The organism is Streptomyces sp. NPDC037054 (genome assembly GCF_055606745.1).
Genome location: NZ_JBVJSJ010000004.1, coordinates 113,789 through 169,466, shown reverse-complemented (window position 1 = coordinate 169,466; position 55,678 = coordinate 113,789). Strand labels below are relative to the sequence as shown.

The 55,678-nt window shown below is 72.3% G+C and carries 56 protein-coding genes and 2 riboswitches (2 of these 58 cut by a window edge); of the genes, 21 read left to right on the top strand and 35 right to left on the bottom strand.

Features of this window, described 5'->3' with window-relative positions:
* The 5 genes from ACZ7D7_RS11700 to ACZ7D7_RS11680 form a co-directional block, all read right to left on the bottom strand.
* Positions 1-379, bottom strand: partial view of an SCO2102 family sporulation regulator gene (locus tag ACZ7D7_RS11700; protein WP_470823881.1) — the 5' portion only. It extends 563 nt beyond the left edge of the window; only the first 379 of its 942 coding nucleotides appear in the window; it begins with the start codon at positions 377-379; the stop codon falls past the left edge of the window.
* Between the two features lie 56 nt (positions 380-435).
* Positions 436-1,359 (bottom strand): methylenetetrahydrofolate reductase [NAD(P)H], encoded by a 924-nt coding sequence (gene metF, locus ACZ7D7_RS11695; RefSeq protein ID WP_470823880.1) that lies wholly within the window; start codon positions 1,357-1,359, stop codon positions 436-438.
* A gap of 111 nt (positions 1,360-1,470) precedes the next feature.
* Positions 1,471-2,124 carry a thiamine phosphate synthase gene (thiE, locus tag ACZ7D7_RS11690; RefSeq protein ID WP_470823879.1) on the bottom strand — a complete coding sequence of 218 codons (654 nt, stop codon included), beginning with the start codon at positions 2,122-2,124 and terminating at the stop codon, positions 1,471-1,473.
* 160 nt (positions 2,125-2,284) lie between these two features.
* Positions 2,285-2,650: an Rv2175c family DNA-binding protein gene (locus ACZ7D7_RS11685; protein WP_470823877.1), complete on the bottom strand. Its 366-nt coding sequence runs from the start codon at positions 2,648-2,650 to the stop codon at positions 2,285-2,287.
* Positions 2,651-2,752: 102 nt separating this feature from the next.
* Positions 2,753-3,994, bottom strand: coding sequence for an NAD(P)/FAD-dependent oxidoreductase (locus tag ACZ7D7_RS11680; protein WP_470823876.1), 1,242 nt, complete (start codon positions 3,992-3,994; stop codon positions 2,753-2,755).
* A 159-nt stretch (positions 3,995-4,153) separates the two neighbouring features.
* Positions 4,154-4,265: riboswitch (TPP riboswitch) on the top strand.
* Here ACZ7D7_RS11680 and thiO point away from each other — a divergent pair.
* From thiO to ACZ7D7_RS11655, 5 genes are all read left to right on the top strand, one after another.
* Entirely contained in the window at positions 4,263-5,426 is a 1,164-nt protein-coding gene (gene thiO, locus ACZ7D7_RS11675; RefSeq protein WP_470823875.1) for a glycine oxidase ThiO, read from the top strand. (Overlaps the previous riboswitch by 3 nt.)
* Positions 5,423-5,623 (top strand): sulfur carrier protein ThiS, encoded by a 201-nt coding sequence (gene thiS / locus ACZ7D7_RS11670; protein ID WP_470823874.1) that lies wholly within the window; start codon positions 5,423-5,425, stop codon positions 5,621-5,623. The genes thiO and thiS overlap by 4 nt, the downstream gene beginning before the upstream one ends.
* A gap of 2 nt (positions 5,624-5,625) precedes the next feature.
* Positions 5,626-6,420, top strand: a complete 795-nt coding sequence (locus ACZ7D7_RS11665; protein WP_470823873.1) for a thiazole synthase — start codon at positions 5,626-5,628, stop codon at positions 6,418-6,420.
* 166 nt (positions 6,421-6,586) lie between these two features.
* Entirely contained in the window at positions 6,587-8,515 is a 1,929-nt protein-coding gene (pknB, locus tag ACZ7D7_RS11660) for a Stk1 family PASTA domain-containing Ser/Thr kinase (RefSeq protein WP_470823872.1), read from the top strand.
* 85 nt (positions 8,516-8,600) lie between these two features.
* Positions 8,601-9,482: a deoxyribonuclease IV gene (locus tag ACZ7D7_RS11655; RefSeq protein WP_470823870.1), complete on the top strand. Its 882-nt coding sequence runs from the start codon at positions 8,601-8,603 to the stop codon at positions 9,480-9,482.
* 45 nt (positions 9,483-9,527) lie between these two features.
* Here the strand turns inward: ACZ7D7_RS11655 and ACZ7D7_RS11650 are convergent, their stop codons facing one another.
* On the bottom strand, positions 9,528-10,175 hold the full coding sequence (locus tag ACZ7D7_RS11650) for a sulfite oxidase-like oxidoreductase (protein ID WP_470823869.1): 648 nt from the start codon (positions 10,173-10,175) through the stop codon (positions 9,528-9,530).
* Positions 10,176-10,370: 195 nt separating this feature from the next.
* On the opposite strand from ACZ7D7_RS11650, the gene bfr reads away from it, so the two are divergent.
* The gene (gene bfr, locus ACZ7D7_RS11645) at positions 10,371-10,850 is read left to right on the top strand and encodes a bacterioferritin (RefSeq protein ID WP_470823868.1); all 480 of its coding nucleotides are present in this window, start codon (positions 10,371-10,373) and stop codon (positions 10,848-10,850) included.
* Between the two features lie 20 nt (positions 10,851-10,870).
* Here bfr and ACZ7D7_RS11640 read toward each other — a convergent pair whose 3' ends face one another.
* On the bottom strand, positions 10,871-11,122 hold the full coding sequence (locus tag ACZ7D7_RS11640) for a (2Fe-2S)-binding protein (RefSeq protein ID WP_470823867.1): 252 nt from the start codon (positions 11,120-11,122) through the stop codon (positions 10,871-10,873).
* 144 nt (positions 11,123-11,266) lie between these two features.
* Positions 11,267-12,619, bottom strand: a complete 1,353-nt coding sequence (locus ACZ7D7_RS11635; protein WP_470823866.1) for a class II 3-deoxy-7-phosphoheptulonate synthase — start codon at positions 12,617-12,619, stop codon at positions 11,267-11,269.
* 108 nt (positions 12,620-12,727) lie between these two features.
* Here ACZ7D7_RS11635 and ACZ7D7_RS11630 point away from each other — a divergent pair, with 108 nt between their 5' ends.
* Together ACZ7D7_RS11630 and ACZ7D7_RS11625 are read left to right on the top strand one after the other, a co-directional pair.
* Positions 12,728-12,784 (top strand): trp operon leader peptide, encoded by a 57-nt coding sequence (locus tag ACZ7D7_RS11630; protein ID WP_121888102.1) that lies wholly within the window; start codon positions 12,728-12,730, stop codon positions 12,782-12,784.
* 99 nt (positions 12,785-12,883) lie between these two features.
* A complete protein-coding gene (locus ACZ7D7_RS11625) occupies positions 12,884-14,767 on the top strand; it encodes an anthranilate synthase family protein (protein WP_470823864.1) in 1,884 nt (627 codons plus the stop codon).
* Here ACZ7D7_RS11625 and ACZ7D7_RS11620 read toward each other — a convergent pair.
* The 5 genes from ACZ7D7_RS11620 to ACZ7D7_RS11600 form a co-directional block, all read right to left on the bottom strand.
* Positions 14,719-15,714 (bottom strand): 2-hydroxyacid dehydrogenase, encoded by a 996-nt coding sequence (locus ACZ7D7_RS11620; RefSeq protein WP_470823863.1) that lies wholly within the window; start codon positions 15,712-15,714, stop codon positions 14,719-14,721. The genes ACZ7D7_RS11625 and ACZ7D7_RS11620 overlap by 49 nt on opposite strands.
* 32 nt (positions 15,715-15,746) lie before the next feature.
* Positions 15,747-16,766, bottom strand: a complete 1,020-nt coding sequence (locus ACZ7D7_RS11615; RefSeq protein ID WP_470823862.1) for a 6-phosphofructokinase — start codon at positions 16,764-16,766, stop codon at positions 15,747-15,749.
* Between the two features lie 73 nt (positions 16,767-16,839).
* Complete coding sequence (locus ACZ7D7_RS11610) at positions 16,840-17,544, bottom strand: response regulator (protein WP_470823860.1); 705 nt, start codon at positions 17,542-17,544, stop codon at positions 16,840-16,842.
* Positions 17,541-18,785, bottom strand: coding sequence for a MacS family sensor histidine kinase (gene macS / locus ACZ7D7_RS11605; protein WP_470823859.1), 1,245 nt, complete (start codon positions 18,783-18,785; stop codon positions 17,541-17,543). The genes ACZ7D7_RS11610 and macS overlap by 4 nt, the downstream gene beginning before the upstream one ends.
* A gap of 85 nt (positions 18,786-18,870) precedes the next feature.
* Entirely contained in the window at positions 18,871-19,659 is a 789-nt protein-coding gene (locus tag ACZ7D7_RS11600; RefSeq protein WP_470824248.1) for a lysophospholipid acyltransferase family protein, read from the bottom strand.
* 188 nt (positions 19,660-19,847) lie between these two features.
* Here ACZ7D7_RS11600 and ACZ7D7_RS11595 point away from each other — a divergent pair, with 188 nt between their 5' ends.
* Both ACZ7D7_RS11595 and ACZ7D7_RS11590 read left to right on the top strand, forming a co-directional pair.
* Positions 19,848-20,627 carry an alpha/beta hydrolase gene (locus tag ACZ7D7_RS11595; RefSeq protein ID WP_470823858.1) on the top strand — a complete coding sequence of 260 codons (780 nt, stop codon included), beginning with the start codon at positions 19,848-19,850 and terminating at the stop codon, positions 20,625-20,627.
* Positions 20,620-21,216, top strand: coding sequence for a hypothetical protein (locus tag ACZ7D7_RS11590; protein WP_470823857.1), 597 nt, complete (start codon positions 20,620-20,622; stop codon positions 21,214-21,216). The genes ACZ7D7_RS11595 and ACZ7D7_RS11590 overlap by 8 nt, the downstream gene beginning before the upstream one ends.
* 12 nt (positions 21,217-21,228) lie before the next feature.
* Here ACZ7D7_RS11590 and ACZ7D7_RS11585 read toward each other — a convergent pair whose 3' ends face one another.
* From ACZ7D7_RS11585 to ACZ7D7_RS11560, 6 genes are all read right to left on the bottom strand, one after another.
* Positions 21,229-21,975 carry an endonuclease/exonuclease/phosphatase family protein gene (locus ACZ7D7_RS11585; RefSeq protein ID WP_470823856.1) on the bottom strand — a complete coding sequence of 249 codons (747 nt, stop codon included), beginning with the start codon at positions 21,973-21,975 and terminating at the stop codon, positions 21,229-21,231.
* A gap of 75 nt (positions 21,976-22,050) precedes the next feature.
* Positions 22,051-23,004 (bottom strand): ROK family glucokinase, encoded by a 954-nt coding sequence (locus ACZ7D7_RS11580; protein ID WP_470823855.1) that lies wholly within the window; start codon positions 23,002-23,004, stop codon positions 22,051-22,053.
* A gap of 55 nt (positions 23,005-23,059) precedes the next feature.
* Complete coding sequence (locus tag ACZ7D7_RS11575; protein WP_470823853.1) at positions 23,060-23,611, bottom strand: DUF5304 domain-containing protein; 552 nt, start codon at positions 23,609-23,611, stop codon at positions 23,060-23,062.
* Positions 23,612-23,668: 57 nt separating this feature from the next.
* Complete coding sequence (locus tag ACZ7D7_RS11570; protein WP_470823852.1) at positions 23,669-24,838, bottom strand: ArsA family ATPase; 1,170 nt, start codon at positions 24,836-24,838, stop codon at positions 23,669-23,671.
* 229 nt (positions 24,839-25,067) lie between these two features.
* On the bottom strand, positions 25,068-25,511 hold the full coding sequence (locus ACZ7D7_RS11565; RefSeq protein ID WP_470823851.1) for an SRPBCC family protein: 444 nt from the start codon (positions 25,509-25,511) through the stop codon (positions 25,068-25,070).
* Positions 25,512-25,613: 102 nt separating this feature from the next.
* Entirely contained in the window at positions 25,614-26,411 is a 798-nt protein-coding gene (locus tag ACZ7D7_RS11560; RefSeq protein ID WP_470823850.1) for a metallophosphoesterase family protein, read from the bottom strand.
* Positions 26,412-26,738: 327 nt separating this feature from the next.
* Here ACZ7D7_RS11560 and ACZ7D7_RS11555 point away from each other — a divergent pair, with 327 nt between their 5' ends.
* Positions 26,739-28,535, top strand: coding sequence for an AMP-dependent synthetase/ligase (locus ACZ7D7_RS11555; RefSeq protein WP_470823848.1), 1,797 nt, complete (start codon positions 26,739-26,741; stop codon positions 28,533-28,535).
* A gap of 38 nt (positions 28,536-28,573) precedes the next feature.
* Here the strand turns inward: ACZ7D7_RS11555 and ACZ7D7_RS11550 are convergent, their stop codons facing one another.
* Positions 28,574-29,719 carry a glycosyltransferase family 4 protein gene (locus ACZ7D7_RS11550; RefSeq protein WP_470823847.1) on the bottom strand — a complete coding sequence of 382 codons (1,146 nt, stop codon included), beginning with the start codon at positions 29,717-29,719 and terminating at the stop codon, positions 28,574-28,576.
* Positions 29,720-29,837: 118 nt separating this feature from the next.
* On the opposite strand from ACZ7D7_RS11550, the gene ACZ7D7_RS11545 reads away from it, so the two are divergent.
* Complete coding sequence (locus ACZ7D7_RS11545) at positions 29,838-31,073, top strand: glycosyltransferase 87 family protein (protein ID WP_470823846.1); 1,236 nt, start codon at positions 29,838-29,840, stop codon at positions 31,071-31,073.
* Positions 31,074-31,076: 3 nt separating this feature from the next.
* Here the strand turns inward: ACZ7D7_RS11545 and ACZ7D7_RS11540 are convergent, their stop codons facing one another.
* The 5 genes from ACZ7D7_RS11540 to ACZ7D7_RS11520 all read right to left on the bottom strand — a co-directional run bounded on the left by ACZ7D7_RS11540 (position 31,077) and on the right by ACZ7D7_RS11520 (position 36,509).
* Entirely contained in the window at positions 31,077-32,267 is a 1,191-nt protein-coding gene (locus ACZ7D7_RS11540) for a hypothetical protein (protein ID WP_470823845.1), read from the bottom strand.
* 33 nt (positions 32,268-32,300) lie between these two features.
* The gene (locus ACZ7D7_RS11535; RefSeq protein WP_470823843.1) at positions 32,301-33,323 is read right to left on the bottom strand and encodes a C40 family peptidase; all 1,023 of its coding nucleotides are present in this window, start codon (positions 33,321-33,323) and stop codon (positions 32,301-32,303) included.
* A 250-nt stretch (positions 33,324-33,573) separates the two neighbouring features.
* Positions 33,574-34,614, bottom strand: a complete 1,041-nt coding sequence (locus tag ACZ7D7_RS11530) for a C40 family peptidase (protein ID WP_470823842.1) — start codon at positions 34,612-34,614, stop codon at positions 33,574-33,576.
* 232 nt (positions 34,615-34,846) lie between these two features.
* Positions 34,847-36,190, bottom strand: a complete 1,344-nt coding sequence (locus ACZ7D7_RS11525) for an NYN domain-containing protein (protein ID WP_470823841.1) — start codon at positions 36,188-36,190, stop codon at positions 34,847-34,849.
* Between the two features lie 79 nt (positions 36,191-36,269).
* Positions 36,270-36,509: a hypothetical protein gene (locus tag ACZ7D7_RS11520; protein WP_470823840.1), complete on the bottom strand. Its 240-nt coding sequence runs from the start codon at positions 36,507-36,509 to the stop codon at positions 36,270-36,272.
* A 175-nt stretch (positions 36,510-36,684) separates the two neighbouring features.
* On the opposite strand from ACZ7D7_RS11520, the gene ACZ7D7_RS11515 reads away from it, so the two are divergent.
* The 7 genes from ACZ7D7_RS11515 (at position 36,685) to ACZ7D7_RS11485 (ending at position 42,999) form a co-directional block, all read left to right on the top strand.
* Complete coding sequence (locus ACZ7D7_RS11515) at positions 36,685-37,419, top strand: rhomboid family intramembrane serine protease (RefSeq protein ID WP_470823839.1); 735 nt, start codon at positions 36,685-36,687, stop codon at positions 37,417-37,419.
* On the top strand, positions 37,416-37,697 hold the full coding sequence (locus ACZ7D7_RS11510) for an Lrp/AsnC family transcriptional regulator (protein WP_279548168.1): 282 nt from the start codon (positions 37,416-37,418) through the stop codon (positions 37,695-37,697). The genes ACZ7D7_RS11515 and ACZ7D7_RS11510 overlap by 4 nt, the downstream gene beginning before the upstream one ends.
* 104 nt (positions 37,698-37,801) lie before the next feature.
* The gene (locus ACZ7D7_RS11505; RefSeq protein WP_470823838.1) at positions 37,802-38,125 is read left to right on the top strand and encodes a small secreted hydrophilic protein; all 324 of its coding nucleotides are present in this window, start codon (positions 37,802-37,804) and stop codon (positions 38,123-38,125) included.
* Entirely contained in the window at positions 38,031-39,548 is a 1,518-nt protein-coding gene (locus ACZ7D7_RS11500) for a sensor histidine kinase (RefSeq protein WP_470823837.1), read from the top strand. Before ACZ7D7_RS11505 ends, ACZ7D7_RS11500 begins: the two co-directional genes overlap by 95 nt.
* Positions 39,545-40,207, top strand: coding sequence for a response regulator transcription factor (locus tag ACZ7D7_RS11495; RefSeq protein WP_470823836.1), 663 nt, complete (start codon positions 39,545-39,547; stop codon positions 40,205-40,207). Before ACZ7D7_RS11500 ends, ACZ7D7_RS11495 begins: the two co-directional genes overlap by 4 nt.
* Before the next feature lie 108 nt (positions 40,208-40,315).
* A complete protein-coding gene (locus ACZ7D7_RS11490) occupies positions 40,316-41,731 on the top strand; it encodes an SLC13 family permease (RefSeq protein WP_470823835.1) in 1,416 nt (471 codons plus the stop codon).
* Between the two features lie 11 nt (positions 41,732-41,742).
* Positions 41,743-42,999, top strand: a complete 1,257-nt coding sequence (locus tag ACZ7D7_RS11485; RefSeq protein WP_470823834.1) for a glycerate kinase — start codon at positions 41,743-41,745, stop codon at positions 42,997-42,999.
* Here the strand turns inward: ACZ7D7_RS11485 and ACZ7D7_RS11480 are convergent.
* From ACZ7D7_RS11480 to ctaE, 6 genes are all read right to left on the bottom strand, one after another.
* Positions 42,939-44,315, bottom strand: a complete 1,377-nt coding sequence (locus ACZ7D7_RS11480; protein ID WP_470823833.1) for an aminotransferase class V-fold PLP-dependent enzyme — start codon at positions 44,313-44,315, stop codon at positions 42,939-42,941. The two genes, ACZ7D7_RS11485 and ACZ7D7_RS11480, sit on opposite strands and share 61 nt — an antisense overlap.
* 47 nt (positions 44,316-44,362) lie before the next feature.
* A riboswitch (SAM riboswitch) is annotated at positions 44,363-44,479 on the bottom strand.
* An 84-nt stretch (positions 44,480-44,563) separates the two neighbouring features.
* Entirely contained in the window at positions 44,564-45,628 is a 1,065-nt protein-coding gene (gene trpD, locus ACZ7D7_RS11475) for an anthranilate phosphoribosyltransferase (protein WP_470823832.1), read from the bottom strand.
* 125 nt (positions 45,629-45,753) lie between these two features.
* On the bottom strand, positions 45,754-47,391 hold the full coding sequence (qcrB, locus tag ACZ7D7_RS11470) for a cytochrome bc1 complex cytochrome b subunit (protein WP_470823831.1): 1,638 nt from the start codon (positions 47,389-47,391) through the stop codon (positions 45,754-45,756).
* Positions 47,388-48,446 (bottom strand): cytochrome bc1 complex Rieske iron-sulfur subunit, encoded by a 1,059-nt coding sequence (gene qcrA, locus ACZ7D7_RS11465; protein WP_470823829.1) that lies wholly within the window; start codon positions 48,444-48,446, stop codon positions 47,388-47,390. Before qcrA ends, qcrB begins: the two co-directional genes overlap by 4 nt.
* Positions 48,443-49,252, bottom strand: coding sequence for a cytochrome bc1 complex diheme cytochrome c subunit (gene qcrC, locus ACZ7D7_RS11460; protein WP_470823828.1), 810 nt, complete (start codon positions 49,250-49,252; stop codon positions 48,443-48,445). Before qcrC ends, qcrA begins: the two co-directional genes overlap by 4 nt.
* A 66-nt stretch (positions 49,253-49,318) precedes the next feature.
* Positions 49,319-49,939 (bottom strand): aa3-type cytochrome oxidase subunit III, encoded by a 621-nt coding sequence (ctaE, locus tag ACZ7D7_RS11455; RefSeq protein ID WP_470823826.1) that lies wholly within the window; start codon positions 49,937-49,939, stop codon positions 49,319-49,321.
* A gap of 144 nt (positions 49,940-50,083) precedes the next feature.
* On the opposite strand from ctaE, the gene ACZ7D7_RS11450 reads away from it, so the two are divergent.
* Positions 50,084-50,485: a response regulator gene (locus tag ACZ7D7_RS11450; RefSeq protein ID WP_470823825.1), complete on the top strand. Its 402-nt coding sequence runs from the start codon at positions 50,084-50,086 to the stop codon at positions 50,483-50,485.
* Between the two features lie 34 nt (positions 50,486-50,519).
* Here ACZ7D7_RS11450 and ACZ7D7_RS11445 read toward each other — a convergent pair whose 3' ends face one another.
* The 4 genes from ACZ7D7_RS11445 to ctaC form a co-directional block, all read right to left on the bottom strand.
* On the bottom strand, positions 50,520-51,788 hold the full coding sequence (locus ACZ7D7_RS11445; protein ID WP_470823824.1) for a L,D-transpeptidase: 1,269 nt from the start codon (positions 51,786-51,788) through the stop codon (positions 50,520-50,522).
* Between the two features lie 128 nt (positions 51,789-51,916).
* Positions 51,917-52,315 (bottom strand): cytochrome c oxidase subunit 4, encoded by a 399-nt coding sequence (locus ACZ7D7_RS11440; protein ID WP_470823823.1) that lies wholly within the window; start codon positions 52,313-52,315, stop codon positions 51,917-51,919.
* Positions 52,312-54,051, bottom strand: a complete 1,740-nt coding sequence (gene ctaD, locus ACZ7D7_RS11435) for an aa3-type cytochrome oxidase subunit I (RefSeq protein WP_470823822.1) — start codon at positions 54,049-54,051, stop codon at positions 52,312-52,314. The genes ACZ7D7_RS11440 and ctaD overlap by 4 nt, the downstream gene beginning before the upstream one ends.
* On the bottom strand, positions 54,048-55,040 hold the full coding sequence (gene ctaC, locus ACZ7D7_RS11430; RefSeq protein ID WP_470823821.1) for an aa3-type cytochrome oxidase subunit II: 993 nt from the start codon (positions 55,038-55,040) through the stop codon (positions 54,048-54,050). The genes ctaD and ctaC overlap by 4 nt, the downstream gene beginning before the upstream one ends.
* Before the next feature lie 214 nt (positions 55,041-55,254).
* On the opposite strand from ctaC, the gene ACZ7D7_RS11425 reads away from it, so the two are divergent.
* On the top strand, positions 55,255-55,678 hold the 5' portion of the coding sequence (locus ACZ7D7_RS11425) for an aminotransferase class V-fold PLP-dependent enzyme (RefSeq protein WP_470823819.1). 959 nt of this gene lie beyond the right edge of the window; only the first 424 of its 1,383 coding nucleotides appear in the window; its start codon is at positions 55,255-55,257; the stop codon falls past the right edge of the window.

Genomic DNA, 55,678 nt, shown 5'->3' with positions numbered 1-55,678 from the left:
GGCCGTCGTCACTCTGTGTGTGCGCGCCGTCGCCGTAGCCGCTGTCGGCCGTCTCGAGTCCGGAGACCTCCAGGGAGGGCTCCTGGCGGTCGCGGTCGTAGCGGCGGGACTTACTGCTCAGGGCCGGCGCGTTGACCGCCCAGCCGGCCGCGAAGCCGCGTCGGAACGACAGCGTGACGTAGGTCTGCCCCACCGCGAAGGCGGCGGCGCCCAGTCCGATGACGACGACGGACGGAATGAGCACGCCGAGGACGACGCCGAGGAACCCGGCGAACGCCAGCAGCCGCCAGCGCAGGCGTGCCTTGTACTGCAGCAGCACCTCGCCCAGCAGCCACAGCGCGACGATGCCGAACGCGATGTAGAGGACCGTCCAGCCCATGTACGCCCCTCTCCCAGTGGCCGCTACGCAGTGTGTCGTAAACCCGTGCGGCCGGTCTAGGCCCGCGGTGGGTGGTGCAGGCCCAGGTTCTCGTAGATTTCCAGCGTGGCCGTGGAGTTGTTCAGCGTGATGAAGTGCAGCCCGGGGACTCCCTCGGACAGCAGCCGCGCGCAGAACTCCGTGGCGAACTCGATTCCAATGGAGCGTACAGCGGCCGGATCGTCCTGTGCTGTGAGGATCCGCTCTTTCAGGGCGTCCGGGATCGAGGCGTTGCTCAGCTGGGGCAGCCGCTCCAGCATCCGCACGCTGGTCACGGGCATGACCTCGGGGATGACGGGGGTGTCGCAGCCGGCCGCGTCGACTCGGTCACGCAGCCGCAGATACGACTCCGGCTGGAAGAACATCTGGGTGATGGCGTAGTCCGCGCCGGCCCGGCACTTGTCGACGAAGTGCGCGACGTCGGTGTCCCAGTCGGCCGAGCGCGGGTGCATCTCCGGGAAGGCCGCGACGCCCACACAGAAGTCGCCCGACTCCTTGATGAGCCGGACGAGTTCGGCCGCGTACGTCAGCCCCCGCGGGTGGGGGACCCACTCGCCCATCGGGTCGCCGGGCGGGTCGCCGCGCACCGCGAGCATGTTGCGGATGCCCGCGTCGGCGTACTGGCCGATGATGTTGCGCAGTTCGGCGACGGAGTGGTTCACCGCGGTCAGGTGGGCGACCGGGGTGAGCGTCGTGTCGGCGACGATCTGCTGGGTCTCCTTGACCGTCCCGGCGCGCGTCGAGCCGCCGGCGCCGTAGGTCACGGAGACGAAGTCGGGCGCGACCGCCTCGACCCTGCGCAGCGCGCTCCACAGGTTCCGCTCGCCCTTGGGCGTCTTCGGCGCCGAGAACTCGAAGGAGTACGTCGTTTTGCCGCCGGCGAGGATGTCGCGCACCGTTCGCGCGCGATCCGTCCTGGTGGATGCGGTTCCGAGGGCCATACCCGCAGGTTAGTCAGGCCGTGGCGGTCCCCCAACCGGATGCCGGAAATTTGCCCGAATTGTCCACTTCTTGTCCATCCCTTGGACATGTGGGCCCCGTCGGGGCCCGTATCACGCCTCGCGCAGCCGCTTGGCGAACTCCGCCGCCGCCGCGCCGGGGTCGTCCGCCTCGGTGATGGCCCGGACGACGACGACCCGGCGGGCGCCCGCCTGAAGCACCTGGTCCAGGTTGCCGAGGTCGATGCCGCCGATGGCGAACCAGGGGCAGTCGGTGCCGAGGGCGGCCGTGTACCGGACGAGGTCGAGACCGGGGGCGTGGCGGCCGGGCTTGGTCGGGGTGGGCCAGCACGGGCCGGTGCAGAAGTAGTCCACGCCGTCCTGGACGGCGGCCGCCGCGGCCTCGGACTCGGCGTGCGTGGAGCGGCCGATCACGACGTCGTCGCCGAGGATCGCGCGGGCGGCCGGGACCGGGAGGTCGCCCTGGCCGAGGTGGAGGACACCGGCGCGGGCGGCGTGGGCGACGTCCGCGCGGTCGTTGACCGCGAGGAGCTTGCCGTGCCGGGCGCAGGCGTCGGCGAAGACCTTCAGGTGCTCCAGTTCCTCGGCGGCCTCCATGCCCTTGTCGCGCAGCTGCACGATGTCGACGCCGCCGGCGAGGACCGCGTCGAGGAACTCGGGCAGGTCGCCCTGGCGCTTACGGGCGTCCGTGCAGAGGTAGACACGGGCGTCGCCGAGCGCGGCGCGTGCGGTGGCGGTGTCGGACATGGCGGGGTCCCCCGGTTCGGCGTGCGCGGGCGGGCGTGCCGTCGCTCGCGCACGGGTGTCTGTGGCGTACGGGCCGGACCGCCCCGGGTGTGGGCGGGCCGTGGCCGGGACCCCGGGAGGTCCGGCCCGTACGCCGGACGGTGTGTCGGTTCGGGCTCGGTCAGACGGCGAGCGCCTGGGCGCGGCGCTTCACCTCCGTGCCGCGATTCTCGCTCAGGGCCTGCGCGGGCGTGCCGGGCAGGCTGTCGTCGGGCGTGAAGAGCCACTCCAGCATCTCTTCGTCCGTGAAACCGTCGTCCCGCAGGAGCGTCAGGGTTCCGGACAGGCCCTTGACGACCTTGTCCCCGTCGATGAAGGCGGCGGGGACGTGCAGCGCGCGGTTCTCACCACGGCGCACGGCGATGAGCTGGCCGTCCTTGACCAGCTGCCGCACACGCGTCACCTCGACGCCGAGCTGTTCGGCGATGTCGGGGAGGGTGAGCCAGGCGGGGACGAGAGCATCGATCTTTGCGTCAATCTCGGTCACGGAATCAAGCCTGCCATCTGCCACTGACAGTCGGAAGTCGGAGCCCCCCGAGTCGGCGCGTGTACGGATCGTGTACGGGGCGTGCCGTGCCGGTGAGCAGAGTCAGGCCGTCGCCGTCTTCAAGGGCCGTGCCGGGTCCGCGAGCAGCCGCGGGTCCATCACGGCGCCCGCCTCGATCAGCCGCCGGGACTGGGCCAGGTCCCTGGGCCGGCCCACCGCGAGCAGGGCGACGAGGTGGTCGTCGCGCAGCCAGCAGACGGTCCAGGCCGGTCCGGACGGGTCGCCGCGCCACAGGACGGTGTCGGCGGCCGTGTGGTGGCCCGCGTACTGCACGAAGCGGCCGAACTGCTCGGACCAGAAGTACGGCACCGGGTCGTAGACGGCGGGGGTCTGGCCGATCGCGCCGCCGACGATGTTCCGGGCGACCGTGCGCGGCCCCTGGAGCGCGTTGTCCCAGTGGTGCACCAGCAGCCGCTCGCCGTACCGCGCGGACGGGAAGGAGGCGCAGTCGCCGACCGCGTACACGTCCGGCGCCGAGGCCCGCAGCTGAGCGTCGGCGACCACCTCGCCGTGCGTGCCCAGGTCGATGCCGGAGCCGGCGAGCCAGGCGGTGGCCGGGCGGGCGCCGATGCCGACGACGACCGCGCCGGCCGGGACGCGCGAACCGTCGTCCAGGAGGACGGCGCCGGGTTCGACGCCCGCCACGCGCGTGTGCGTGCGCAGGACGGCGCCGGCGTCGGCGTACCAGGCGGCCATCGGCTCGGCCACCTCGGCGGGCAGCGCACCCGCGAGCGGGCGTTCGGCCGCCTCGACCACGGTCACCGCGCAGCCCGCCTCGCGCGCCGCCGTGGCGAACTCGGCGCCGATCCAGCCGGCGCCGACGACCACGATGTCGTGCTGCCGGGCGAGCACGGGCCGCAGCCGTTCGGCGTCGTCCAGGGTGCGCAGCAGGTGCACCCCGGGCACGCCCTCGGCGCCCGGCAGGCGGATCGGCTCGGCGCCGGTGGCGAGCACGAGCACGTCGTACGGCACCGGACCCTCGGCGGTGTCCAGTTCGTGGTCGGCGGGGCGGACGCCCAGCACCTCGCGGCCGAGCCGGAGTTCGATGCCGAGCGCCTCGAAGTCGACGTCGAAGGCGGAGCCCTCGGCCGTGCCGAGCAGGACGGCCTTGGACAGCGGCGGCCGGTCGTACGGCTGGTGGGGTTCGGCGCCGATCAGCGTGACGGTGCCCGTGAAGCCCTGTTCCCGCAGGGCGACGGAGGTCTGCACGCCGGCCATGCCGGCACCCACGACGACCACGCGGCGTGGCGTGTCCCCTGCCCGGTCCTGCGTCTGCTCGCTCACCTGATCACCATAGACAACTGACAATTTGTCAGTCAGCGGTCGTGCTCCGTGACCTGCTCCACACACGCCGGCCCCCTTCCCGCCCGGGCCCGCCCGTTCCCGCCCGGCCGTGCGGGCTCCCTTACCCGCCGCGCGGTGCGAGGGCTAGGGTGGCCGACGTAAAGCACTCGCGGGAGCCCGGACGCACCGGGCTGAGAGGGAGGCTGGCGGCCTCCGACCGTACGAACCTGATCCGGGTCATGCCGGCGAAGGGAGGGGCTGGACGCCCATGTCGCCCACACGCACACCAGACGTCCTCGTCGTCGGGGGCGGGATCATCGGGCTGGTGACGGCCTGGCGGGCCGCGCAGCGCGGATTCGCCACGGCCGTCGTCGACCCCGAGCCGGGCGGCGGAGCCGCCCAGGTGGCCGCCGGGATGCTGGCCGCCGTCACGGAACTGCACTACGGCGAGCAGACCCTGCTCGCCCTCAACCTGGAGTCGGCCCGCCGCTACCCGGACTTCGCTGCGGAGCTCACCGACCTGACCGGGCTCGGCCTCGGCCACCGCCGCTGCGGCACGCTCGCCGTGGCGCTGGACGCCGACGACCGCGCCCACCTTCGTGAACTGCACGCGCTCCAGCGGCAGTCCGGGCTGGAGTCGGAGTGGCTGTCCGGGCGGGAGTGCCGGCGCCTGGAGCCGATGCTCGCGCCCGGCGTGCGCGGCGGCCTGCGCGTCGACGGGGACCACCAGGTCGACCCGCGGCGGCTGGCCCGCGCCCTGGTGGTGGCCTGCGAGCGGACCGGCGTCGTCTTCCACCGGCAGTGGGCCGAACGGCTCACGCACGCCGGCGACCGGGCCACCGGCGTGGTCACCGCCGACGGCACGGAGCTGGCGGGCGGTCAGGTGGTCCTCGCGGCGGGCAGCCTCAGCGGGCGGCTCGCCGGTGTGCCGGACGCCGTGCTGCCGCCCGTGCGTCCCGTGAAGGGTCAGGTCGTCCGGCTCGCCGTGCCACAGCGGTACGCGCCCTTCCTGAGCCGCACCGTGCGCGCCGTGGTGCGCGGCAGCCAGGTGTACCTGGTGCCCCGCGAGAACGGCGAGCTGGTGATCGGCGCGACCAGCGAGGAACTGGGCTGGGACACCACGGTCACCGCGGGCGGCGTCTACGAGCTGCTGCGGGACGCGCACGAGCTGGTCCCGGGCATCACCGAGCTGCCCCTGACGGAGACCCGGGCGGGGCTGCGCCCCGGCTCGCCGGACAACGCGCCGCTGCTCGGCCCGACCGAGCTGCCGGGCCTGCTGCTGGCCACCGGGCACTACCGCAACGGCGTGCTGCTCACGCCGGTCACCGGCGACGTCATGGCGTACGCGCTGGCCACCGGGGAGCTGCCCGAGGAGGCGCGCCCCTTCACCCCGAAGCGTTTCAGCACCGCACTCACGGAGCAGCCCGCATGAACATCTCGGTCAACGGCGAGCCCCGGGATGTCCTGCCCGGCACGGCTCTCGACACCGTCGTGAGGTCGCTCACCGCGGCGCCGTCCGGCGTGGCCGCCGCCCTCAACGAAACCGTCGTACCGCGCGGCGAGTGGCCGTCGACGCCCCTGTCCGAGGGCGACCGCGTCGAGGTCCTCACCGCCGTCCAAGGAGGCTGACCATGGCCGACGATCCCTTCGTCCTCGGCGGTACGGCGTACTCGTCCCGTCTGATCATGGGCACCGGCGGTGCGCCCAGCCTCGACGTGCTGGAACGCGCTCTGGTGGCCTCCGGCACGGAGCTGACGACCGTCGCGATGCGGCGGGTGGACCCGTCGGTGCACGGGTCCGTGCTGTCGGTGCTGGACAGGCTGGGCATCCGGGTGCTGCCGAACACGGCCGGCTGCTTCACCGCGGGCGAGGCCGTGCTGACCGCGCGCCTGGCCCGGGAGGCGCTCGGCACGGATCTGATCAAGCTGGAGGTCATCGCCGACGAGCGGACCCTGCTGCCCGACCCGATCGAGCTGCTGGAGGCGGCGGAGACGCTGGTGGACGACGGGTTCACGGTGCTGCCGTACACGAACGACGATCCGGTGCTGGCGCGGAAGCTGGAGGACGTCGGCTGCGCGGCCGTGATGCCGCTCGGGTCGCCGATCGGGTCGGGGCTCGGGATCCGCAACCCGCACAACTTCCAGCTGATCGTCGAGCACGCGCGCGTGCCGGTGATCCTGGACGCGGGGGCGGGGACGGCGTCCGACGTGGCGCTGGCGATGGAGCTGGGGTGCGCGGGGGTGATGCTGGCCTCGGCGGTCACGCGGGCGCAGGAGCCGGTGCTGATGGCCTCCGGCATGCGGTGTGCGGTGGAGGCGGGGCGGCTGGCGTACCGGGCGGGGCGGATTCCGCGGCGGCACTTCGCCGAGGCGTCGTCTCCCGCGGAGGGCCTCGCCGTGCTGGATCCGGAGCGGCCGGCGTTCTAGGGGGTTCTCCCAGCCGCGCACCGCCCGTTTCCAGTCGGCCGAGAAGTGCGCCGGCCTCCTGCGGCTGAGCAGCGTCGGCGGCTTTCCCTCGTGCGAAGCGTCACAGGTCGGCTCCAGTAGCCCACTCCGGGCTTTCGTGTCAGTGGTGGCTCGTACACTCACCTGCGTGGACACGACCCTTCAGGACCCTCTGGTCGGGCAGCTGCTCGACGGGCGGTACCGCGTCGAGGCGCGGATCGCGGTCGGCGGGATGGCCACGGTCTACCGGGCCGTGGACACCCGCCTCGACCGCGTGCTCGCGCTCAAGGTGATGCATCCGTCGCTCGCGGCCGACGGGTCGTTCGTGGAGCGGTTCATCCGCGAGGCGAAGTCGGTGGCGCGCCTGGCGCACCCCAATGTGGTGCAGGTCTTCGACCAGGGCACCGACGGTCCGTACGTGTACCTCGCCATGGAGTACGTCGCGGGCTGCACCCTGCGTGACGTGCTGCGCGAGCGCGGCGCGCTCCAGCCGCGGGCCGCCCTCGACATCCTGGAGCCGGTGCTGGCCGCGCTGGGCGCCGCCCACCGCGCCGGTTTCGTGCACCGCGACATGAAGCCGGAGAACGTCCTCATAGGGGACGACGGCCGCGTCAAGGTCGCCGACTTCGGTCTGGTCCGGGCCGTGGACACGGTGACGAACACCAACGGGACCGTGCTCGGCACGGTCGCCTACCTCGCGCCGGAGCAGGTGGAGAACGGGACGGCGGACCCGCGCGTCGACGTGTACGCGTGCGGCGTCGTCCTCTTCGAGATGCTGACCGGCGAGAAGCCGCACGACGGGGACTCCCCCGCGACCGTGCTCTACAAGCACCTGCACGAGGACGTGCCGCCGCCGTCGGCCGCCGTGCCCGGCATGGCGTACGAGCTGGACGAGCTGGTCGCGTCGGCGACCGCCCGCACCCCGGACGTCCGGCCGCACGACGCGGTGGCGCTGCTCGCGCGGGCCCGCGAGACGCGCGCCGCGCTCAGCGCCGACCAGCTGGACGCGATGCCGCCGCAGGCGCTCGCCGCGGACCACGACATCGCCGAGGACCGTACGAGCGTCATCCCGCGCGCGCTGACGGTGCCCCGCCCCCTGCCGGTCAACGAGGACGACGAGGCGGCGGGCGTGCACCGCACGAGCCGGTTCCAGTCCCCTCCCCCGCCCCCACGCCGTCGCGGCCCCGGGCTGCGCGGCCGGGGTCCGCTGACGGTCGTGCTGGCGGTGATGCTGGTGTTCGGCGTCGGCGCGGGCCTCTGGTACATCAACTCCGGCCAGTTCACGAAGGTCCCGCCGCTGCTGACGAAGACGGAGGCGCAGGCCAGGGAGCGGCTGGCGGAGGCCGGGCTCGACGTGGGCGCGGTGCGGCACGCGTACAGCGACACGGTGAAGCGGGGCACGGTCGTCAGCACGGACCCGGCGGTGGGCGCCCGCATACGGCAGAACGACTCCGTGACGCTGACGATCTCCGACGGCCCGAAGAACGTGAAGGTGCCGGACCTCGCCGGCTACCGGCTCGACAAGGCGCGGGCGATGCTGAAGCAGGACGGCCTGGAGCCGGGCATGGTCACGCGCGAGTTCAGCGAGGACGTCCCCCGGGGTTTCGTGATCTCGACGGAGCCGGCGACGCGCACCACGGTCCGCGCGGGCTCGGCCGTCGCGCTCACCGTCAGCAAGGGCAGCCCGATCGACGTGCCGGACGTCACGGGTGACGACCTGGAGGACGCGCGCGCCGAGCTGGAGGAGGCCGGCCTGAAGGTGAAGGTCGCCCCCGAGCCGGTCAACTCCGAACACGACAAGGGCGAGGTGGCCCGGCAGTCCCCGGCGCCCGACGCGCGCGCCGCCGAGGGCGACACGGTGACGCTGACCGTGTCCAAGGGCCCGGAGATGGTCGAGGTGCCGGACGTGGTCGGTGACAGCGTGGAGGACGCCAGGCAGGAGCTGGAGGAGGCGGGCTTCGAGGTCGAGGAGGACCGCGGTCTGCTCGGCCTGTTCGGCGACAGCGTCGAGGAACAGTCCGTGGCGGGCGGCGAGACGGCCCCCAAGGGGTCGACCATCACGCTCAAGATCCGCTGACCGCCGACCGGCGAGACGCGGCGGTCGGGGGCGGGTGGCATCCGGCGACGGGACGGCTCGCGCGGCATGACACCCTGACCGGGTGATGAGTCAGCAGTCCGGCCGTTCCCGCAATCCCGTCGGCGGCCACGTCCCCGTCGCCGGCGGTCTCCACTCCGTCGGCCTGTCGTACGCCCGCGACCTCGGCGCCGAGACCGTGCAGGTCTTCGTCGCCAATCCGCGCGGCTGGGCCACGCCGGTCGGCAACCCCCGCCAGGACGAGGCGTTCCGCGCGGCGTGCGAGGCGGAGTCGATCCCCGCGTACGTGCACGCCCCGTATCTGATCAACTTCGGCTCCCACACGGAGGCGACCGTCGAGCGCTCGGTGGAGTCGCTGCGGCACTCGCTGCGGCGCGGCCGGGAGATCGGGGCGCTGGGCGTGGTGGTGCACACGGGCAGCGCGACGGGCGGCCGGGACCGGTCGGTGGCGCTGAAGCAGGTCCGCGAGCACCTGCTGCCGCTGCTGGACGAGCTGACCCACGACGACGATCCGTTCCTGCTGCTGGAGTCGACGGCCGGTCAGGGCGCCTCACTGTGCGCGCGGACCTGGGACTTCGGGCCGTACTTCGAGGCGCTGGACGCCCATCCGAAGCTGGGCGTGTGCCTGGACACGTGCCACATCTTCGCGGCGGGACACGACCTGACCGGGCCGAGCGGCATGCACCAGACGCTGGACCTGCTGGTCGACACGGTCGGCGCGGGCCGGCTGAAGCTGATCCACGCCAACGACTCGAAGGATGTGGTGGGCGCCCACAAGGACCGGCACGCGAACATCGGCGCCGGTCACATCGGCGAGGACCCGTTCCGCGCGCTGATGACGCACCCCGCGACCGAGGGCGTGCCGCTGATCATCGAGACGCCCGGCGGCAAGGAGGGGCACGCGGCGGACGTGGAGCGGCTGAAGAAGCTCAGGGAAGCCGGGGACTGAGCCGGCGGCCCGCACCGCGCGCGGCACGGCGGCCGTGCGGCCGGGTCACAGCTCGGGGCCCTCGCCGGGCTCCTCCTGGTAGGAGTAGCGCTGTTCCTTCCAGGGGTCGCCGACGTTGTGGTAGCCGCGCTCCTCCCAGAAACCGCGGCGGTCGGCGGTCATGTACTCGACGCCGCGCACCCACTTCGGGCCCTTCCACGCGTACAGGTGCGGCACGATCAGGCGCAGCGGGAAGCCGTGTTCGGCGGTGAGGAGTTCGCCGTCCTTGTGGGTGGCGAACAGGGTGCGGTCGGCGGCGAAGTCGGCCAGCCGCAGGTTGGAGCTGAAGCCGTACTCGGCCCACACCATCACGTGGGTGACGGAGGGCGCGGGCGGCGCGATGTCGAGGACGGTGCGGGCGGGGATGCCGCCCCATTCGGCGCCGAGCATGCTGAACTTGGTGACGCAGTGCAGGTCGGCGACGACGGTGGTGTACGGCAGTGCCGTGAACTCCTCGTGGTTCCAGCAGTGCTTCTCGCCGTCGGCGGTGGCGCCGAAGACCCGGAACTCCCAGCGCTCGGGGCGGAACTTGGGGACCGGCCCGTAGTGGGTGACCGGCCAGCCCCGCTGGAGCCGCTGTCCCGGGGGAAGCCCGGGCTGTGTCCCTGCTCCTGAATCGCGCTCTCCCGATTCGCGCTCCGCCGGCTGACCCATGACTCCATCCTGACAGACCTCGGATGATGCACCGGACCGGCCCCGCCGACACCGCGGGCAGCGATGCGCATTTCACCGCAACCCGGACTAAGCATGTACTTACTTACTAAGCGAAGACTTACTGGACGATCTTCTCCGGCGGTGCAATCATGCGGCGCAACCCGCCAGTTCCCCCGCCTGGAAGGAGCCTCTGCGATGCAGGGCGACCCCGAGGTCATCGAATTCCTCAACGAGCAGCTCACGGGCGAGCTCACCGCGATCAACCAGTACTTCCTGCACGCGAAGATGCAGGAGAACTTCGGCTGGACGAAGCTCGCGAAGTACACGCGGCACGAGTCGTTCGACGAGATGAAGCACGCCGAGGTCCTGACCGACCGGATCCTCTTCCTGGAGGGGCTGCCCAACTACCAGCGGCTGTTCCACGTCCGGGTGGGCCAGACGGTCAAGGAGATGTTCGAGGCCGACCGGCAGATCGAGGTCGAGGCGATCGACCGCCTCAAGCGCGGTATCAAGGTGATGCGCGAGAAGGGCGACATCACGTCGGCGAACATCTTCGAGTCGATCCTGGAGGACGAGGAGCACCACATCGACTACCTCGACACCCAGCTCGACCTGATCGAGAAGCTCGGCGAGGCGCTCTACCTGGCGCAGCTCATCGAGCAGCCGGAGAGCTGAGAAACCCCTGCGGAGTCGGTCTAGGCCGCCTCGTCCAGGCCGGGACCGGCCGGAAGGTCGGAGAGCACCGGCATGCCCTGCTCGGCGAGATCGCGGCGGGGGCAGGCGCCCCGGCCGAGGATCGCCTGGATGCGCCGTACGCACGACCCGCAGTCCGTACCGGCCTTGCAGGCCGAGGCTATCTGGCGGGGGGTGCAGGCACCGTCCTCCGCGTGCCGCTTGACCTGCTGTTCGGTGATCCCGAAGCAACTGCAGACGTACACGCGGCTCACCTCCCGGCGGGATTCGTAGGTCGTGCCGTCCCGACTTTCTCGGTGAGGCAAACCTAACCTTACCCGTAGGGCAGGTGGCGTAAAAGTGGGGTGGGGCGCGGATCGTATGTGATCCGCGCCCCACAGCACGCTGTGCCCGGGTGCCTACTGGTCGCGGTACATCTCGGCGACCAGGAACGCCAGGTCGAGCGACTGGCTGCGGTTGAGCCGCGGGTCGCAGGCCGTCTCGTAGCGCTGGTGCAGGTCGTCGACGAAGATCTCGTCGCCGCCGCCCACGCACTCCGTGACGTCGTCGCCGGTCAGCTCCACGTGGATGCCGCCCGGGTGGGTGCCCAGCTCCTTGTGGACCTCGAAGAAGCCCTTGACCTCGTCCAGCACGTCGTCGAAGCGGCGCGTCTTGTGGCCGGAGGCCGCCTCGAAGGTGTTGCCGTGCATCGGGTCGGTCACCCAGGCCACCACCGCGCCCGACGCCGTGACCTTCTCCACCAGCTCCGGGAGCTTGTCGCGGATCTTGTCGGCGCCCATGCGGACGATGAAGGTCAGCCGGCCCGGCTCGCGGTCCGGGTCCAGGCGCTCGATGTACTGCAGCGCCTCCTCGGCCGTGGTCGTCGGGCCGAGCTTGATGCCGATCGGGTTGCGGATCCGGGAGGCGAACTCGATGTGCGCGTGGTCCAGCTGCCGGGTGCGCTCACCGATCCACACCATGTGCGCCGACACGTCGTACAGCTGACCCGTGCGGGAGTCGACGCGGGTGAGCGCCGACTCGTAGTCCAGCAGCAGCGCCTCGTGCGACGAGAAGAACTCGACGGTCTTGAACTCCTCCGGGTCGGCCCCGCAGGCGTGCATGAAGTTGAGCGCGTTGTCGATCTCGCGGGCGAGCTGCTCGTAGCGCTGGCCGGACGGCGAGGACTTCACGAAGTCCTGGTTCCAGGCGTGCACCTGGCGCAGGTCGGCGTAGCCGCCCGTCGTGAAGGCGCGCACCAGGTTCAGCGTGGACGCCGACGCGTGGTACATGCGCTTGAGCCGCTCGGGGTCCGGGACGCGCGCCTCCTCCGTGAACTCGAAGCCGTTGACGGAGTCGCCCCGGTAGGTCGGGAGCGTCACGCCGTCGCGGGTCTCGGTCGGCTTGGAGCGCGGCTTGGAGTACTGGCCGGCGATCCGCCCGACCTTCACGACCGGCACCGAGGCGGCGTACGTCAGCACGGCGCCCATCTGGAGGAGGGTCTTGAGCTTGTTGCGGATGTGGTCGGCGGACACCGCGTCGAAGGCCTCGGCGCAGTCGCCGCCCTGGAGAAGGAACGCCTCTCCCTTGGCGACGGACGCCATCCGGGCGCGCAGCTGGTCGCACTCGCCCGCGAAGACGAGCGGCGGATACGACTCGAGGTCCGCGATCGCTGCGCGCAGAGCCTCGGCGTCGGGGTACTCGGGCTGCTGCGCCGCGGGCAGGTTTCGCCAGGTGTTGCCGGCGCTCTGGCCGGTCTTAGCGTTCACGGTCACGACCTCAACATTACGGGGTGACGTCGCGCCTTCCGGCGGATGCCCAGGAAGTGAGACGCGGCGTACAGCCCCCGGACGCGGCGTGGGACGTCGGGTAGGGTGCGCCGTATGTTCGCGCACTCGACCCGCACCTGGTGGTGGACCGCTCCCTCGGCGGCCCACTGACTGCGCGTACGCACCGACTTCGCGAAGGCCGCCCGAGGGGCGGCCTTCGGCGTTTGCGGCCCGGGTCGTCCCTCCTTCCCAGAAGGACCAACGACGACCATGAATCTCACCGAGCTGTCGGGCGGTTCCCGCCCGTTCGCCCTGCTGCGCCGCCGCTCCCCCGGACACGACCACGACGTGGTCGAGCTGCTGCTCGGCCCGGTGGCGGCGTACGACCGGCTGGCGGACCTGCCGGACACGTGCCTGGCGCTGGTGCCGTTCCGGCAGATCCGCGAGCGCGGCTTCGACGTGCGCGACGACGGCACGCCCCTGCTGGCGCTGACGCCCGAGGAGACCTGCGAGATCCCGCTCGCCGACGCCCTCGCCCAGCTGCCGGGACACGACGTGCGCGTCGAGGACGGCGGCTTCGACGTGGCCGACGAGGAGTACGAGCGCATCGTCGGGCGGGTGCTGGACGAGGAGATCGGGCGCGGCGAGGGCGCCAACTTCGTGATCCGGCGCACCTACCGGGGGGAGATCCCGGGCTACGGGCGGGCCGACGCGCTGGCGCTGTTCCGGCGGCTGCTGGAGGGCGAGCGGGGCGCCTACTGGACCTTCGTCGTGCACACCGGGGACCGCACGCTGGTGGGCGCCAGCCCCGAGGTGCACGTGCGGATGTCCGGCGGGACGGTCGTGATGAACCCGATCAGCGGGACGTACCGCTACCCGGCCGAGGGTCCCACCCCGGAGCACCTGCTCGGCTTCCTCGCCGACGGCAAGGAGATCGAGGAGCTGTCGATGGTGGTCGACGAGGAGCTCAAGATGATGTGCACGGTCGGCGACATGGGCGGCGTCGTCGTCGGGCCCCGGCTGAAGGAGATGGCCCACCTCGCGCACACCGAGTACGAGCTGCGCGGCCGGTCCTCGCTGGACGTGCGGGACGTGCTGAGGGAGACGATGTTCGCGGCGACCGTCACCGGGTCGCCGGTGCAGAACGCCTGCCGGGTCATCGAGCGGCACGAGTCCGGCGGGCGCGGCTACTACGCGGGCGCGCTGGCCCTGATCGGCCGCGATGCGGGCGGCGCCCAGACCCTCGACTCCCCCATCCTGATCCGCACCGCCGACATCGACGCGGCCGGGCGGCTGCGGGTGCCGGTCGGCGCCACGCTCGTGCGGGGCTCCGATCCGGCGGGCGAGGTGGCCGAGACCCACGCCAAGGCGGCCGGGGTGCTCGCGGCGCTCGGCGTCCGGCCGGCCCGGCCGCGGGCGGAGCGGACGGGGGCGCGGCGGCTCGCGGACGACCCCCGGGTGCGGGCGGCGCTGGACGGGCGGCGGGCCTCGCTCGCGCCGTTCTGGCTGCGGATGCAGGACCGGTCCGACGCGCTCACCGGGCACGCGCTGGTCGTCGACGGGGAGGACACCTTCACGGCGATGCTCGCGCACGTCCTGCGCTCGGGCGGCCTGGAGGTGACGGTGCGGCGGTACGACGAGCCGGGGCTGCGGGAGGCGGTGCTCGGGCACACCGGGCCGCTGGTGCTGGGCCCGGGGCCCGGTGACCCGTCCGACCTCGGCGACCCGAAGATGCGGTTCCTGCGGGAGCTGACCGCGCGGGTGGTGCGCGAGCACCGGCACGGGCTGCTCGGCGTGTGCCTCGGGCACGAGCTGATCGCGGCCGAGCTGGGCCTGGAGATCGTCCGCAAGGAGGTGCCGTACCAGGGGGCGCAGACGCGGATCGACCTGTTCGGGCGGGGCGAGACCGTCGGCTTCTACAACAGCTTCGTCGCGCACTGCGACGACGAGGCGCTGCGGGAACTGGCCGCGCACGACGTCGAGGTGAGCCGGGCCGCGAACGGCGAGGTGCACGCGCTGCGCGGACCCGGTTTCGCGGGCGTGCAGTTCCACCCGGAGTCGGTGCTGACGCTGAACGGTGCCGCGATCGTGCGGGAGCTGGTGGGTCAGCTGCGCGGCACGAGCACGTTCTCGGAGCGGTGGCCCGCCCGGTAGTCGAGGACGTTGCGCACGGTGGCGTCCACGATCTGGTTCACGGCGTCCACCGTGTAGTACGCCTGGTGGGACGTGACCAGGACGTTCGGGAACGTGACGAGGCGGGCCAGGGTGTCGTCGGCGATGGCCTCCAGGGACTTGTCGAGGAAGAACAGGCCCGCCTCGGCCTCGTACACGTCGAGGCCGACGCCGGTGAAGCGGCCGGCGCGCAGCTCGTCGACGAGGGCCGCGGTGTCGACGAGGCCGCCGCGGCTGGAGTTCACCAGGACCGCGTCGTCCTTCATGGCACGCAGCGCGGCGGCGTCGATGAGGTGCTGCGTCTCGGGCATCAGCGGGACGTGCAGGCTGACCAGGTCGGCCTCGGCGAGGAGCTGCTCCTTGGGGACGTACTTCATGCCGAGTTCCACGCAGGCCGGGTTCTCGGCGACGTCCCAGCCGAGCAGCCGCATGCCGAAGCCGTGGGCGATGCGGGCGAAGGCCTCGCCGATCTTGCCGGTGCCGAGGACGCCGGCGGTGCGGCCGTGCATGTCGCGGCCCATCAGTCCGTCGAGGCGGAAGTCGAAGTCGCGGGTGCGGGTGGAGGCGCGCACCACGCGGCGGTTGACGGCCATGGCGAGGGTCCAGGCGAACTCGGCGACGGCGTACGGCGAGTAGTACGAGACGCGGGCGATCGTCATGCCGAGGCGCTCGGCGACGTCGAGGTCGATGTTGTTGAAGCCGGTGGAGCGCTGGGCGACCATGCGGGTGCCGCCCGCGGCGAGGGTCTCCAGGACGCCGGCGCCGAGGTCGGCGTTGACACTGGAGGAGACGATCTCGTGTCCGGCGGCGATGGGCGCGGTGTCCTGGTTGAGGAAGACGTCCAGGCAGCGCACCGGGTGGTGGTCGCGGAACGCCCGCTCGATCAGGGGCCGTTCGTCGGCCTGGACGCCGAACGCCAGGATGTCCATGGGCTCCTCCGAGGAGTGGTGACGGGGGTGTCTCAGCCGAAGAAGACGCCGACTTCCGCGTAGCGGGCCGGGTCCACCCGCTTCAGGCCCGTCACCGCCTCCCGCAGCGGGACGCGGACGATGTCCGTGCCGCGCAGGGCGACCATCGTGCCGAAGTCGCGGTCGCGGACGCAGTCGATCGCGTGCAGTCCGAAGCGGGTGGCGAGCCAGCGGTCGAAGGGGCTGGGCGAGCCGCCGCGCTGGGTGTGGCCGAGCACGGTGGTGCGGGCCTCCTTGCCGGTGCGGTGCTCGATCTCCGCGGCCAGCCACTCCCCCACCCCGGACAGCCGCACCTGCCCGGCCGGGCCGCCCTTGAGGACCACGGCGCCCTCCTTCGGGACGGCGCCGTCGGCGACGACCACGATCGGCGAGTACGACGCCCGGAACCGGGACGTCACCCAGCCGCACACCTGCTCCACGTCGAAGGGCTGCTCGGGAACGAGGATCACGTTGGCGCCGCCGGCCAGCCCGGAGTGCACGGCGATCCAGCCGCTCTCGCCGCCCATCACCTCCACCACGAGCACCCGTTTGTGGGACTCGGCGGTGGTGTGCAGCCGGTCGATGGCCTGCGTGGCGACGCCGACGGCGGTGTCGAAGCCGACGGTGTAGTCCGTGCCGGGCAGGTCGTTGTCGATCGTCTTGGGCACGCCGACGCAGGGCACGCCGTGGTCGTCGGCGAGCCGCGCGGCCGTGCCGAGGGTGTCGCGGCCGCCGATGGTGATGAGCGCCTCGACGTCGTGCTCGGCGAGGGTGGCCCTGATGCGGTCGACGCCGTTCCCGTGCGCCAGGGGGTCCGTCCGCGAGGAGCCGAGGATGGTGCCGCCGCGGGGCAGCGTGCCGCGCACCGCGGGGATGTCGAGGGGGACGGTCGCCCCCTCCAGCGGCCCGAGCCAGCCGTCCCGGAAGCCGACGAACTCGTAGCCGTACTCCTGCACGCCCTTGCGGACGACGGCCCGGACCACGGCGTTCAGCCCCGGGCAGTCACGGCCTCCGGTCAGTACTCCGACCCGCATGATGGGAATGTCCCTCCGCCGCGTTGTCCCGACCGGCACCACGCTAGCGGGCCCGCCGGGATTCGGCTGGGGATCACTCGTCGTCGAGGCCGCGTTCTATGGCGTAGCGGACGAGTTCCACGCGGTTGTGGAGCTGGAGCTTGCCGAGGGTGTTCTGCACGTGGTTCTGGACCGTGCGGTGCGAGATGACGAGGCGCTCGGCGATCTGCTTGTAGCTCAGGCCCTTGGCGACCAGGCGCAGCACCTCGGTCTCGCGGTCGGTCAGCCGCGGGGCGCGGGACTCGTCGGCCTCGGGTGCGGCCGGGGCCGGTTCGGAGGCCAGGCGGCGGTACTCGCCGAGGACCAGTCCGGCGAGGCCGGGCGTGAAGACGGGGTCGCCGACGGCCGTACGGCGTACCGCGTCGAGGAGTTCCTCGGTGGACGCCGACTTCAGCAGGTAGCCGGTCGCGCCCGACTTGACGGCCTCCAGGACGTCGGCGTGCTCGCCGCTGGCGGACAGCACGAGGACGCGTACCGCGGGGTTCGCGGCGACGACCTCCTTGCAGACCTGGACGCCGGGCTTGGCGGGCAGGTTCAGGTCGAGGACCAGCACGTCGGGACCGGCGGCCCGGGCGCGGCGCACCGCCTGCTCGCCGTCTCCGGCGGTGGCCACCACGTCGAAGCCGGACTCGGCGAGGTCGCGGGCGACGGCGTCGCGCCACATGGGGTGGTCGTCGACCACCATGACCTTGATCGGGGCCCGTCGTCCGGTCGTGGCCCCCGTGGTGGCTTCCGTCATCGCTCGTGGCCTTCCCCCGTGCGGGCGGGCGTGGCGCCCGCCGCGTCCTTCGGTACTTTCAGTTCGACTTCCGTGCCCTGCCCGGGGACGGAGATCAGTTCCGCGCTGCCGCCCAGGTCGCGCAGCCGGCCGCGGATCGACTGGGCGACGCCGAGCCGCCCCTCGCCCTCGGCCTGCGCGAGGCGGCCCTCGGGGATGCCGGGTCCGTCGTCGCGCACGGTCACGACGATCTCGTCGGGCTCGTCCTCGACGAGGATCCACGCGCGCGCGTGCTCCCCGGCGTGCTTGCGGACGTTGTCCAGGGCGGCCCCGACGGCCGCGGCGATCTCGCGGGCGGCGGCGGGCGCGAGCGGCACCGGGGCGCCGGGCTCGGCGAGGCTGACGCCGGAGCGGGCGTACGGGGCGAGCAGGGCCCGCAGGTCGACGGGGTCGTCCGCGGCCGGGTCGTCGGCCTCCTCCACGGCCCGTACGAAGGCGCCCTGGGCGGCGTCCTCCGACACGCGGGAGACGGGCACCAGGCCGCCGGAGACGAGGGTGCGCAGCGCGACCTCCTGCTCGCCGGCCATCCGGCCCAGCTCGGCCGCCTCGCCGCCGATGACGGCGCCGCGCCGCTGCACCATCGCCAGGACCTGGAGGACGCCGTCGTGGATGTCGCGGGCGAGCCGCTCCCGTTCGCGGGTGGCGGCCTCGATCTCCAGGGCGCGGGCGAGGGTGCGCTCGGAGGCGCGGGCGACCTCGACGACGTAGCCGATGGCGATGGAGGCGACCCAGACGAGGATGACGTTGTGGACGGTGTCGCGGGCGGGGCTGCCGCGCTCGACGAGGTTGGCGACGGCGACGAGCGTGGAGGCGAGGGCCGCCCAGCGCCAGCCGCCCTTGATCGCGAAGGCGAGGACGGCGCCGGCGGTCCATATCGACGGCAGCGTGGGGCCGCCGGCCTGCACCCGCTCGTGGGCGTCGGCGACGGGCGTGAGCAGGATGCCGGTGAGGGCGACGGTGAGGTCGGCGGCGAGGAACCGCCGGGTGCAGCTCTCGGCGTTCGCGACCCGGGGCAGGGTGGCCAGGGTCCACACGGTCAGGACGGCGAAGTAGGCGACGGCGACCCAGGGGCGGTCGAACTCGTCGTGGGCGGTGGCGAAGAGGCCGACCGCGTACACCAGGGTGAGGACGCGGTATCCGGCGAGGGCGCGCCACAGCGGCAGCTCGACCGACATCCTCATGACTCTCTCGCGCCTGGCCATGTCCCCCACCCCCCGGCCCGGCCCCGCCGGGGCCCGGGACGCTCCGTCCGGGCCGCGCGGTGCGGACCGGTCCGCCGTGCTCGGCTTACTCGCCCTGCTCCTCGGCGGCCTTCTCGCGGGCCGCCTTCTCCTTCTGCGCCTGGTCCTTCTCGGCCTGCGCGAGCGCGGCCCTCGCCGCCTTCGCGGCCTCCTTCTCGGCCTTCGCCGCCTCCGCCAGCTGCCGCTTCATGGCGGTGGCGTACATGTCGACGTACTCCTGGCCGGACAGCTTCATGATCTCGTACATGACCTCGTCGGTCACCGCGCGCAGGACGAAGCGGTCGTGCTCCATGCCCTGGTAGCGGGTGAAGTCCAGCGGCCGGCCGATCCGGATGCCCGGGCGCATCAGCTTCGGGACGACCTTCCCGGGCGGCTGGATCTTCTCGGTGTCGATCATGGCGACCGGGATGACGGGCGCCCCGGTGGCGAGCGCCACGCGCGCGAGACCGCCCGGCTTGCCGCGGTACAGCCGCCCGTCGGGCGAGCGGGTGCCCTCCGGGTAGATGCCGAACAGCTCGCCGCGCTCCAGCACTTCGATGCCGCTCCTGACGGCGGCCTCACCCGCGCCGCGCGCGCCGGAGCGGTCCACCGGGAGCTGGCCGACGCCCTTGAAGAAGGCGGCGGTCATCCGGCCCTTGAGGCCGGGTGTCGTGAAGTACTCGGCCTTGGCGATGAAGGTGACCTTGCGGTCGAGGACGGCGGGCAGGAAGAAGGAGTCGGAGAACGACAGGTGGTTGCTGGCCAGAATCGCCGGGCCCTCGGCGGGAATGTGCTCCAGGCCCTCCACCCAGGGGCGGAAGGCAAGCTTCAACGGCCCCCCGACGGTGACCTTCATCGCGCCGTAAAACAACCGAGTGCCTCCTGTGTCCGTCGCTCAGACCTTATCCCGGAGCGGTGTCGAACGGCCCGACGGCCCTGGTCGGTGTCAGTGCCGTCGCGTACGGTGAAGTACCCGCGAGCGATACGCGCGAGCGGAGTCCCTGCATTCGACGTGTCAGCCTCTTCACGAACAGGAGACCGAAGGTGCCGGTCCTCCCCGGAGCCGAGCCGTTCCGCCACGAGGGCGGGGAGGTCGGAGTGCTCCTCTGTCACGGCTTCACCGGTTGCCCGCAGTCGCTGCGCCCGTGGGCGGAGCATCTCGCCGAGCGCGGCCTGACGGTCTCGCTCCCGCTGCTGCCCGGGCACGGCACCCGCTGGGAGGACATGGCGCTCACGGGCTGGCCCGACTGGTACGCGGAGGTGGACCGCGAGCTGCGGGCCCTGCGCGAGCGCTGCGAGCGCGTGTTCGTCTTCGGCCTGTCGATGGGCGGCGCGCTGGCGCTGCGGCTGGCGGCCCGGCACGGCGCCGCGGTGGACGGCGTCGTGGTGGTCAACCCGGCGAACAAGGTGCACGGACTCTCCGCCTACGCCCTGCCCGTGGCCCGGCATCTCGTGCGGACGACGAAGGGCATCGCGAGCGACATCGCCAAGCCGGGCGCCACCGAGGTGGGATACGACCGGGTGCCGCTGCACGCGGCGCACTCGCTGCGCGCCTTCTTCCGGATCGTGGACCGTGAGCTGCCGCAGGTCACCCAGCCGTTGCTGCTGCTGCGCAGCCCGCAGGACCATGTCGTACCGCCCGCCGACTCGGCCCGGATCCTCAGCCGGGTGTCCTCCTCGGACGTGACCGAGATCCTGCTGGAACAGAGCTACCACGTCGCGACGTTGGACCTTGACGCGGACCGGATCTTCGAGGAGAGCCACGCGTTCATCGCCCGGATCGCACCCGGTGTCGGCAAGGAAGGGACGGCCGTAGGTGGCTGAGCACGACTCAGACCGTGAGGACCGTGAGCCGGACGAGAAGGGCGTGCCCTTCGACGAGGACGCGGCGTGGGCCGCCATCGTCGCGGGCTACGGCGACGAGCCGCCGGACCCGCCCGGCGCCAAGCCGTTCAAGTCGGTCGAGGACCTGGCGCTGCTGGAGACCGAGACGAACAGCGAGCCCGAGGCCCCGCGCAGGACCCCGGCCGCCGACGACGAGCCGGAGGAGGAACGTCCGGCCTCCGCCCGCCCGGTGGGCAGCTCCGTCTCCTTCGCGCCCGGCGTCGGCCCGCGCGACTACTCGGTGGCCGAGCCCGCCGAGGAGGACTTCGACGAGGAGGACGAGGGCCACTTCGTCCCCCCGGAGCCTCCGCCGCTGCCGGAGGCCGACGTGACCGCCAAGTTCGCCTGGCTGGGCGTCCTCGGCGGCCCCTTGCTGCTCCTGCTGGCGGTGCTGCTCGGCTGGGACATGACGTGGTGGCTGACGACGCTCGGCATCGGCGGCTTCCTCGGCGGCTTCGCCACGCTGGTCATGCGGATGAACCCGGGCGACGAGGACGACGAGGACCCGGGGCGGGGTGCGGTGGTCTGAGACCGGGGGACCTCACCCGGCAGGGAGTCGGAGGGCGGCCAGGACCGGGAGGTGGTCTGTGGCTGTCCTCAGGTCCGTCGCGGTGATGCCCGGGTGGTCGAGGGGGACGCCGCAGGCGAGGACCTCGATGTTCTTCGTCGCGAAGATCGCGTCGATGCGCTGGTGCGGGTCGGTCGGGGTCGAGGTGTTCTCGCCGCCCCAGGGGGCCGTGGCCCAGCAGTCCTGGAGGTCGGCGGTCAGGCGGGTGAAGGCGCGTCCGCCGGGGCGTTCGTTGACGTCGCCGCCGGCGATCGCGTGCTCGGTGCCGAGGCCGGCGAGCCGGTCGAGGAGCAGGCCGGCCTGCTCGTGGCGCTCGTCCTTCTGGAGCGACAGGTGGCAGCTGACGACGCCGAGGCGGACGGCGCCGAAGCGGACGACGGCGGTGGCGAAGCCGCGCCGGTGCAGGCCGGGGGTGAGGGGCAGCAGGACGTCCTCGGTGCGTTCGACGCCCGCGCGCAGGGAGCACAGCAGCGCGGGCCCGGCCGCGGTGGCCCCGCCGGAGAGGACGACCAGGTCGGCCGCGCGGGCGAGACAGGCGAGTTTCTTGCGCCAGCGGAAGAAGCGCGGTGCCTCCTGGAGGAGGACCAGGTCGGGGGCACAGGCGCTGATGACGCGGGCCAGGGCGGCGGTGTCGTCGCGCATCGAGCGGATGTTGTAGCTGAGGACGCGGATGACGGCGGAACCGTCGGCTTCGGTTCGGGAGGGGGGAAGCGACGCCATGTTGATCAATGTACGCCGCACGGCCGGTGCCCCGCGGGGAACCGGCCGTGCGCCGTGCGGTGGTGGGACCCCCGCTCACATGATCGGGTCGGGCTCCCTGGCCAGGTCGGCGGCGCCCACCAGGCCGGCCTTGTTGCCGAGCTGGGCGGCGATCACGTCGGCGACCGGACGCCAGTTGCCGCCCACCAGCCAGCGCTTGTACGACTTGCGGATCGGGTCGAGCACCAGGTCGCCCTCGTCCGAGAGACCGCCGCCGACGATGAACGCGGAGGGGTCGAAGAGGGACGCGAGGTCGGCGAGGCCGGCGCCGGCCCAGCGGGCCAGCTCGCGGTAGGAGTCCACGGCGACCGGGTCGCCCTGGCGGGCGGCCATGGAGATGTGCTTGCCCTCGATGCCGTCGGGGCTGCCGTCGCCGAGGGACAGCAGCACCTCGGCGCGCTCCGGGGTGGCGTTGGCGCGCTGCTTCGCGTACCGCACGAGGGCGCGGCCGGAGGCGTACTGCTCCCAGCAGCCCTGTGAGCCGCAGCCGCACAGCAGGCCGTCGGGCACCATGCGGATGTGGCCGAACTCGGCGGCCACGCCGAAGTGCCCGCGGCGCAGCTTGTTGCCGATGATGATGCCGCCGCCGAGGCCGGTGCCGAGCGTGATGCAGATGACGTTGCGGTGGCCCTTGCCGGCGCCGAACTTGTACTCGCCCCAGGCCGCGGCGTTCGCGTCGTTCTCCACGACGACCGGGAGACCCACGCGGGCCTCGACCTTCTCCTTGAGCGGCTCGTTGCGCCAGTGGATGTTCGGCGCGAAGTAGACCTCGGAGCGCTGGCGGTTGACGTAGCCGGCGGCGCCGATGCCCACGCCGACGATGTCGTGGCCCGCGCGCGCTCCCTCCACCGCGGAGGCGATGGCGTCCACGATGCCCTCGGGCGTGCCCGGGGTCGGCACCTTGTGGGTCGAGAGGATGTTGCCTTCCTCGTCGACCACGCCGGCCGCGATCTTCGTGCCGCCGATGTCGACGCCGATGGTGAGTCCCATGAATCCCTCAGTTTCGGTCGAGCCCCGCTACGGCCAACCGTACCCGAGCAGAGGGTCAGTCCAAGTCGATGCGCTGCCCCGGTCCACTACCTGGACCGTCCTCGTCGTCCCGGCCGTCCCGGGCGCCGCGCTCGCCGGGTTCGCGCGGGTCGCTCTCGCCGCTCGTCCACCGGCGCTCCTGGGCCTGGACGGCGGAGCGGTAGGCGGCGAGCAGTTCGCTGCCGGCCGCGGCCAGGTGGTCGATGACGTCCGGGTTCCGTTCGATGACGGGCTCGACGGCGGCCTTGGCCTGCTGGACGACCTGCCGGACGACCTGCTGGGCGGCGGGCCCCGCGACGGCACCGAGGAGGGGGGCCTGGAGGTCGGACAGCCTGTCGGCGACCGCGTCGACGAGCTTGCGCAGTTCCTCGGCGGCCGAGCCGGGCGGCGGTCCGTACTGGGTGCGGCGGCGGGCCTGCTCCGCCTCGAGGTCCTCCGCGACGGCGGTGGCCCAGGCGTCGTCGTCGGACGTCCGGGCCTCGTCGACCGCCTCGGGCCGGATCGGCCGGGGCTCGATCGGCTCGGGCTCGGGCTCGGGGGCGTCGGGCGCCGGGCGCTCTTCGCTCATGACGCACTCCTGACTACGGTTCGTCCCTCCGACGTTACCGGAAGGCATCCGGCCGGTTCACCGGGTGCGCGGCCACAGCCGGGGATCCGGCGCGAACCTGACGCGCAGCTCGCCCTCGCGCAGGGCGGCGCCCTCGACGGTGCAGCGGCGCAGTGCGGAGGGCAGCGGCACGATGCGGCGGAAGGGCCCGGCGGTGACGACGAGTTCGTCGCCGCGCCGGACGAGGTCCAGGTCGTCGCGCTCGGCGCCGGGCAGCGGGATGTGCCAGACGAGGACGCCGTCGTCGGCGATGTGGTCGGTGACGGGCCATGCGACGCAGGGCGCGTCGGTCGGGGCGCCGGGTACGGCGAGGGCGTCCAGGTCGTCCGTGCCGCGCGGGTCACGGCCCAGGTGGGCGACGGTGCGGACCTCGTACGACTCGCTCCACTCCGCCAGCGTCTTGCGCTGCTGGGCGACGGGGCCGGCGAGCCAGGTGTCGTGGCCGGTCTCGGGCAGGACGCGGTTGGCGACGAGGAGGTCGGTGCGCAGGCCGCGCAGGGCGAGGCCGAGGCGGGCGGTGCGGACGGCGTCGGCGCCGGCCGGGCCGGGTTCGGCGACCAGGCGTACGACGGTGCGGCGGTCGGCGACGACGGCCTCGGCGGCGGCGAGTTCCACGTCCCAGCGGGCGGCGGACTCGTAGAGCCACTCGGCGGGCATGGGGACGCCGGCGAGCCGGCCGAGGACGGGACGCAGGGCGCGGGCGGCCTGGCGCTCGGGCGGGAGGAGGCGGCGCAGGTAGCGGCGCAGTTCCTCGGGGAGGGCGAGGAGGGCGAGGGCCTGCGGGATGGGGGGCAGGTCGACGACGAGGAGGTCGTGGGAGTCGGAGAGGGCGGCGTCGCGCAGGGCGCGCAGCAGGGCGAGTTCCTCGGCGCCGGGCAGGGGGGTGAGTTCCTCGGGGTCGAGGCGGGTGGCGCCGACGAGGTCGAGGACGGTGGCGGCGCGGTCCTGGAGGGCGGTGAGGTCGGCGCGGAAGCGGGCGGCGGGGTCGGGGCGCCAGGCGGTGAGGTTCGGGGCGACGGTGGTGGGGGCCGGGCCGGTGCTCGTGCCGAGGGCCGCGCCGAGGGTGTCGGTGCGGTCGGTGGTGAGCAGGAGGGTGCGGGTGCCCTCGCGGGCGGCGTGCAGGGCGGTGGCCGCGGCGAGGGTGGTGCGGCCGGTGCCGCCGGGGCCGGTCAGCAGGAGGGTGCGCATGGGGGTGAACCGTAACGGACGTTTCGTGCACGGCGGTTCGCACGGCGCGGTGCGCTGCCGCCCGGCGTACGTGCGGTGCGCGGCCGCCCGGCGTACGTGGGGTGCGCGGCCCGGCGTTGCGGGGTGCCGTCCCTCGGCGGGACGGGCGCCGCCTGGGGCGGGGGCCTCCCAGACCCATGGGGCACTGGGGGGAGGCACGACTGCCCGCGGGCTCTGCCCCGCGGCCCGGTCAAGCCGCCCCCGACTCCACCCTCTTCTTCAGGCCCGCCAGGGCCCGGTCGATGATGACCTTTTCCGCCTTGCGCTTGATCATGCCCAGCATGGGGATCTTGACGTCGACCGTGAGGCGGTAGGTGACCTCCGTGGTGCCCTTGGCGGTCGGCCGGAGGCTGTAGACGCCGTCCAGGGAGCGCAGCATCTGGGACTTGACCAGGGTCCAGGAGACCTCGTGGTCGCCGGTCCAGGTGTAGGCGAGGGTCTGGTCGTCCTTGATCGCGCCCGCGTCCATGACGAGGCGGACCTGTTCGGCGCGGCCCTGGGCGTCGGTCTCGAGGACCTCGGCCTCCTTGACCTCGCCGGTCCAGTCCGGGTAGCGCGCGAAGTCGGCGATCACTCCCATGACGTCGGCCGGTGCAGCCTCGATCGTGATGCTCGAGCTGGTGTGTTCCGCCATCGCCGTGGCTCCTCCAGATGCGGGCCGCTAAGGACGCGAGTGTATGCAGCGTGAAGGCTACCGCGCGGGGATGGTGCCGAACTCACCCCACCTGGGCGGACCTCACCACTCCAGCGCCCACGGCCGTCCGGTCCCGGCGAAGTGGCCGACGTTGACGCACTCGGTCGCGCCGATCCGCATGCGCCGCACCAGCGGCTGGTGCACGTGCCCGAAGAGGGCGTACCGGGGCCGGGTGCGCCGGATCGCGTCCAGCAGCGCCCGGCTGCCGCGCTCGAAGCGCCGCGCCACCGTGTCGTAGACCAGCTCGGGCACCTCGGGCGGGATGTGGGTGCACAGCACGTCGACCTCGCCGACCGCCTCGATCTTCGCGGCGTACTCCTCGTCGGAGATCTCGTACGGCGTGCGCATCGGGGTGCGCAGTCCGCCGCCGACGAAGCCGAAGACCCGGCCGCCGATCTCGGCGCGCTCGCCGTCCAGGACGGTGGTGCCCGGTCCGGCGTACTCCGGCCACAGGGGCGGCATGTCGACGTTGCCGTAGGTGGCGTACGTCGGTGTGGGGAACGCGGCGAACAGCTCGGCGTACTGCTTGCGCACCGCTTTCTCTATCGCGGCGGCGCGGTCGGTGCCGATGCCGGCCCACAGCCGCGCGCCGAACTCCCGCGCCTCCTCGAAGCGGCGGGCGGTGCGCAGCTCCACGATGCGGTCGGCGTTCTCGACGCCGAAGAGGTCGGGGAAGATGCCGCGGGAGTGGTCGGCGTAGTCGAGGAAGAGGACGAGGTCACCCAGGCAGATCAGGGCGTCGGCGCCGTCCCCGGCCCTCGCCAGGTCACGGGCGTTGCCGTGCACGTCGCTGACCACGTGGACGCGCGTCCTGCGGTTACCGGCTCGTGTGGGTGCCATGTCGATCAAGCGTAGGCGTGTGCGGCATACGTGAACAGTGGCGGCCGGACCTGCGGTTACTCGCACGTCACAAAAGGCCTGGACTACTGTGCGCGGAGGAATACCAACAGGCATACCAATCTGTGTGACGCAGCGAACATCTCGCCGGACCCCCCTGTCGAAGACGCCATACCGGCGGGTAACGTCCGGGCAGTCCAGTCGTGCTCAGGTTTTCAACCAGTGGGCTCCGCTCCCACGGCCGATCCCCTGAGCACCTGCCCGAGCCTTGGACCGCACCGTCGCATCGCACAACGTCGTGGCGCCGGCGCCCTATGAGGAGCAGCAGTCTTGCGCGAGTTCAGCCTTCCGGCCTTGTACGAGGTCCCTGCGGACGGAAATCTCACCGACATCGTCCGCAGAAACGCCGCGCAGCACCCGGACGTCGCCGTCATCGCCCGCAAGGTCGGCGGCGCCTGGCAGGACGTGACGGCCCGGGCGTTCCTCGCCGAGGTGCACGCCGCCGCCAAGGGCCTCATCGCCTCCGGCGTCCAGCCGGGCGACCGGGTCGCGCTGATGTCGCGCACCCGCTACGAGTGGACGCTGCTGGACTTCGCGATCTGGAGCGCGGGCGCGGTGACCGTGCCGGTGTACGAGACCAGCTCCCCCGAGCAGGTGCAGTGGATCCTCAGCGACTCCGGCGCCACCGCCTGCGTGGTCGAACTGGACACGCACGCCGCGGCCGTCGAGTCGGTGCGCGACCGGCTGCCCGAGCTGAAGCACGTCTGGCAGATCGAGGCCGGCGCCGTCGAGGAGCTGGGCCGGCTCGGCCAGGACGTCACGGACGAGACGGTCGAGGAACGCGGCTCGATCGCCCGCGCCGACGACCCGGCGACCATCGTCTACACCTCCGGCACCACCGGCCGCCCCAAGGGCTGTGTGCTGACCCACCGCAGCTTCTTCGCCGAGTGCGGCAACGTCGTCGAGCGGCTGCGCCCGCTGTTCCGCACCGGCGAGTGCTCGGTGCTGCTGTTCCTGCCCCTCGCGCACGTCTTCGGGCGGCTCGTGGAGATCGCGCCGATGCTCGCGCCGATCAAGCTGGGCTGCGTTCCCGACATCAAGAACCTCACCGACGAACTCGCCGCGTTCCGGCCCACGCTGATCCTCGGTGTGCCGCGCGTGTTCGAGAAGGTCTACAACTCGGCGCGCGCCAAGGCGCAGGCCGACGGCAAGGGCAGGATCTTCGACAAGGCCGCGGACACGGCGATCGCCTACAGCAAGGCGCTGGACACCCCGTCCGGGCCGTCCCTCGGCCTGAGGATCAAGCACAAGGTCTTCGACAAGCTGGTCTACAGCAAGCTGCGCACGGTACTGGGCGGCAAGGGCGAGTACGCCATCTCCGGCGGCGCCCCGCTCGGCGAGCGCCTCGGCCACTTCTTCCGCGGCATCGGCTTCTCGGTGCTGGAGGGCTACGGCCTGACCGAGTCCTGCGCGGCGACCGCGTTCAACCCCTGGGACCGGCAGAAGATCGGCACGGTCGGCCAGCCACTGCCCGGCTCGGTGGTCCGCATCGCCGACGACGGCGAGGTGCTGCTGCACGGCGAGCACCTGTTCAAGGAGTACTGGAACAACCCGGGCGCCACCGAGGAGGCCCTCGCCGACGGCTGGTTCCACACCGGCGACATCGGCACCCTCGACGAGGACGGCTACCTGCGGATCACCGGCCGCAAGAAGGAGATCCTCGTGACGGCCGGCGGCAAGAACGTCGCGCCGGCCGTGATCGAGGACCGCATCCGGGCGCACGCGCTGGTCGCCGAGTGCATGGTGGTGGGCGACGGGCGGCCGTTCGTGGGCGCGCTGGTCACCGTCGACGAGGAGTTCCTGGGCCGCTGGGCCGCCGAGCACGGCAAGCCGGCCGGCGTGACGGCGGCGGAGCTGCGGGACGATCCCGACCTGAACGCCGCGATCCAGTCCGCGATCGACGACGGCAACGCGGCGGTGTCGAAGGCGGAGTCGGTGCGGAAGTTCCGGATCCTCGGCTCCCAGTTCACGGAGGAGTCCGGCCACCTGACGCCATCGCTGAAGCTCAAGCGGAACGTCGTGGCGAAGGACTACGCCGACGAGATCGAGGCCCTTTACGCGAAGTAGCCGTCGGCTGCGTCACGTGCGCGGCGCCCCGCGCCCTCTCACTGCAGCAGCGTTTTCAGGTTCTCCGCCAGCAGATCCCAGCGCCACCTCTCCTCCACCCACGCCCGGCCCCGCTCCCCCATCCGCCGACGCAGGCCGGGGTCGGCGAGGAGCGTGGTGACGCGGTCGGCCGTTTCCTCGGCGGAGCCGCCGCGGACGACCCAGCCCGTCTCGCCGTCGAGGACCGCGTCGGGGGCGCCGCCCGAGTCGCCGGCGACGACGGGCAGGCCGGTCGCGGAGGCCTCCAGGTAGACGATGCCGAGGCCCTCCACGTCGAGGCCGCCGCGCCGCGTCCGGCACGGCATCGCGAACACGTCGCCGGCGCCGTAGTGGGCGGGCAGCTCGGACCAGGGCACGGATCCCGTGAAGCGCACGGAGCCGGCGACCCCGGTCTCGCGGGCGAGCCGGCGCAGGTCCTTCTCGTAGGGGCCGCCGCCGACGATCAGCAGCACGGCGTCCGGCTGGGCGGCCAGGACGCGCGGCATGGCCAGGATCAGCGTGTCCTGTCCCTTGCGCGGCACGAGCCGGGAGACGCACACGACGACGGGCCGGTCGGTCAGTCCGAGCCGGGCCCGGACCTCGTCGCCGCCGGAGCCGGGGTGGAAGGTCTTCTCGTCGACGCCGGGCGGCAGCTGCCGCATGCGGGCCGCCGCCTCGGGCGTGAGCGCGCCCGCGATCCGCGAGCGGGTGTACTCGCCGAGGTAGGTGAGCGTGTCCGTGCCCTCCCCGATGCGGCGCAACAGCTGCCGGGCGGCGGGCAGCTGGGCCCAGCCCGCCTCGTGGCCGTGGGTGGTGGCCACGATCCGCTCGGCGCCCGCCCTCCGCAGTGCCGGTGCCATCAGCCCGAGGGGGGCCGCCGCCCCGAACCACACCGAGGTGCAGCCGTGCTCGCGCAGCAGTCCGACGGCCCGCCGGGTGGCGCCCGGCGTCGGCAGCAGCATCGTCGTACGGTCGCGCACGACGGTGAAGGGCTGCTCGGCGTCGAAGGCCGCGGTCGCCCGGGCTCCCTCGGCACCGCGCTTCCAGGTGGAGGCGTAGACGACGAGCCGGTCCGGGTCGAGTCGCAGCGCCATGTTGTGCAGGAACGCCTGGATGCCGCCGGGCCGGGGCGGGAAGTCGTTGGTCACGATCAGGGTCTTGTGCATCGCCGCCGACCCTACCGAACGCGCTGTTCACGGACGGGCCCGACCGGGCTGGGTGGCAGCCGCGCGGCCGTCCGCGACATCATGGCCCCATCGGGCGGCGAGCGGACGGGCGGATCACGTGAAGACGACGGGCGTGCGGCGGTACCTCATACCGCTGCTGGGGGTCTGGGCCCTGACGCGGCTGCCGCTGATGCTGTTCGTCCTGAAGGTGTACGTCTTCCCCGGTCCGGACGTCACGAGCGACGTGTCCGGGATCTACCGGGGCTGGTACGAGGTGCTGAGCACCGGGACGTTCCCGCTGGACGACGTCACCTGGCAGTACCCGCCGGCCGCGGCGCTCGCGATCATGTCGCCGACGGTGCTGCCGTTCTGGGACTACGCGACGGCGTTCTTCGTGCTGGCGTGCGTCGCGGACCTGGTCGTCCTGGCGCTGCTGGCCCGCGCGGGCCGTCGCCCCGGACTGTCCCCGCGGGGCGCCTGGGCGTGGGTGATCGGCATGCCGCTGCTGGGCCCGACGGTGTACGCGCGCTACGACGTGATGGTCACGGCCGTCGCGGTGGCGGCGCTGCTGGCGGGCGCCCGGCATCCGCGGGCGATGGGCGTGCTGGCGGGGCTCGGCGCGATGCTCAAGGTGTGGCCGGTGCTGGTGCTCCTCGCGGTGCGGCGGCGCTCGACGTGGGCCGCGGCGGCGCTGACCGGGGCGGTGCTGGCGGGGCTGTTCGCGGTGGCGATGCCGGGCGCGTTCGCGTTCCTGACGTTCCAGCGGGACCGGGGCACGGAGGTGGAGTCGCTGGGCGCGCTGGTGTTCCACGTGGCCCGGCAGTTCGGCTGGAGCGGCGAGGTGCGGCTGAACTACGGCTCGGTGGAGTTCCTCGGCCCGCACGTGGACGTGGTGAGCTCGGCGGCGCTGTTCCTGACCGGTGTGGCGTTCGGCTGGCTGCTGCTGTGGCGGCTGCTGGCGCGGCGGTTCGGGACGCACACCGTCGCGGACGCGGCGTTCGTGGCGGTGCTGATGTTCACGACGACGAGCCGGGTGATCAGCCCGCAGTACCTGGTGTGGCTGGTCGGGGTGGCCGCCGTGTGCCTGTGCCACCCGGCCACCCGGATGCGGCTGCCGGTCGGGATGGTGCTGGTGGCGTCCTTCGTGACGGTGCTGGAGTTCCCGCTGTACTTCGGGAGCGTCGTCGCGAGCGAGCCGCTCGGCGTCACGCTGCTGTTCGTGCGCAACGGCCTGCTGCTGGCCGCCACGATCACCGCCGCGGCACGGCTGTGGCGCGACACGGTCCCGGGTGCGGCACCGGCCCCGGACGCGGCCGCCGCCGCGCCGCTCGACCGGACCCCCGTCCGCGGGTAGGACTCACGCGAACTCGGACCGCAGGTGGTCCCGCCAGGCGGCGGTGAACTCCGCGAGCGTCGTGCCGAGCACCCGTTCCAGGGCGTTCTCGACCGCGCCCGAGCGCTGTCCGTGGGCGCCGACCGCGCGGTAGAACGCGCCGAGGCGTTCCTCGCCCCAGCGTTCCGCGATCAAGCGGCAGGCCATCCAGCCGCTCTCGTAGGCCCGCGCCAGCGCGTCCGCGTCGTCGTCGAACCCGAAGTCGCCGTCCTCGGGCAGCCCGGCGGGCGGCCGTCCCCCGGCGACCGCGGCGGCCAGCTCGGGCGCGGCCTGCTCGGGGGTGCGGTCGGTGCCGCGGTGGCCGACCCAGTCCGCGTAGCCCTCGGACAGCCACAGCGGCGTCGAGGAGGTGGTGTGGGCGCGGGTGGCGACGTGGGTCGTCTCGTGGGTGAGGACGACCTGCCGGCCGACGGGGCCGAGCGTCCCGTAGGCGTCGGGGTTCACGACGACCCGGTCCGCGGGCGCCGTCTCGCGGGCGCCGGTCTCGCCGGTGGTGACGGCGGCTATGCCCCGGTACGACGAGGCGGGCGAGCCCAGCAGTCCGGCCATGCCCTCCAGCGACCGGGGCACGAGCACGACGACGCGCCGGGGCCAGTCGGTGTGCCAGGCGTCGGACACGGCCGGCACCGCGCGGTCGGCGAGCCCGGCGTAGCGGTCCAGGGCGGCGCGGGACTGGCCGACGCCGAGGACGAGGCTGTGCGTGCCGTGGACGGCCCGTACGGCGCCCTGGTCCCACAGTTGCTGCGCGGACTTCTTCGCGGGCCGGTCCGCGTCCACGGACCACCGGCCGTCCGCGTCCCGGCTCAGCCGCAGGGTGCGGGCCGTGGTGACGGGGGCGGCGTCGAAACCGCGGACGCGGTAGCGCAGTTCGGTGTCGGCGGTGACGGTGTCGCCGTCGCGCCGCACGCCCTTCACGCGGTACGTCCAGTCGTCCAGCGGCACGGCCCGCAGGTTGTCGTAGCCGGCCCGGGCGCCGGTCGCCGCGAGGGCCCGCTCGTCACGGTCGAGGAGGGCTTCGGCGCGCCGGTCGAGGACCCGCTGGACGTCGCCGCGCACCGCCTCGGTGTCCGGCGGTCCCCCGCACGCCACGAGGGAGACGAGCAGCAGACACAGCACCACCACCGAGGAACCCGACGCCCGCCTTCGACCAGCCACCTTCCCGAGGGTAAGGGGGAACGGGCCGTACGGTCAGACCCTGGTGACGGAGGAGACCGGCATCATGCCCACCGGGTCGTAGCGCACGGGGGCGCCGGGGCGGGGCGCGTGGATGACCTGTCCGTTGCCCGCGTACATGGCGATGTGGCTGGCGTCGGACCGGTAGGTGACCAGGTCGCCGGGGCGGGCCTCGGACAGCGGGATCCGCCGGCCGGCGTACCGCTGTGCCTGCGAGGTGCGCGGCAGGGCGATCCCGGCCTGCGCGTACGACCACTGCGTCAGGCCCGAGCAGTCGAAGCCGGAGGGGCCGTTGGCGCCCCAGACGTAGGGTCTGCCGAGGGCGGACTGCGCGGCGGCGAGGGCGGCGGCGGCCCGCCCGGAGGCCGCGGTGTCGCCGCCGAGGCCGGGCAGGCCGTCGCGGCCGGTGCGGGAGGCGCGGTCGTAGGCGGCGCGTTCGTGGTCCGGCAGGGAGTTCAGCAGGCGCCGGGCCGCGGCGAGTTTCCGCTCGACGGTCTTCTTGTGGGCGGCGACGGCCCGGCGGCTCTCGTCGAGTTCGGCGACCTTGCGGGACGCCTCGGCGCGCTGCTGGGCGAGGTCGCGCAGGGCCTTCTGGAGGGTGCGCAGTTCGCCGGCCCGGCGGGCGCCGATCCGGTCGAGCACGGCCGCCTTGTCGAGGTAGTCGTCCGGGTCGGAGGTGAGCAGCAGGGCGACGGAGGGGTCGATGCCGCCGTCGCGGTACTGGGCGCCGGCGAGGGAACCGAGGGATTCCCGCAGGGTGTTGACGTGGCTCTGCTGCCGGGCGATGCGGTCCTGCGCGTCGCGGACCTGGCGGCGCAGCGCGCCGGCGCGTTCGCCGGCCTCGTTGTAGGCCTCGGTGGCCTTCTCGGCGGCGGTGTGGAGGCGGTCGACCTCGGCGCGTGTGTCGTCGGGCGGCGCCGCCTGGGCCGGGGGCGCGGGTACGGCGCCGAGGGCGGCGGCCGCGACGGACAGGACGCCGAGCGCGGCGGCCGTGCCCCGGTCGAGGCCGGACGGTGCAACGCGACGATGGGAACCCACGGGAAGCCGCACTCCTTCCGCTGGCGGACAGGTCCGCTCCCCCGGTGCCGGAGGACCCGGTGGTGAGGGAAGCGCGGCAGACAGTAACCCCGCGACGGGGCGCCCACCAACGACCGCCGTGTGCACGCACGGTGACGCCCCGCCGCTGACGCAGGTCACCGGCGGGGCGCGGGGGTGTCGGGGCGGTGCGCAATTCGCCCGTTCGGGCGGTACGGCGTGCCGCCCGAGGAGGTGCCCGAGGGGGTGCGGGTCAGACCCGGACGCCCCACATGAAGGGGCCGCCGATGGTGTTCATCGACTCGTACCGGACGACCGTGCCGGTGCGCGGGGCGTGGATGACCTGGCCGTTGCCCGCGTACAGGCCGACGTGGTGCAGGTCGTTGAAGAAGAACACCAGGTCGCCGACCTGGAGGTCGCCGACGGAGGTGATGCGGGTGCCGATCCCGGACTGTGCCTCGGAGGTGCGCGGTATGGACACGCCGGCCTGGGCGTACGCCCACGACGTCAGGCCCGAGCAGTCGAAGGAGGACGGGCCGGTGGCGCCGTACACGTAGGGCGAGCCGAGCTTGGACTGGGCGGCGGCGTAGGCCGCGGCTGCCCGGCCGGAGGCGGCGGAGGTGGAGCCGCTGAGGGCCTCGCGCTCGGCGCTGCGGGTGGCGCGCTCCTCCTCGGCGGCGAGGGCGGCCTTCTCCTTGGCGGTCAGGGTGTTGAGCAGCTTCTGCGCGGCGGCGAGCTTGCTCTGGACTTCCTTCTTCTTCTTGCCGAGCTCGGTCCTGGTCGACGCCAGGTCCTTGAGCTTCTCGGAGGCCTCGGCGCGCTCCTGGGCGAGCTCGCGCTGCTTCTCCTGGATCTTCTTCAGCGCCTCGACCTGCTGGCTGCTCAACTGGTCGAGCGTGGACGCCTTGTCGAGGTAGTCGTCCGGGTCCGAGGAGAGGAACAGCTGGACCGAGGGGTCGATGCCGCCCGAGCGGTACTGGGCGCTGGCCATCGTGCCCAGGCCGTCGCGCAGGTCGTTGAGTTCTTCCTGACCGCGGGCGACGTTGTCCTGGATGGTGGAGATCTCCTTCTGGAGCTTCTCCTGCTTCTCACGGGCGCCGTTGTACTTCTCGGTGGCGTGTTCCGCCTGCTCGTAGAGCTTGTCTACCTTGGCCTTGACCTCGTCCTTGCTCGGCTTCTCGCTGGGCGCGGCGTTCGCGGCCTGCGAGCTCAGGGCGACAGCAGCGGCGGCTGCGGTGGTCAGCACGGTCACGCGTGTGCGACTCGGCTGCTTGGGACGACGGTGGGACGCCACGGGGGCGAGCTCCTTCTCGTGAGTGATCACCCGTTCGCGGGTTCGAAGGCAGACCCTAGTGACCCACTCGTGATCATTCAAATCCCCTGTCGCGAAAATCCCGGTTACGCACCGCATTCTTTGCCATCAACTCACCAGCGGTGATGACGGGTTGACGCTACGTTGCGCGACGATCCCATCAATTCGGGCATTGCGCAGGTACGTTGCGGTTGGGGCAGAAGTGAATGAGGGGTCAGGAAAGCCGCTTGAGGAGCACCGCCGACGCCACGGGGCGTGCCCCGGCGCGTGCGACCCCGTCGGCCACCTCGCGGTCGGTGGAGGCGACGATGACGGGCCGGCCGGGTGGCTCGGCCCGTACCAGCTGGCGGATCAGCTCGTCGGCGGTGACGCCCGGCTTGGAGAACAGCACCCGTACGCCGCGCGGCGGTGCGAGCAGGACGGGCGCGGCGAGTTCGGCGCCGTCGAAGACGCACGTCACCTCGGCGCCGGTCTGCGCGGCGAGCTGGGACAGCTGCCCGAGCAGCCGCAGCCGCTGCTTCTCCAGCGGCATCTGGGGATAGCCGGTCTTGGTGACGTTGTAGCCGTCGACGACCAGGTGGGCCTGCGGCAGGGCGAGCAACTGGTCGAGGATCGCGGGGTCGTTCTCGGACAGCGCGCGGGCGGCGATGTCCTTCGGCGTCATCCGGCCGGGCTCGACGGCGTCCACGGTCTCGGCGGGGCGTACCGACACCGGCGGCAGGGCGAGTTCGCGGCGCAGTCCCTGCGTGGCGTCGAGCAGGGTGTCGAGCAGCAGCCGGACCCGCATGTCCTCGACACTGCGGCCCTCGCGGGCGGCCCGGCGGGTGGCCTCCAGGGTGGCCTCGGCCTCGGCGAGGCGGGCCTTGAGCCGCCGGCTCTCGCTCTCGGCGGCGGACAGCTGGGTCTGCCCCTCGGCGCGGACGGCCTCCATCTCGCTGTGCGCCTTGCGCAGGGCTGCCTCGCCGCGCTTGACGTCGCTGAGGGCGGAGCGCAGCTTGCGGTGCAGCGACTCGGCCTCCTTCCGCGCCGCCTCCAGTTCGGCGCGCAGCCGCTCGGTCTCGGCGCGGGTGTGGTCGCGGGCCTGTGCGAGTTCGGCGCGCAGCCGCTCCAGCTCGGCGCGGTTCTCCTCGTCGACGCGTTCGGCGTCGGCCCGCAGGGCCTCCTCGCCGGCGGCGGTGACGAGCTTGACCCAGCCGGCGGGCCGCAGCACGTAGGCCGCGGCCGCCACGTCGAGCGGGTCCGCGGCCGGGGGCGGGGAGCCGGAGTCCAGGGCGCCGGAGATCTCCGGCTGCGCCTCTCTCAGCTTCTCGCCGATGCGCTGCCGGAACAGCGGGTCGGTCTCCAGCGCGGCGGCCATGGCGTTGCCGGCGAACTTGGCCCGGCGCGTGGGCGTGAACCGGGCGTACTGCCTGAGCTGTGCGGGCAGTTCGGCCATGGTCAGCCCGCCGAAGCCGTCGGACACGATCTGCACGACGCGGCGGCGCACGCCGTCCGGCAGGGGACGGTCGAGCACCTCGGCGGCGCCGTCCTCCGGCCCCCCGCCCGTGGTCTCCACCATCCTCACCCCAATGCCTGTGCGGGATCCCGCCGGCCCCGGATCGAGCCGTCGGGGATCGCCCTGCGCCGGGCCCGCTCCGTCAGGAGCCGGCGGCCGGCCTGTCCACGAGTTCCACCTGGTCCACGGCGTTGCACCAGCGGCAGCGCACCGACTCGATGGTCTCACTGACCACGTCGCGCTCCTCGACGCTCGGCTCCCCGGCCAGGTCGAGGTGGACGTACTCGACGACCTTGGACGAACGGGTCACGTCGAAGCGCGTGAGATTGCCGCAGAGGGTGCAGCGCCACCGCGTCGTGGCGGTCGGCAGGGGAACCGTCATCGTGACTGCTCGCCTTCCTTCGGTGTCGGTGCCGCGCCGGTGGCCCCGGTGCGTGTGGCTCGGAGGGCCTCTCGCCACAGGCCCTCACCCTACGGCCTGGCGGGTCCTCGGTGCCCGTCCGTCCATGCGGCGAGGCACTCTGTCACGATGCGTCCGGTTGCGTCATGCTCTGTTCATGATCGGTAACTGGAGAGCGGGGGCTGGGCGGGCGGTCCGGGGTCCGTCGGCGCCGGTGACGTACGGGCTGATCGCGCTGTGCTGCCTGGTCTTCCTGATCGGTCCGGCGTCGGGCCTCAATCCCGGCTACGGCACCGGGGAGGACCTGCTCGCCGCGCAGCGGGCGTACTTCCGGCGCTGGGGCGTGATCCCCGCGGATCTGTTCGGCGGCTCCCCGGGCGCCGTCCTCACCCCGGCGACGGCGCTGTTCGTCCACGGCAGCTGGGTGCATCTGCTGGGCAACATGCTCTTCCTCTACGTCTTCGGAACGATGACCGAGGAACGCATGGGCCGCGTGCAGTTCACCCTCTTCTACCTCGGCTGCGGCTACCTGGCCCTGCTGGGGTACGCCGCCGCCAACGCCGGCTCCCCGCAGTCCCTGGTCGGCGCGTCGGGGGCCATCTCGGCGGTCCTCGGCGCCTTTCTGTACCTGTTCCCGCGCGCCCGCGTCACCAGTCTCCTGCCGTTCCTGTTCTTCCTGCCGCTGCGCTTCCCGGCGTGGGTGGTGCTGCCGTTCTGGGCGGTCCTGCAGTGGCTGGCGGCCGGGCGGGCGTCCGCGGGGCCGGGCGTCGCCTACCTGGCGCACCTCGTGGGGTTCGGCCTGGGCTTCGCCTGCGCATGGGTGCGCTTCCGGCGTACGACTAGAGTGAACAGCGCCCCAGCGCCGGCCCCCGAGGGAGAGAACCAGCCGTGATCACCGCGATCGTCCTCATCAAGACCAGCGTGGACCGCATTCCCGAGATCGCGGAGCAGATCGCCTCGCTGGACAGCGTGAGCGAGGTCTTCTCCGTCACCGGGACCTACGACCTGATCGCGATGGTGCGCGTGAAGCAGCACGAGGACCTCGCCGAGGTCATCCCCGGCCGGATCAGCAAGATCCCCGGCGTGGAGGGCACGGACACGCACGTGGCGTTCCGCACCTACTCGCAGCACGACCTGGAGGCGGCGTTCGCGATCGGCCTCGACAGCTGAGCGGCTGCTTCCGGTCCCCGGCCGGATGACGGTCCCCGGCCGGATGAAGAGTTCTTCATCCCGGGCTCATCCTGGGCGACGGTCCGCCGGGTCAGGATCGCCGCATGGCCTTCTCGCACCGGATGGCGGCCCTGGCCGCCGTCGTGGCGATCCCGCTCGGCATCGCCGCGACCAGTTTCGCCCTCACCGACAGCCCCGCACCGCCGAAAGTCCCGCCCAAGGTGGAGCTGGACAGCGGCTCCCCCGCGCCGACGCCCACCCGGCCGACACCGACGCCGAGCGACCAGGTCGTCTCCCGGCCCCCGGTGACCGACAGCCCCGCGAGCGACGACGATGACGACGACACCGGCGAGCCCGGCACCGGCTCCGAACGGGACGACGACGGACACGACGACGGGCGGGACGACGACGGACGGCACGACGGCTGACCGCCCGCGGCGCCGGATCTCCGCCCGGGTCCGCATCCTGCTGTGGCTGCTGCTGGTGATGGCGGTCGCCCTGGCCTCGGTGGCCGTGACCACCCGCTCGATCCTGCTGCGCGACGCCGAGCGGCGCGTGGACGGCCTGCTCGCGCAGGAGACCGGCGAGTTCGCCCACTTCGAGCAGCGCGGCGTCGACCCGGAGACCGGCCACCCGTTCACCGACCCGGCCCGGCTGCTGCACGTCTTCCTGGAACGGCAGTACGCCGACCCGGACGAGGAGCTGATCGGCCTGGTCGCCCGGCCCGGCCGGGGCCCCGCGCAGATCATCCAGCCGCGCGACATCGACGTACCCCTGCCGCTGCACGAGGACGCGGACGCCCGCCGCCGCGTCTTCGAGGCGCCCGGCTCCACCGGCACCCTGCACCGGCCCTCGGGCGAGATCCGCTGGGCCAAGGTCGCCGTGGCGCGGGCGGGCGGCGAGCCCGAGGCCGCGTTCGTCGTCGCCTTCCACCCGGGCCGCGAACAGGACCGGGTCGACGAGGTGACCCGCATCCTGCTCGCCATCTCCGGCGTCGCCCTGCTGATGACCACCGGCATCGGCTGGGTGGTCGCCGGCCGGATCCTCCGGCCCGTACGGCTGGTGCGCACCGCGGCGGCGCAGCTCACCGAGCAGGACCTCACGCGCCGCATCCCGGTGCGCGGCCGGGACGACGTGGCGGCCCTCGCCGAGACGTTCAACGCGATGCTCGACCGGCTGGAGCGGGCCTTCGCCGCCCAGCGCCAGTTCGTGGACGACGCCGGGCACGAGCTGCGCACCCCGATCACCATCGTGCGCGGCCATCTGGAGCTGATGGGCGACGACCCGGCCGAGCGCGAGGAGACCGTGCGGCTCGTCACCGACGAACTGGACCGGATGAGCCGCATCGTGGAGGACCTGCTGCTGCTCGCCAAGGCCGAGCGGCCCGACTTCGTCACGCCGGAGCCGGTGCAGCTCGCCGAACTCACCGCCGACGTCTACGTCAAGGCCCGCACCCTCGGCGAACGCGACTGGCAGCTCACCGAAGTCGCCGACCGCGAGGCCGAGTTGGACCCGCAGCGGATCACGCAGGCGATGGTGCAGCTCGCGCAGAACGCCGTGCAGCACACCGCGCCCGGCCAGACCGTCCGCATCGGCTCCCGCGCCGACGGCGCCCGGATCGAGCTGTACGTCGCCGACTCCGGACCCGGTGTGCGGCCGGAGGACGCCGAGGTCATCTTCGAGCGGTTCCGGCGCGGCACCACCCGGCGCGGCGCGCGGGGTTCGGGCGCCGGGCTCGGCCTGTCCATCGTGCGGGCGATCGCCGAGGCGCACGGCGGCCGGATCGGGCTGCGCGACACCGAGGGCGGCGGCGCCACCTTCGTCCTGACCCTGGAGGAGAACCGCACGTGAACCGCATCCTGATCGTCGAGGACGAGGAGCGCATCGCCTCCTTCGTGGACAAGGGCCTGCGCGCGGGCGGCTTCACGACCACCGTCGTCGGCGACGGCGACGCGGCCTACGAGTACGCGCTGACCGGTGGCTTCGACCTGATCGTGCTGGACATCGGGCTGCCCGGCCGGGACGGCTTCACGGTGCTGCGGGAGCTGCGCGAGGCCCGCGTGACCGTCCCGGTGATCGTGCTGACCGCGCGGGACTCGGTGCGGGACACGGTGGCCGGCCTGGAGGGCGGCGCCGACGACTGGATGACCAAGCCGTTCCGCTTCGAGGAGCTGCTGGCCCGGGTGCGGCTGAGGCTGCGCACGGCCGCCCGCGCGCCGGAGGTGACGATGCTGCGCTCGGGCACCCTCAGCCTGGACCTGCGCACCCGGCGGGCCCGCTCCGGGGACCGCGTCGTGGATCTGACGGCCCGTGAGTTCGTGCTGCTGGAACTGTTCCTGCGGCATCCGGGGCAGGTGCTGTCCCGCGAGCAGATCCTCTCCCACGTGTGGGGCTACGACTTCGACCCGGGCTCCAACATCGTGGACGTGTACGTCCGCGCCCTGCGCAAGAAGCTCGGCGCGCAGCAGGTGGAGACGGTACGGGGCATGGGGTACCGGCTGCCCGGCTGAGCCCGGGGCCGGGCGTCGGTGGCCGTCGGCCGGACGCCGGGTTCCGGGTGAAGTTTCCTTCATGTGCGGCTCATTGAGGGCTCACGGCCCGGGTGAACCCTCGATGACGTGACCTTGAACCTCCGGCTGACCGCCGCCCTGTGCGTGGCCCTGTCGCTGTGCGCGCCGCTCGCGGTGCCGGGCACCTTCCCCGGCCTCGCCGGTGACGCCCGGCTCACGCTCGCCGTGTTCGCGCTGGCGACCTGCGCCTGGATCGCCACGCCGATCGACGACACGTACATCGCGCTGGGCGCCGGGCTCGCGCTGACCGCGACCGGTGTGATCAGCAGCGACACCCTGTTCGGCACCCTCGGCGACTCGACGGTGTGGCTGCTGATCTGCGCCTTCGTGCTGGCCGCCGCGGTGACCCGGACGGGGCTCGCCGGACGCATGGCGGTCTTCCTGGTCGGCGGGGCGCGCTCGGTGCGGCAGTTGACGCATCTGACGACGGCCGCGCTGGTCGTCACGGCGTTCGCGGTGCCCGCCACCTCGGGCCGGGCCGCGCTGGCGCTGCCGGTGTTCCTGGCCCTCGCCAAGGCACTCGGCGACCGGAAGCGACTGGTCGTGATGCTGGCGCTGCTGTTCCCGACCGTGATCCTGCTGTCGGCGGTCGCCACTCTGATCGGCGCGGGCGCGCATCTGATCACCGTGTCGGTGCTGTGGGAGACCGCCGGGGAGCGGATCGGGTTCACCGAGTGGCTGCTGCTCGGGCTGCCGCTCGCGGTGGCCTCCTCCCACCTGGCCGCCGAGGCCGTGCTGTTGACGACGACCCGGCGCGCGGACCGCGAGGGCGCCGTGCGCGTCACGGCCGAGGAGATACAGCGGCACAGCGAGCAGCCGGTGACCGGACCGTGGACGCAGGCGGAGACGCGCTGCGCGCTGCTGCTGGCGACCGTGGTCCTGCTGTGGTGCAGCGAGCCGCTGCACCGGGTGTCCCCGGCGGTCGTGGCACTGATCGGCGCGGTCGTCGCCGCGTCGCCCGCGCTCGGCACCGTCCGGCTGAAGGACGCGCTGCGGACGGTGCCGTGGGCGCTGCTGCTGTTCATGGCCGCGACGATGGCGATGGGCATCGCGCTCGCCGACTCCGGGGCGGCCGAGTGGCTGGTCTCCGGGCTGCCCCCGGGCGTCACGCCGGTGGTGTTCCTGGCGGTCGTCGTCGCCGTCAGCACGGCCGCGCACCTCGTGCTCCAGTCCCGCTCGGCCCGCTCGTCGGTGCTGGTCCCGCTGGTCGTCGCGGCGGCCGTCGGCGCCGGGGTCAACCCGGTGGCCGCCGCCCTCGCGTCCACGGCGGCCGCCGGGTTCTGCCACACGCTGCCCGCCTCCGCCAAGCCGGTCACGCTCTTCGCCGAGCTGCCCGGCACCCCCACCTACACCCCGCGCGACCTGCTGCGTCTCTCGGCCGTCCTGGCCCCGGCGACCGCCGCGCTCGTGCTGTTCTTCGCCGTCGCGGTCTGGCCGCTGCTCGGCGTTCCCGTGACCCGTTGAGGAGAACACCCGTGCTCCGTCGTATCGCCGTGGCCCCCAGTGGCTTCAAGGAGTCCCTGTCCGCCCAGGCCGCCGCCGACGCCATCGCGTCAGGCGTGCGCCGCGTCCTGCCCGCCGCCGACCTCGACCTCATCCCGCTCGTGGACGGCGGCGAGGGCACGGCCGCCACGCTGGCCGGCACCACCGGCGGCCGGCTGGTCGCGCTGGCCGCCACCGGCCCCGTCGGGGAGCGGGTCGGCACGCACTTCGCGCTGCTCGGCTCCGGGGACACGGCCGTCGTGGAGATGGCCGCCGTCGCGGGTCTCTCCCTGGTCCCGCGCTCCCTGCGGGACCCCGGCGCCACCACCACGTACGGCGTCGGCGAGCTGATCCGGGCCGCGCTCGACACGGGCGTGCGGCGGATCCTGGTCGGCTGCGGCGACTCCGGCACGTCCGACGGCGGCGCGGGCGCGCTCCAGGCGCTCGGCGCGCGGCTGCTGGACGCCGACGGCCACGAACTCCCGCCCGGCGGACGGGAACTGGTCCGGCTGCACCGCGTCGACCCGGCCGGCCTCGACCCCCGGCTCGCGGACGCGGAACTGCTGGTCGCCTGCAACCCCTTCAACGTGCTGTGCGGCGAGCGCGGCGTCGCCCGCGTCTTCGGCCCGCAGAAGGGCGCCACCCCGGCCCAGGTGGAGGACCTGTCGGCGGGCCTGGAGAACTGGGCGTACGTCCTCACCCGCGACCTCCGCGTCACCGGCACCGACCTGCGCACCGGCCCCGGCACCGGCGCCTCGGGCGGGCTCGGCGCCGGGCTCGCCGCACTCGGCGCCCGGCTGCTGCCCCGCTTCGGCGTGCTCCTGGACCACCTCGGCCTGGACGCCCGGCTGGCCCGCGCCGACCTGGTCGTCACCGCCGAGGGTGCCCTGGACCACCAGACGCCGCGCGGCAAGGTGCCGGCCGAGGTGGCGCGCCGCGCCAAGCTGTACGGCCGCCCGGTGCTGGCGCTCGCGGGCACGCTCGGCGAGGGCGCCCAGGACGTGCCGGGCGTCGACGCCTGCCACGGCATCCTGCCCGCGCCGATGGCCCTGGCGGAGGCCCTGGTGCGGGCGTCCGAACTGCTCACCGACGCGACCGAGCGGGCCCTGCGGATGATCCTGCTGGGCACCCGGCTGCCGGCTCACGCCGAGACGGGCGCGGCGGATCACGCCGAGCCGGGCCCGCCGGGTCACGCCGAGACGGGCGCCGCCGACCTGTCGGGGACGCAACGGCCGTTCTCCGTGCGGTAGTTCCAGCGGGCGCCGTCCCGCACCAGTTCCCGGCAGGCGGTCACGAAGCGGTCCACGTGCTCGTCGGGGGTGCCCGCGCCGAAGCTCACGCGGATGGCGTTCAGGGACTTCTCGCCGGGCGCGGCCTCCGGGGCGCCGCACTCGCCCTGCGTCTGCGGGTCGCTGCCGAGCAGGGTGCGCAGCAGCGGATGGGCGCAGAACAGGCCGTCGCGGACGCCGATGCCGTACTCGGCGGACAGGGCGGCGGCGAAGTGGGAGCTGTTCCAGCCGTCGACGACGAAGGAGAGGACGCCGACCCGCGGCGCGTCGTCCCCGAACAGGGACAGGACGCGCACCTCGGGGACGTCGGCGAGACCCTCGCGCACCTTGCGGATCAGGTACTCCTCACGGGCGACGAGCGTCTCGAACCCGGCCTCGGTGAGGGCCTTGCAGGCGGAGGCGACGGCGTAGGCACCGATGACGTTGGGCGAGCCGGCCTCGTGCCGGGCGGCCGTGTCGTGCCACTCCACGTCCACTCCCCCGTCGGCACGCCGGGCGACCCTGCGGCTGGCGCCGCCGCCCGCGAGGTACGGCTCGGCCTCGCGCAGCCAGTCGGCGCGCCCGGCCAGCACACCGGAGCCGAAGGGCGCGTACAGCTTGTGCCCGGAGAAGGCGACCCAGTCGACGTCCAGCGCCTCGACGGAGACCGGGTGGTGGGGCGCGAGCTGGGCGGCGTCCAGGACGATCCGGGCGCCGTGGGCGTGCGCGGCGGCGGCCAGGTCCCGCACCGGCCACAGCTCGCCGGTGACGTTGGAGGCGCCGGTGACGCAGACGAGGGCCGGGCCGTGCGGGTCCCGGCCGGCGAGGGCCCGCTCCAGCGTCGCGACCGCCTGCTCGGGGCTGCGCGGGGCGTCGAGGAAGGTGACGCGGGCGCCCCGCCAGGGCAGCAGGGAGGCGTGGTGCTCGGTCTCGAAGACGAAGACCTCGCAGCCCTCCGGGAGCGCGGCGGCGAGCAGGTTGAGGGAGTCGGTGGTGGACCGGGTGAAGACGACCTGGTCGTCGCCCCGGCAGTCGAGGAACTCGGCGACGGTCCGGCGGGAGTTCTCGAACAGGTCGGTGGACAGCTGCGACAGGTACCCGGCGCCCCGGTGCACGCTGCCGTAGTACGGCGCGTAGGCGGCGACGTCGTCCCAGACACGCTGGAGGGCGGGGGCGCTGGCGGCGTAGTCGAGCGCGGCGTAGGTGACCTCGCCGCCGGTGACGAGCGGCACGGTGACGTCACGGCCCAGCACGGCCAGCGGGGCAGGGACAACGGTGGCGGCAGTGGCGGCGGACATAAGCAAACGCTCCCTCGACGACCAGGACCCCTGGTGTCGGTGCGAGGGGTCCGCGCTTGCCGCAGACCTTGCTGACTGCGGCCTGGTCTTCACCCGGGGCACCCCGCCACGGACGGAGGGTTGCCGGACAGTCGGCCGGGGCCTCATGACTGTCACTCATGACCTGGTCAGGAACGTACGGAAAAGATCGACGTCCCGCAACCCGTGTCCGGATCGCGGGACGTACGACGCCGTGTGCGTCAGGCCCCTCAGGCGTGGCTCGCCGCCACCCAGCGGTCCAGCACGCGCTTGGCCGCGCCCGAGTCGATCGCCTCGGCGGCCTTCGCCATGCCGGCGCGGATCTGCTCGGTCAGCGGCGCGCCGGAGGGGTCGAGGGCCACGAGGGCCGCCGCCGCGTTCAGCAGGACCGCGTCCCGGACGGGGCCGGTCTCGCCCTCCAGCAGTCTGCGGGCGACCTCCGCGTTGTACGAGGCGTCCGCGCCGCGCAGCGCCTCCACCGGAACCAGGTCGAGGCCCACGTCCCGGGGGTCGAAGGTCTCCGCGGACACCTTGCCGTCGCGGACGACCCAGACCTGGGAGGTGGCCGTGGTGGTCAGCTCGTCCAGGCCGTCGTCGCCCCGGAACACCAGCGAGGAGTTGCCGCGCTCGGCGAAGACCCCGGCGATGATCGGCGCCATCCGCGCGTCGGCCACGCCGATCGCCTGGGACGTCACCCGCGCCGGGTTGGTCAGCGGGCCGAGGAAGTTGAACACCGTGCGGATGCCGAGCTGGCCGCGCGCCGCCGCCACGTGCCGCAGCGCGGGGTGGAACTTCACCGCGAAGCAGAAGGTGATGCCGGCCTCCTCGGCGACCTCGGCCACCCGCCGCGGCGTGAGTTCCAGGTTCACCCCGAGCTTCTCCAGCACGTCGGACGCGCCGGACGCCGACGACGCGGCGCGGTTGCCGTGCTTGACGACCTTGGCGCCGGTGCCCGCGACGACGATCGCCGACATGGTCGAGATGTTCACCGTCCTGGCGCCGTCGCCGCCGGTGCCGACGATGTCGACCGTCGCGCCGGGCACCTGGATCACGTTGGCGTGCTCGTACATCGTGCGGACCAGGCCGGTGATCTCCTCGACCGTCTCGCCCTTGGCGCGCAGGGCCACCGCGAAGCCGGCGATCTGCGCGTCGGTCGCCTCGCCCCGCATGATCCGGTCCATCGCCCACGCGGTGTCGTCGGCGGTCAGGTCCCGGCGGTCCAGCAGGCCGTTCAGCAGGGCGGGCCAGGTGCGGCCCGCCGCGGTGTCGCCTCCAGCGGGGGTCACAGCGCTCATCAGCCGCTCCTGGGTCCGTAGCCACGTATCAAGACTGGTTCCACCCTATCCAGCCCCGGGCACGGCGAAGGGCCCCGTCCGTAAAGCGGGACGGGGCCCTTCGCGTGGCGTGGCGAACGCAGTGATCAGTGGTGGCCGTGGCCGCTCGTGATCTCCTTGTACTCCTCGACGGTGGGCTTCTCGATCTGGGCGTCCGTGCCGAAGTACGCCTTGCTCAGCCTGGCGCGCAGCTTCTCGGGGCCCTTCACCTTCCGCTCGACGCCGTTCTCGTCGACCGTCGGGCCGATCTCGACCGGCTTGTACTGCTCGTGGGCGGTCAGCGTGTAGAGCTGCTCCTGGCTGAGCGGCTCGTGCACCTCGATGAACTCACCGTGCGGCAGGCGCTTGATGATGCCCGACTCGCGGCCGTGCAGCACCTTGTCGTGGTCCCGGCGCTGGAGGCCGAGGCAGATCCGCTTGGTGACGACGAACGCGATGACCGGACCGACGAAGAAGCCGATGCGGACGAACCAGGTGACCGCGTTGATCGACAGGTGGAAGTGCGTGGCCACGATGTCGTTGCCGCCGCCGATCAGCATGATCATGTAGGCGGTGATCCAGGCGACACCGAACGCGGTCCGGGTCGGGGCGTTGCGCGGGCGGTCCAGGATGTGGTGCTCGCGCTTGTCGCCGGTGATCCAGGCCTCGATGAACGGGTACAGGGCCAGCACACCGAGGAACAGACCGAAGATCACCAGCGGGATGAACACACCCAGGACGAGCGTGTGACCCCAGAAGTTGATCTCCCAGCCCGGCATGGCGCGGACCAGACCCTCGGCGAAGCCCATGTACCAGTCGGGCTGGGCGCCGGTGGACACGTAGTCCGGACGGTACGGGCCGAGGACCCAGATCGGGTTGATGGACGCGACGCCGGCGATCAGGGTGATGACGCCGAAGACCAGGAAGAAGAAGCCTCCGGCCTTCGCCGTGTAGACCGGCAGCAGCGGCATGCCCACGACGTTCTTGTTGGTCCGGCCGGGACCCGCGAACTGCGTGTGCTTGTGGTAGAAGACCAGGATCAGGTGGGCGGCCACCAGGCCGAGCATGATGCCCGGCAGCAGCAGGATGTGGATCGAGTAGAACCGCGCGACGAAGTCGCCGCCCGGGAACTCGCCGCCGAACAGGAACATCGAGATGTACGTGCCGACGATCGGCGTCGACAGGATCGCGCCCTGCGTGAAGCGGACACCGGTGCCGGAGAGCAGGTCGTCCGGGAGCGAGTAGCCGGTGAAACCGGTGAACATGCCCAGGACGAACAGCAGGAAGCCGAACAGCCAGTTGACCTCGCGCGGCTTGCGGAACGCGCCCGTGAAGAACACGCGCATCATGTGCACGAACATGCCGGCGAGGAAGATGAGCGCCGCCCAGTGGTGGATCTGCCGGATCAGCAGACCACCGCGCACGTCGAAGCTGATGTCGAGCGTCGAGGCGTACGCCTCACTCATCAGCACGCCCTGCATCGGGACGTAACTGCCGTGGTACTCCACCTCGTTCATCGACGGGTGGAAGAACAGCGTCAGGTACACACCCGTGAGGATGATGATGATGAAGCTGTAGAGGCAGATCTCACCCAGCATGAAGGACCAGTGGTCCGGGAAGATCTTGCGCATGTTGGCCTTGGCCAGGGAGTAGATCCCGAGCCGGCCGTCGGCCCAGTCGGCGACGCGCTCGCCGGCCGGCGCCTTCCCGCGTGCGCGGGACTCTGTGCTGCTGGTGGTACTCATCCGCGCTCCCAGAAGGCAGGACCGACGGGCTCTTCGAAGTCGCTGAGCGCCTCGAGGTAGCCCTCCTCGTTCACGCCGATGCGCAGCTGCGGCAGGGCGTGGCCGGCGGGACCGAAGATCACGCGGGCACCGTCGGAGAGGTCGAAGGTGGACTGGTGACAGGGGCAGAGCACGTGGTGCGTCTGCTGCTCGTACAGGGAGATCGGGCAACCGACGTGGGTGCAGATCTTCGAGTACGCGACGATGCCCTCGTGCGACCACTCGAGCTCGCGCTTGTCCTTGATGTCGTCCGGCTGGATGCGGACGATCATCAGGGCGGCCTTGGCGATCTCCGTCTGGAACTCGTGGTCGTGCTCGTCCAGGCCCTCGGGCTTGGCGAAGGTGAGGGACCCGACCGTGACGTCGGACGGACGCAGCGGCTCGTTCGTGTTCATGTTGACGAGCAGCTTGCCCTTGGACCACATGGTGTGCCGCAGCTTCGTGCCGGGCAGCGGACCGAGGTCGCGCAGCAGGACGACGCCGGACAGCGGCACCAGGGTGAGCGCGCCGAGCATCGTGTTGCGCAGCAGCTTGCGGCGGCCGAGGGCGGACTCCTTCGCGCCCTGGCGGAAGTCCTCGTGGACCTTCGCGCGCACCTCGGGGGGCGCCTCGATCGGGTGGCGGTCGTCGGCGATCTCCACGTCGCTCATCAGGGTGCGGGCCCAGTGGACCGCGCCGGCGCCGATGCAGAACAGCGCCAGACCCAGGGTCACACCGAGCGCGAAGTTCAGCGCGCTGATGTGGCCCAGCGGGAAGATGTAGACCGACCGGTCGATCGGGATGGTCACGAACGCGGCGATGAAGCCGATGGTCGCCAGCATCGACACCGTGAACATCAGGGCGACCGCGCGCTCGGACCGCTTGGCGGCCCGCTCGTCGATGTCCTGGATCCGGGGCTCGTGGGGCGGGAGGCCCGGGTCGGCGAACGGGTTCTTGTCGTCCGCGACGTCCACCGCGCCGTGCGTGGTGTCCTGCTCAGCCGGCAGGCTCTCTTCGGGAATGTGTTGGCTACTCATGACTTCTTGGCCTTTGCGGTCCGAGCGGCGACCCAGACGGCGATGGCGATGAGGCCGCCCAGACCGAAGATCCAGCCGAACAGACCCTCACTGACCGGACCGAGTCCGCCCAGCTCCAGGCCACCCGGGCTCTCAGTGTCGTCGCTGTTGACCGCGTCGAGGTACGCGATGATGTCCTTCTTGTTCTTCTCCGACATCGTGGTGTCGGGGAAGACCGGCATGCTCTGCGGGCCCGTCTGCATGGCCTCGTAGATGTGCTTCGGGTCGACACCCTCAAGGGTGGGCGCGTACTTGCCCTTCGTCAGCGCACCGCCCTTGCCGGTGAAGTTGTGGCACTGCGCGCAGTTGTTGCGGAAGAGGTCGCCGCCCTTGGCGACGTCCGCGCCCTCCAGGCTGTACTGCTCCTCGGTCGGGACGGACGGACCGGCACCCAGGGAGGCGATGTACGCCGCCAGCTGGTCGATCTCGGCCTGCGAGTAGATGACCTTCTTGCGCGGCACCTGGGCGCCCGGCTGCTGCGCCGGCATGCGGCCGGTGCCCACCTGGAAGTCGACGGCCGCGGCGCCGACGCCGACCAGGCTGGGGCCGTCGCTGGTCCCCTGACCGCCGGTGCCGTGGCAGCTGGCGCAGCCCACCGAGTAGAGCTTCTTGCCCTCCTCGATGGTGAGGGACTGGGCGGTTTCGTCGGCCTTCGCCTTGTCCGCGGGTGCGAGCACGGCGTACAGCCCCCCGGTGCATGCCAGCGCGAGGAGTAGGACGACGAGTGCCGCCAGCGGGTGGCGTCGTCGTGCGGAGAGCTTTTTCACGGATTACCCCGGTGTCAGGATCTTCTGCGTCGATGCTTCTGGAGAGGTGCTCGGGTACTGGCCCGGCTACTTGATCATGTAGATCGTGGCGAAGAGGCCGATCCAGACGACATCGACGAAGTGCCAGTAGTAGGACACGACGATGGCGGCGGTCGCCTGCTCGTGGGTGAACCTGCTGGCCGCGTAGGTACGGCCGAGGACCAGCAGGAAGGCGATGAGACCGCCCGTCACGTGCAGGCCGTGGAAGCCGGTCGTCAGGTAGAAGACCGAGCCGTACGGGTCGGAGGAGAGCGAGAGGCCCTCGTGCTTGACCAGCTCGGTGTACTCGAGGACCTGACCGCCGATGAAGACCGCGCCCATGATGAAGGTGACGATGAACCACATCCGGAGCTTCTTCACGTCACCGCGCTCGGCGGCGAAGACGCCGAGCTGGCAGGTGAGGGAGGAGAGCACCAGGATCGTGGTGTTGGCCGCCGAGAACGGGAAGTTCAGCGCATCCGCCATTTCCTTCCAGTGGTCGGGCCCTGTCACCGATCGCAGGGTGAAGTACATCGCGAAGAGGGCCGCGAAGAACATCAGCTCGGAACTCAACCAGATGATGGTTCCGACGCTGACGAGGTTCGGCCGATTGACCGACGGGTGCGCGTGCCCGGTTTCTACTGTCGTTGCTGTCGCCACGACCGACATTATGTCGGTCGCTTATCCCGCCCTCACTCCGGGGGGTGCCGTTCGGAGTGTCTAGGACGGTCATACCGCTGTTGACGTGGTGTTCAGAGGGGTAGCATCCGCCCCACGGGCCTGTCCTTACGACGCTGACGTCACGGAGGAACAATGCAGCCGACCGCCACGGTGCTGGTCTACAGCGACGACTCGGGCACCCGGGAGCAGGTGCGGTTGGCCACCGGCCGACGGCCCTCCCCCGACGCCCCGTTGGTCGAGTTCTTGGAGTGTGCGACACCGGCGGCCGTCCTCAAGGAGCTGGACAAGGGCGGCATCGACGCCTGTGTGCTGGACGGCGAGGCGGTGCCCATGGGTGGCATGGGGATGTGCCGGCAGATCAAGGACGAGATCTTCAACTGTCCGCCGGTGCTGCTGCTGATCGGGCGCCCCCAGGACGCCTGGCTTGCCACCTGGAGCCGGGCCGACGCGGCCGTGACCCTGCCGGTGGACCCGGTGGAGTTCGCGGACGCCCTCGCCTCGCTCCTGCGGCCGAAGGCCTCCCTGAAGGCCTAGGGGCTGTCGCCCGGACGGCACGCACGCCTGCGTCTCACCCGGCGGTGGGGCGCAGGCGTGCCGTCTGCTGGGCGCCCGCCGCCTGGGCCGGGCCGGCGGTCAGGGCGCTGCCCTCCCGCCACTTCTGCCACGGCACGTTCCAGTCGCCGAAGCCGTTGCCGAACGCCTCCATCGTGTCGCCGTCGGAGTTGACGACCTTCACGACGTCGCCCTCGCGGACGTTGTCGAAGAACCACTTGGCGTTGCCGGTGCTCATGCCGGTGCAGCCGTGGCTGACGTTCGCCGAGCCCTGCGAGCCCACGGACCAGGGCGCGGCGTGCACGTACTCGCCGCTCCAGGTCACCCGCGTGGCGTAGTGGACCGGCAGGTCGTAGTCCTCGGCGCTGCCGGCGGCGATGCCGATGCTGGTGCCGCGCATGCGTACGAAGTACTCCTTGCCGAGCACGACCTTGACGCCGTTGCGGGTCTCGAAGCCGGGCTTGCCGGTGGTGACCGGGACCGACTTGACCGCCTCGCCGTTCTTGTAGAGCGTCAGCCGGTGGGCCGCGGCGTCGGTGACGGCGATCACCTGGTCCCCGATGCCGAGCTTCAGGGGCTTGGCACGGCCGCCCCACACCCGGTCGCCGATCTTGATGCCCTCCAGGTTGCTGCGCACCTCGACGGTGGAGTGGGCGGGCCAGTACTCCTTGGGCCGGTAGTGGAGTTCCTTGTCGTCCACCCAGTGCCAGCCGCCCTCCACCCACGGCGTCGAGCGCACCTTGAGGGCGCGCTCCACGACGGCCCGCTGCGCCCGGTCCTTGACCGGCAGGGACAGCTCGGCGGTGATGGGCTGCCCGACTCCGTAGGTGCCCTGCTTGGGGCCGAAGGTGACGTTCAGGCGCTTCTTGGCGGTGGGCCTGCCGGTGTCGAAGGTGAAGACCTTCCGGCCGGGCGCCCCGTCCCCGTTCTCCGTGCTCACGCGGACCGTGTAGCGGGCGCTCGCCGCCAGCGGGGAGGTGCTGTGCCACCGGGTGCCGTCGGCGGCGAGTTCGCCCGCCACGTAGCGTCCTGCGGCGTCCACGGCGGTGACGTCGGTGATGCGCCCTTCGGCGTCCTCGGCGACGACCTCCAGCGGCTTGTCCGGGTCGGTCGGCCGCCCCTCGCCCGCACGGCCGTTGAAGGAGACCTGGTCCGCCGCGTCGTACGGCTCGGCCGCGAGCGGGGTGTCGTCTCCGCCGCAGGCGGTGAGGCCCGCGCCGAGGGCGATCACGAGCAGCGTGCAGCCGACGGCGGTGCGGCTGCGCGGGGGGTCGGTGTGGCTCATGGCCTCAACGTAGGGAGCATCACCGGCGGCGGCGCGGCGGGTAACCCGGACGGGTGAGGTTCGTGGGGCAAAAGAGGGAGCCCGGACACTCCGTGCGGAGTGTCCGGGCTCCCGGGCGTCTCGTCGTGCTACTGGGTGCGGTTCTCACCGCGGTAGTACTCGAAGACCCAGCCCCAGATACCGATCAGGACCAGCGGCGCCGAGAAGTACATCAGCCACCAGCCGAGGGCGATGGACAGGAAGGCGAAGGCGCCTCCGATCGCCAGGGACAGCGGCTGCCAGCTGTGCGGGCTGAAGAACCCGACCTCGCCGGCGTCGTCCGCGACGTCCGCCTCCTTGTTGTCCTGCGCTCCGACGTCCACCCGCTTGGCCGTGAAGCCCAGGTAGAAGCCGATCATGATGCACAGCCCGAAGGCCAGGAAGAGGGCCGTGGTACCGGCCGGCTCCTTCGACCACACGCCATAGACGACCGCCATGGCGAGGACGAAGACGCTCAGCCACATGAACATCTTGCCCTGGATCTTCACTTGCCGGCCTCCTTGCCCCCAGCGAGGGCCTTCTCCCCGTGACCGACGTTCTCGAGCTCGTCGAGCGCGGCGATCTCCGGGTGGTGCAGGTCGAACGCCGGGGATTCACTGCGGATCCGCGGCAGGGTGAGGAAGTTGTGCCGCGGCGGCGGGCAGGACGTCGCCCACTCGAGCGAACGGCCGTAGCCCCACGGGTCGTCGACCTCGATCTTCTTGCCGTACTTCGCGGTCTTCCAGATGTTGTAGAAGAACGGCAGGACCGACAGGCCGAGCACGAACGAGCTGACCGTCGAGATCATGTTCAGGGCGGTGAAGCCGTCGGCCGCCAGGTAGTCGGCGTACCGGCGCGGCATGCCCTCGGCGCCCAGCCAGTGCTGGACGAGGAACGTGCCGTGGAAGCCGAAGAACAGCGTCCAGAAGGTGATCTTGCCGAGGCGCTCGTCGAGCATCTTCCCGGTGAACTTCGGCCACCAGAAGTGGAAGCCGGAGAACATCGCGAAGACCACGGTGCCGAACACGACGTAGTGGAAGTGCGCCACCACGAAGTACGAGTCGGAGATGTGGAAGTCCATCGGCGGCGAGGCCAGGATGACGCCGGTCAGGCCACCGAAGGTGAAGGTGATGAGGAAGCCCATCGCCCAGAGCATCGGCGTCTCGAAGGACAGCGAGCCCTTCCACATCGTGCCGATCCAGTTGAAGATCTTCACGCCGGTCGGGACGGCGATGAGGAACGTCATGAAGGAGAAGAACGGCAGCAGCACGCCACCGGTGACGTACATGTGGTGCGCCCACACCGTCACCGAGAGACCGGCGATGGCGATGGTCGCCGCGATCAGGTTCATGTAACCGAAGATCGGGCGGCGGCTGAAGACCGGGATGACCTCACTGATGATGCCGAAGAACGGCAGCGCGATGATGTACACCTCGGGGTGGCCGAAGAACCAGAAGAGGTGCTGCCACAGCAGCGCCCCGCCGTTGGCCGGGTCGAAGATGTGCGAGCCGAACTTGCGGTCCGCCTCCAGCGCGAAGAGCGCGGCGGCGAGGACCGGGAAGGCCAGCAGGACCAGCACACCGGTCAGCAGCACGTTCCACGTGAACACCGGCATGCGGAACATGGTCATGCCCGGTGCGCGCATGCAGATGATCGTGGTGATGAAGTTGACCGAGCCGAGGATGGTGCCGAAGCCGGAGAAGGCCAGACCCATGATCCACATGTCGGCGCCGACACCCGGCGAGCGGACCGCGTCCGACAGCGGGGAGTAGGCGAACCAGCCGAAGTCGGCCGCGCCCTGCGGGGTGAGGAAACCGGCGACCGCGATCAGCGAGCCGAACAGGTAGAGCCAGTAGGCGAACATGTTCAGCCGCGGGAAGGCCACGTCCGGCGCGCCGATCTGCAGCGGCATGATCCAGTTCGCGAAGCCGGCGAACAGCGGCGTCGCGAACATCAGCAGCATGATCGTGCCGTGCATCGTGAACGCCTGGTTGAACTGCTCGTTCGACATCACCTGCAGGCCCGGGCGGGCCAGCTCCGCGCGCATGAGCAGCGCCATGACGCCACCGATGCAGAAGAACGCGAACGACGTGACCAGATACAGCGTGCCGATCGTCTTGTGGTCGGTGGTCGTGAGCCACTTCACCACGACGTTGCCGGGCCGCTTGCGCCGTACCGGCAGCTCGTCCTCGTAATACGAGTCTTCAGCCGCCGAGGCGCCCTGAGGTTCGTTGACGATGCTCACAGTTGGTTCGTCTCCCGGTTCTTCTCGTGGCTCGTCTGCGCGATGCCAGCGGGAACGTAACCGGTCTGCCCCTTCTTGGCGAGGTCCTTGAGGTGCTGCTCGTACCGCTCCTGGGAGACGACCTTCACGTTGAACAGCATCCGGGAGTGGTCGACGCCGCACAGCTCGGCGCACTTGCCCAGGAAGGTGCCCTCCTTGTTGGGAGTCACCTCGAAGGCGTTGGTGTGACCCGGGATGACGTCCTGCTTCATCAGGAACGGCACCACCCAGAAGGAGTGGATGACGTCACGCGAGGTGAGGACGAAGCGGACCCGCTTGCCCTCGGGCAGCCAGAGCGTCGGACCGGGGTTGTTGGTCTGCGGGTTCCGCGTGCCGGGGACACCGCAGTCGTAGACACCGCCGGCGTTCGCCGGGAACTGGTCCTTGTACCGGTCCGGGATCGCGTCGAGTTCCTTGGCGGACTTGGCGTCCCCCGAGGAGCCGTCGACGCTCTCCACGTAGTTGAAGCACCAGCTCCACTGGAAGCCGACCACGTTGACCGTGACGTCGGGCTTCTTCTCCAGCTTCAGGAGCTCGGACTCGTCACGGGCCGTGAAGTAGAACAGCACCGAGACGATGATGAGCGGGACCACGGTGTACAGGGCCTCGATGGGCATGTTGTACCGGGTCTGCGGGGGAACTTCGACCTTGGTGCGGCTGCGCCGGTGGAAGAAAGCACTCCACAGGATGAGGCCCCACACCAGCACGCCGACGGCGAGCGCGGCAGCCCACGAGCCCTGCCACAGGGAGAGGATCCGCGGAGCCTCTTCCGTGGTCGGGGTGGGCATGCCGAGGCGGGGGAAGTCCTCGTATGTGCAACCGGTGGCGGTCGCCAGGACCAGGCCCGCGGTCAGTGCCTGCAGCAGCTTCCGCCGCATCGGGCGCCGCGGCGAGGGGGTACCGCCCACGCCCTTCAGGCGGTGGGGGAGGTCGGAGCCGTTGGGACTCACGTAGCGCCTTCCCGAGAGTCTCGCCCGCGCGGATTGGCTGCGGCCTTCTCGTTGGTTGGTCGCCGCCCTGCGTCGGGCAGGGGTTTGGATGTTTATGCGGACCAAACCCTAGCCGACGCTCTCCGGGGGTTCGCGGGGAGGGGGGCATACGCGCCGGGGGTCCCTCCGACGGGGCGTCGCGGTGTACTTCGCGCGCCCGGCATAACGTGGGGGTGTGGCCTACTTCGACGCTGCTTCCGGCGCTCCGCTTCATTCCGTCGCCCGTCAGGCCCTGTTGGCCTCCCTGGACGAGGGGTGGGCGGATCCCGGGAGGCTGTACCGGGAGGGGCGGCGGGCGCGGATGCTGCTCGACGCCGCGCGGGAGACCGCCGCCGAGGTGGTGGGGTGCCGGCCGGACGAGCTGGTGTTCACCTCGTCGGGGACGCGGGCCGTGCACACCGGCGTGGCGGGTGCGCTGGCCGGGCGCAGGCGCGTCGGACGTCACCTGATCGTGTCAGCGGTCGAACACTCCTCGGTGCTGCACGCGGCCGAGAGGCACGAGCGGGACGGCGGGACGGTCACCCGGGTGGCGGTGGACCGCACGGGCGCGGTCGACCCGGAGGCGTACGCGGCGGCCCTGCGGCCGGACACGGCGCTGG

Coding starts and splice junctions, on each gene's coding strand:
- metF (WP_470823880.1), bottom strand. CDS start 1,359: ATGGCCCTCGGAACCGCATCCACCAGGACGGATCGCGCGCGAACGGTG.
- thiE (WP_470823879.1), bottom strand. CDS start 2,124: ATGTCCGACACCGCCACCGCACGCGCCGCGCTCGGCGACGCCCGTGTC.
- thiO (WP_470823875.1), top strand. CDS start 4,263: ATGTCGCCCACACGCACACCAGACGTCCTCGTCGTCGGGGGCGGGATC.
- thiS (WP_470823874.1), top strand. CDS start 5,423: ATGAACATCTCGGTCAACGGCGAGCCCCGGGATGTCCTGCCCGGCACG.
- ACZ7D7_RS11665 (WP_470823873.1), top strand. CDS start 5,626: ATGGCCGACGATCCCTTCGTCCTCGGCGGTACGGCGTACTCGTCCCGT.
- ACZ7D7_RS11655 (WP_470823870.1), top strand. CDS start 8,601: ATGAGTCAGCAGTCCGGCCGTTCCCGCAATCCCGTCGGCGGCCACGTC.
- ACZ7D7_RS11650 (WP_470823869.1), bottom strand. CDS start 10,175: ATGGGTCAGCCGGCGGAGCGCGAATCGGGAGAGCGCGATTCAGGAGCA.
- bfr (WP_470823868.1), top strand. CDS start 10,371: ATGCAGGGCGACCCCGAGGTCATCGAATTCCTCAACGAGCAGCTCACG.
- ACZ7D7_RS11625 (WP_470823864.1), top strand. CDS start 12,884: ATGAATCTCACCGAGCTGTCGGGCGGTTCCCGCCCGTTCGCCCTGCTG.
- ACZ7D7_RS11620 (WP_470823863.1), bottom strand. CDS start 15,714: ATGGACATCCTGGCGTTCGGCGTCCAGGCCGACGAACGGCCCCTGATC.
- ACZ7D7_RS11615 (WP_470823862.1), bottom strand. CDS start 16,766: ATGCGGGTCGGAGTACTGACCGGAGGCCGTGACTGCCCGGGGCTGAAC.
- ACZ7D7_RS11610 (WP_470823860.1), bottom strand. CDS start 17,544: ATGACGGAAGCCACCACGGGGGCCACGACCGGACGACGGGCCCCGATC.
- macS (WP_470823859.1), bottom strand. CDS start 18,785: ATGGCCAGGCGCGAGAGAGTCATGAGGATGTCGGTCGAGCTGCCGCTG.
- ACZ7D7_RS11600 (WP_470824248.1), bottom strand. CDS start 19,659: ATGAAGGTCACCGTCGGGGGGCCGTTGAAGCTTGCCTTCCGCCCCTGG.
- ACZ7D7_RS11585 (WP_470823856.1), bottom strand. CDS start 21,975: ATGGCGTCGCTTCCCCCCTCCCGAACCGAAGCCGACGGTTCCGCCGTC.
- ACZ7D7_RS11580 (WP_470823855.1), bottom strand. CDS start 23,004: ATGGGACTCACCATCGGCGTCGACATCGGCGGCACGAAGATCGCGGCC.
- ACZ7D7_RS11575 (WP_470823853.1), bottom strand. CDS start 23,611: ATGAGCGAAGAGCGCCCGGCGCCCGACGCCCCCGAGCCCGAGCCCGAG.
- ACZ7D7_RS11570 (WP_470823852.1), bottom strand. CDS start 24,838: ATGCGCACCCTCCTGCTGACCGGCCCCGGCGGCACCGGCCGCACCACC.
- ACZ7D7_RS11565 (WP_470823851.1), bottom strand. CDS start 25,511: ATGGCGGAACACACCAGCTCGAGCATCACGATCGAGGCTGCACCGGCC.
- ACZ7D7_RS11560 (WP_470823850.1), bottom strand. CDS start 26,411: ATGGCACCCACACGAGCCGGTAACCGCAGGACGCGCGTCCACGTGGTC.
- ACZ7D7_RS11550 (WP_470823847.1), bottom strand. CDS start 29,719: ATGCACAAGACCCTGATCGTGACCAACGACTTCCCGCCCCGGCCCGGC.
- ACZ7D7_RS11525 (WP_470823841.1), bottom strand. CDS start 36,190: ATGGTGGAGACCACGGGCGGGGGGCCGGAGGACGGCGCCGCCGAGGTG.
- ACZ7D7_RS11520 (WP_470823840.1), bottom strand. CDS start 36,509: ATGACGGTTCCCCTGCCGACCGCCACGACGCGGTGGCGCTGCACCCTC.
- ACZ7D7_RS11515 (WP_470823839.1), top strand. CDS start 36,685: ATGATCGGTAACTGGAGAGCGGGGGCTGGGCGGGCGGTCCGGGGTCCG.
- ACZ7D7_RS11505 (WP_470823838.1), top strand. CDS start 37,802: ATGGCCTTCTCGCACCGGATGGCGGCCCTGGCCGCCGTCGTGGCGATC.
- ACZ7D7_RS11500 (WP_470823837.1), top strand. CDS start 38,031: ATGACGACGACACCGGCGAGCCCGGCACCGGCTCCGAACGGGACGACG.
- ACZ7D7_RS11480 (WP_470823833.1), bottom strand. CDS start 44,315: ATGTCCGCCGCCACTGCCGCCACCGTTGTCCCTGCCCCGCTGGCCGTG.
- trpD (WP_470823832.1), bottom strand. CDS start 45,628: ATGAGCGCTGTGACCCCCGCTGGAGGCGACACCGCGGCGGGCCGCACC.
- qcrB (WP_470823831.1), bottom strand. CDS start 47,391: ATGAGTACCACCAGCAGCACAGAGTCCCGCGCACGCGGGAAGGCGCCG.
- qcrA (WP_470823829.1), bottom strand. CDS start 48,446: ATGAGTAGCCAACACATTCCCGAAGAGAGCCTGCCGGCTGAGCAGGAC.
- ctaE (WP_470823826.1), bottom strand. CDS start 49,939: ATGTCGGTCGTGGCGACAGCAACGACAGTAGAAACCGGGCACGCGCAC.
- ACZ7D7_RS11450 (WP_470823825.1), top strand. CDS start 50,084: ATGCAGCCGACCGCCACGGTGCTGGTCTACAGCGACGACTCGGGCACC.
- ACZ7D7_RS11445 (WP_470823824.1), bottom strand. CDS start 51,788: ATGAGCCACACCGACCCCCCGCGCAGCCGCACCGCCGTCGGCTGCACG.